The sequence below is a fragment of the Methanosarcina sp. 2.H.A.1B.4 genome (genome assembly GCF_000979385.1).
Classification (GTDB): domain Archaea; phylum Halobacteriota; class Methanosarcinia; order Methanosarcinales; family Methanosarcinaceae; genus Methanosarcina.
Genome location: NZ_JJOV01000056.1, coordinates 1 through 57671, shown reverse-complemented (window position 1 = coordinate 57671; position 57671 = coordinate 1). Strand labels below are relative to the sequence as shown.

At 43.8% G+C, this 57671-nt stretch carries 49 protein-coding genes, 3 tRNA genes and 1 pseudogene (1 of these 53 running past the window's edge); 33 read left to right on the top strand and 20 right to left on the bottom strand.

What is annotated here, in order from left to right; all coding sequences use genetic code 11:
- Positions 1 to 69, bottom strand: partial view of a DUF4139 domain-containing protein gene (locus tag EO92_RS09130; RefSeq protein ID WP_048171054.1) — the 5' portion only. The gene continues 1428 nt to the left of window position 1, outside the view; only the first 69 of its 1497 coding nucleotides appear in the window; its start codon is at positions 67 to 69; its stop codon lies off the left edge, out of view.
- A gap of 252 nt (positions 70 to 321) precedes the next feature.
- On the opposite strand from EO92_RS09130, the gene EO92_RS09125 reads away from it, so the two are divergent.
- A complete protein-coding gene (locus tag EO92_RS09125; protein WP_048171117.1) occupies positions 322 to 1821 on the top strand; it encodes a PGF-pre-PGF domain-containing protein in 1500 nt (499 codons plus the stop codon).
- 250 nt (positions 1822 to 2071) lie between these two features.
- On the opposite strand, the gene EO92_RS09120 is transcribed toward EO92_RS09125, so the two are convergent.
- Positions 2072 to 3013, bottom strand: a complete 942-nt coding sequence (locus tag EO92_RS09120; protein ID WP_048171052.1) for a nucleotidyltransferase domain-containing protein — start codon at positions 3011 to 3013, stop codon at positions 2072 to 2074.
- Between the two features lie 419 nt (positions 3014 to 3432).
- Between EO92_RS09120 and EO92_RS09115 the strand changes: the two genes are divergently transcribed.
- Both EO92_RS09115 and EO92_RS09110 read left to right on the top strand, forming a co-directional pair.
- Positions 3433 to 4692 carry a M20 family metallopeptidase gene (locus tag EO92_RS09115; protein WP_048171050.1) on the top strand — a complete coding sequence of 420 codons (1260 nt, stop codon included), beginning with the start codon at positions 3433 to 3435 and terminating at the stop codon, positions 4690 to 4692.
- A 160-nt stretch (positions 4693 to 4852) separates the two neighbouring features.
- Entirely contained in the window at positions 4853 to 5290 is a 438-nt protein-coding gene (locus EO92_RS09110; protein WP_048171048.1) for a GNAT family N-acetyltransferase, read from the top strand.
- A 148-nt stretch (positions 5291 to 5438) separates the two neighbouring features.
- Here the strand turns inward: EO92_RS09110 and EO92_RS09105 are convergent, their stop codons facing one another.
- Complete coding sequence (locus EO92_RS09105) at positions 5439 to 7058, bottom strand: glycoside hydrolase family 15 protein (RefSeq protein ID WP_235283267.1); 1620 nt, start codon at positions 7056 to 7058, stop codon at positions 5439 to 5441.
- 940 nt (positions 7059 to 7998) lie between these two features.
- Here EO92_RS09105 and EO92_RS17710 point away from each other — a divergent pair.
- Positions 7999 to 8163, top strand: coding sequence for a hypothetical protein (locus EO92_RS17710; RefSeq protein WP_156165771.1), 165 nt, complete (start codon positions 7999 to 8001; stop codon positions 8161 to 8163).
- Positions 8164 to 8259: 96 nt separating this feature from the next.
- Here the strand turns inward: EO92_RS17710 and wrbA are convergent, their stop codons facing one another.
- A complete protein-coding gene (wrbA, locus tag EO92_RS09100) occupies positions 8260 to 8889 on the bottom strand; it encodes an NAD(P)H:quinone oxidoreductase type IV (protein WP_048171045.1) in 630 nt (209 codons plus the stop codon).
- A gap of 335 nt (positions 8890 to 9224) precedes the next feature.
- Between wrbA and EO92_RS09095 the strand changes: the two genes are divergently transcribed.
- The 11 genes from EO92_RS09095 (at position 9225) to EO92_RS09045 (ending at position 17116) form a co-directional block, all read left to right on the top strand.
- Entirely contained in the window at positions 9225 to 10352 is a 1128-nt protein-coding gene (locus EO92_RS09095) for a glycosyltransferase family 2 protein (RefSeq protein WP_048171042.1), read from the top strand.
- A gap of 636 nt (positions 10353 to 10988) precedes the next feature.
- Complete coding sequence (locus EO92_RS09090; RefSeq protein ID WP_048161197.1) at positions 10989 to 11609, top strand: DUF106 domain-containing protein; 621 nt, start codon at positions 10989 to 10991, stop codon at positions 11607 to 11609.
- Complete coding sequence (cmk, locus tag EO92_RS09085; protein WP_048136437.1) at positions 11609 to 12151, top strand: (d)CMP kinase; 543 nt, start codon at positions 11609 to 11611, stop codon at positions 12149 to 12151. The genes EO92_RS09090 and cmk overlap by 1 nt, the downstream gene beginning before the upstream one ends.
- A gap of 428 nt (positions 12152 to 12579) precedes the next feature.
- On the top strand, positions 12580 to 13596 hold the full coding sequence (locus EO92_RS09080; RefSeq protein ID WP_048171041.1) for an RNA-guided pseudouridylation complex pseudouridine synthase subunit Cbf5: 1017 nt from the start codon (positions 12580 to 12582) through the stop codon (positions 13594 to 13596).
- Between the two features lie 90 nt (positions 13597 to 13686).
- Positions 13687 to 13769, top strand: a tRNA-Ser gene (locus tag EO92_RS09075).
- Between the two features lie 395 nt (positions 13770 to 14164).
- Positions 14165 to 14653, top strand: a complete 489-nt coding sequence (locus EO92_RS09070; RefSeq protein ID WP_082107998.1) for a 30S ribosomal protein S13 — start codon at positions 14165 to 14167, stop codon at positions 14651 to 14653.
- A 22-nt stretch (positions 14654 to 14675) separates the two neighbouring features.
- Positions 14676 to 15341 (top strand): 30S ribosomal protein S4, encoded by a 666-nt coding sequence (locus EO92_RS09065; protein ID WP_048161198.1) that lies wholly within the window; start codon positions 14676 to 14678, stop codon positions 15339 to 15341.
- 2 nt (positions 15342 to 15343) lie between these two features.
- The gene (locus tag EO92_RS09060; RefSeq protein WP_048136434.1) at positions 15344 to 15724 is read left to right on the top strand and encodes a 30S ribosomal protein S11; all 381 of its coding nucleotides are present in this window, start codon (positions 15344 to 15346) and stop codon (positions 15722 to 15724) included.
- Between the two features lie 72 nt (positions 15725 to 15796).
- Positions 15797 to 16597, top strand: coding sequence for a DNA-directed RNA polymerase subunit D (locus tag EO92_RS09055; RefSeq protein WP_048171039.1), 801 nt, complete (start codon positions 15797 to 15799; stop codon positions 16595 to 16597).
- A 234-nt stretch (positions 16598 to 16831) separates the two neighbouring features.
- Positions 16832 to 16919: transfer RNA gene (locus tag EO92_RS09050), tRNA-Leu, on the top strand.
- A gap of 112 nt (positions 16920 to 17031) precedes the next feature.
- Positions 17032 to 17116 (top strand) — tRNA-Leu (locus EO92_RS09045).
- A 149-nt stretch (positions 17117 to 17265) separates the two neighbouring features.
- Here EO92_RS09045 and EO92_RS09040 read toward each other — a convergent pair.
- From EO92_RS09040 to EO92_RS09010, 7 genes are all read right to left on the bottom strand, one after another.
- Positions 17266 to 17772 carry a gamma carbonic anhydrase family protein gene (locus tag EO92_RS09040; RefSeq protein ID WP_048171037.1) on the bottom strand — a complete coding sequence of 169 codons (507 nt, stop codon included), beginning with the start codon at positions 17770 to 17772 and terminating at the stop codon, positions 17266 to 17268.
- Positions 17773 to 17924: 152 nt separating this feature from the next.
- Positions 17925 to 18275 carry a hypothetical protein gene (locus tag EO92_RS09035; RefSeq protein WP_048171035.1) on the bottom strand — a complete coding sequence of 117 codons (351 nt, stop codon included), beginning with the start codon at positions 18273 to 18275 and terminating at the stop codon, positions 17925 to 17927.
- Positions 18276 to 18681: 406 nt separating this feature from the next.
- Complete coding sequence (hypE, locus tag EO92_RS09030; protein WP_048171033.1) at positions 18682 to 19728, bottom strand: hydrogenase expression/formation protein HypE; 1047 nt, start codon at positions 19726 to 19728, stop codon at positions 18682 to 18684.
- A gap of 49 nt (positions 19729 to 19777) precedes the next feature.
- A complete protein-coding gene (hypB, locus tag EO92_RS09025) occupies positions 19778 to 20449 on the bottom strand; it encodes a hydrogenase nickel incorporation protein HypB (protein ID WP_048136504.1) in 672 nt (223 codons plus the stop codon).
- 219 nt (positions 20450 to 20668) lie between these two features.
- Positions 20669 to 21070, bottom strand: a complete 402-nt coding sequence (hypA, locus tag EO92_RS09020; RefSeq protein ID WP_048171032.1) for a hydrogenase maturation nickel metallochaperone HypA — start codon at positions 21068 to 21070, stop codon at positions 20669 to 20671.
- Positions 21063 to 22148 (bottom strand): hydrogenase formation protein HypD, encoded by a 1086-nt coding sequence (hypD, locus tag EO92_RS09015; RefSeq protein ID WP_235283266.1) that lies wholly within the window; start codon positions 22146 to 22148, stop codon positions 21063 to 21065. Before hypD ends, hypA begins: the two co-directional genes overlap by 8 nt.
- 34 nt (positions 22149 to 22182) lie before the next feature.
- Positions 22183 to 22461, bottom strand: a complete 279-nt coding sequence (locus tag EO92_RS09010; RefSeq protein ID WP_048171029.1) for a HypC/HybG/HupF family hydrogenase formation chaperone — start codon at positions 22459 to 22461, stop codon at positions 22183 to 22185.
- 804 nt (positions 22462 to 23265) lie between these two features.
- Between EO92_RS09010 and EO92_RS09005 the strand changes: the two genes are divergently transcribed.
- The 7 genes from EO92_RS09005 to EO92_RS08975 all read left to right on the top strand — a co-directional run bounded on the left by EO92_RS09005 (position 23266) and on the right by EO92_RS08975 (position 31725).
- Positions 23266 to 24417, top strand: coding sequence for a hydrogenase small subunit (locus tag EO92_RS09005; RefSeq protein ID WP_200896758.1), 1152 nt, complete (start codon positions 23266 to 23268; stop codon positions 24415 to 24417).
- Between the two features lie 7 nt (positions 24418 to 24424).
- Positions 24425 to 26212: a nickel-dependent hydrogenase large subunit gene (locus tag EO92_RS09000; protein WP_048171025.1), complete on the top strand. Its 1788-nt coding sequence runs from the start codon at positions 24425 to 24427 to the stop codon at positions 26210 to 26212.
- A gap of 15 nt (positions 26213 to 26227) precedes the next feature.
- The gene (locus tag EO92_RS08995) at positions 26228 to 27040 is read left to right on the top strand and encodes a formate dehydrogenase subunit gamma (protein WP_048171024.1); all 813 of its coding nucleotides are present in this window, start codon (positions 26228 to 26230) and stop codon (positions 27038 to 27040) included.
- A gap of 99 nt (positions 27041 to 27139) precedes the next feature.
- Entirely contained in the window at positions 27140 to 27625 is a 486-nt protein-coding gene (locus tag EO92_RS08990; RefSeq protein ID WP_048162499.1) for a hydrogenase maturation protease, read from the top strand.
- A gap of 260 nt (positions 27626 to 27885) precedes the next feature.
- Positions 27886 to 29127, top strand: a complete 1242-nt coding sequence (locus tag EO92_RS08985; RefSeq protein ID WP_048171022.1) for a hydrogenase small subunit — start codon at positions 27886 to 27888, stop codon at positions 29125 to 29127.
- On the top strand, positions 29128 to 30915 hold the full coding sequence (locus EO92_RS08980) for a nickel-dependent hydrogenase large subunit (protein WP_048171020.1): 1788 nt from the start codon (positions 29128 to 29130) through the stop codon (positions 30913 to 30915).
- 15 nt (positions 30916 to 30930) lie between these two features.
- On the top strand, positions 30931 to 31725 hold the full coding sequence (locus EO92_RS08975) for a cytochrome b (RefSeq protein WP_048171018.1): 795 nt from the start codon (positions 30931 to 30933) through the stop codon (positions 31723 to 31725).
- 485 nt (positions 31726 to 32210) lie between these two features.
- Here the strand turns inward: EO92_RS08975 and EO92_RS08970 are convergent, their stop codons facing one another.
- The gene (locus EO92_RS08970) at positions 32211 to 34709 is read right to left on the bottom strand and encodes a PAS domain S-box protein (protein ID WP_048171113.1); all 2499 of its coding nucleotides are present in this window, start codon (positions 34707 to 34709) and stop codon (positions 32211 to 32213) included.
- Positions 34710 to 34933: 224 nt separating this feature from the next.
- Here EO92_RS08970 and cgi121 point away from each other — a divergent pair, with 224 nt between their 5' ends.
- Complete coding sequence (gene cgi121, locus EO92_RS08965; protein WP_235283265.1) at positions 34934 to 35464, top strand: KEOPS complex subunit Cgi121; 531 nt, start codon at positions 34934 to 34936, stop codon at positions 35462 to 35464.
- Positions 35465 to 35593: 129 nt separating this feature from the next.
- On the opposite strand, the gene EO92_RS08960 is transcribed toward cgi121, so the two are convergent.
- A complete protein-coding gene (locus tag EO92_RS08960; RefSeq protein WP_048171017.1) occupies positions 35594 to 36322 on the bottom strand; it encodes a type 1 glutamine amidotransferase in 729 nt (242 codons plus the stop codon).
- Positions 36323 to 36697: 375 nt separating this feature from the next.
- On the opposite strand from EO92_RS08960, the gene glpX reads away from it, so the two are divergent.
- From glpX to EO92_RS08945, 3 genes are all read left to right on the top strand, one after another.
- A complete protein-coding gene (gene glpX, locus EO92_RS08955) occupies positions 36698 to 37786 on the top strand; it encodes a class II fructose-bisphosphatase (RefSeq protein WP_048171015.1) in 1089 nt (362 codons plus the stop codon).
- Positions 37787 to 38065: 279 nt separating this feature from the next.
- Complete coding sequence (locus EO92_RS08950; RefSeq protein WP_048171013.1) at positions 38066 to 39373, top strand: tRNA (N(6)-L-threonylcarbamoyladenosine(37)-C(2))-methylthiotransferase; 1308 nt, start codon at positions 38066 to 38068, stop codon at positions 39371 to 39373.
- Between the two features lie 767 nt (positions 39374 to 40140).
- Positions 40141 to 43110, top strand: coding sequence for an Ig-like domain-containing protein (locus tag EO92_RS08945; protein ID WP_048171011.1), 2970 nt, complete (start codon positions 40141 to 40143; stop codon positions 43108 to 43110).
- Here EO92_RS08945 and EO92_RS17700 read toward each other — a convergent pair.
- A complete protein-coding gene (locus EO92_RS17700; protein WP_156165770.1) occupies positions 43075 to 43263 on the bottom strand; it encodes a hypothetical protein in 189 nt (62 codons plus the stop codon). The genes EO92_RS08945 and EO92_RS17700 overlap by 36 nt on opposite strands.
- A 99-nt stretch (positions 43264 to 43362) precedes the next feature.
- Here EO92_RS17700 and EO92_RS08940 point away from each other — a divergent pair, with 99 nt between their 5' ends.
- The 5 genes from EO92_RS08940 (at position 43363) to EO92_RS08920 (ending at position 49816) form a co-directional block, all read left to right on the top strand.
- Positions 43363 to 47469 (top strand): hypothetical protein, encoded by a 4107-nt coding sequence (locus tag EO92_RS08940; RefSeq protein WP_048171009.1) that lies wholly within the window; start codon positions 43363 to 43365, stop codon positions 47467 to 47469.
- Between the two features lies 1 nt (position 47470).
- Positions 47471 to 48073, top strand: coding sequence for a sarcinarray family MAST domain-containing protein (locus tag EO92_RS08935; RefSeq protein WP_048171008.1), 603 nt, complete (start codon positions 47471 to 47473; stop codon positions 48071 to 48073).
- Between the two features lie 123 nt (positions 48074 to 48196).
- The gene (locus tag EO92_RS08930) at positions 48197 to 48802 is read left to right on the top strand and encodes a sarcinarray family MAST domain-containing protein (RefSeq protein WP_048171006.1); all 606 of its coding nucleotides are present in this window, start codon (positions 48197 to 48199) and stop codon (positions 48800 to 48802) included.
- A gap of 480 nt (positions 48803 to 49282) precedes the next feature.
- Positions 49283 to 49483: a sarcinarray family MAST domain-containing protein gene (locus EO92_RS08925; RefSeq protein ID WP_048171004.1), complete on the top strand. Its 201-nt coding sequence runs from the start codon at positions 49283 to 49285 to the stop codon at positions 49481 to 49483.
- Between the two features lie 114 nt (positions 49484 to 49597).
- Positions 49598 to 49816 (top strand): hypothetical protein, encoded by a 219-nt coding sequence (locus tag EO92_RS08920; protein ID WP_048171003.1) that lies wholly within the window; start codon positions 49598 to 49600, stop codon positions 49814 to 49816.
- A 126-nt stretch (positions 49817 to 49942) separates the two neighbouring features.
- Here EO92_RS08920 and EO92_RS08915 read toward each other — a convergent pair whose 3' ends face one another.
- The 4 genes from EO92_RS08915 to EO92_RS08900 all read right to left on the bottom strand — a co-directional run bounded on the left by EO92_RS08915 (position 49943) and on the right by EO92_RS08900 (position 53802).
- Entirely contained in the window at positions 49943 to 51184 is a 1242-nt protein-coding gene (locus tag EO92_RS08915) for a nitrous oxide reductase family maturation protein NosD (protein ID WP_048171001.1), read from the bottom strand.
- A 369-nt stretch (positions 51185 to 51553) separates the two neighbouring features.
- Positions 51554 to 51784 carry a ferritin family protein gene (locus EO92_RS08910; protein ID WP_235283264.1) on the bottom strand — a complete coding sequence of 77 codons (231 nt, stop codon included), beginning with the start codon at positions 51782 to 51784 and terminating at the stop codon, positions 51554 to 51556.
- 147 nt (positions 51785 to 51931) lie between these two features.
- The gene (locus EO92_RS08905) at positions 51932 to 52459 is read right to left on the bottom strand and encodes a type II toxin-antitoxin system VapC family toxin (RefSeq protein ID WP_048171000.1); all 528 of its coding nucleotides are present in this window, start codon (positions 52457 to 52459) and stop codon (positions 51932 to 51934) included.
- Positions 52459 to 53802 carry an AAA family ATPase gene (locus EO92_RS08900; protein WP_048170998.1) on the bottom strand — a complete coding sequence of 448 codons (1344 nt, stop codon included), beginning with the start codon at positions 53800 to 53802 and terminating at the stop codon, positions 52459 to 52461. Before EO92_RS08900 ends, EO92_RS08905 begins: the two co-directional genes overlap by 1 nt.
- Before the next feature lie 203 nt (positions 53803 to 54005).
- Between EO92_RS08900 and EO92_RS17120 the strand changes: the two genes are divergently transcribed.
- Positions 54006 to 54569 carry a metallophosphoesterase gene (locus EO92_RS17120; RefSeq protein ID WP_082107997.1) on the top strand — a complete coding sequence of 188 codons (564 nt, stop codon included), beginning with the start codon at positions 54006 to 54008 and terminating at the stop codon, positions 54567 to 54569.
- Positions 54570 to 54770: 201 nt separating this feature from the next.
- Here EO92_RS17120 and EO92_RS08890 read toward each other — a convergent pair whose 3' ends face one another.
- Positions 54771 to 55637 (bottom strand): hypothetical protein, encoded by an 867-nt coding sequence (locus tag EO92_RS08890; protein WP_048170995.1) that lies wholly within the window; start codon positions 55635 to 55637, stop codon positions 54771 to 54773.
- A 599-nt stretch (positions 55638 to 56236) separates the two neighbouring features.
- Between EO92_RS08890 and EO92_RS17695 the strand changes: the two are divergent.
- Positions 56237 to 56385: pseudogene (locus EO92_RS17695) on the top strand (DNA double-strand break repair protein Mre11); the annotation flags it as partial.
- 58 nt (positions 56386 to 56443) lie between these two features.
- On the opposite strand, the gene mmrce1 reads toward EO92_RS17695, so the two are convergent.
- On the bottom strand, positions 56444 to 57274 hold the full coding sequence (mmrce1, locus tag EO92_RS08885; RefSeq protein WP_048171111.1) for an MmRce1 family CPBP family CAAX prenyl protease: 831 nt from the start codon (positions 57272 to 57274) through the stop codon (positions 56444 to 56446).
- Between the last annotated feature and the right edge of the window lie 397 nt (positions 57275 to 57671).

The following is a 57671-nucleotide window of genomic DNA, read 5'->3' as shown; positions in this document are numbered from 1 at the left end:
CGCTGCAGCTGTGGCTACAACCCCGATAAAAGCCAGAAAAATCCATAGATAACTTTTTCTTGTTCTCATAACAGTAAAATAAGCAACTGTGTTATATATATGTGACTTTGACTACGGATTCATTCGAAGTCATCCCTCTAAACCCCTAACTTTTCGAAGCTATAAGGTGCAAGAAGTCCCTCAGAACACTGGAAATTAAATAATCCCTCCGGATTTAATAAAAATAAGTCTGAGAACAGTTATAATAATATATACCAGTACAGCGTATAGAATTTACGACAGATGCCCGATAAGCCCGAAAAAACTAAAGGACTTGTTTTCATGAAAACTATTGAGACCCTTAAAGTAAAAAACCGGATAAAACTCTCAAATTTTATCTCCGGTCTTATACTTATCCTATTTTTTGCAGTAACTATACTTCCAGTTTCAGCTTCTGGAATCGAAGCAAGCAGGGAGATTTCTGCAGGAACGGTTTATGCAGGCGGAACTTTCACAGTAACCGTGCACATACAGACAGACCAGTATATTGAAGCTCCTACCCTTGATGAAAACCTTCCTGAGGGATTGTCCATAAGCATAGTTGAAAATGCCGGGGCTACGTTCCAGAATACCGACACTTTCAAAGAGTCTACCCTAGAATGGATCTGGGTCGAGAGCCTTCAGGCAGGCGGAGAAAAAACTGTTGTGTACAGGGTTACAGTGCCTTCAACTGCTGAACCTGGAAATTTCACAATTTCGGGTAATGTTTCTGCGTATTCCATCTCCGCTGTTCCTGTTACAGGAGATTCGGAAATAATAATCACATACCCTCCTCCTGAAGCTAAATTTTCCGCAAGCCCCCTCTCCGGCACCGCGCCTCTTACAGTCCAGTTCACGGACTTGTGTACAGGCAACCCGGATTCCTGGAAATGGGACTTTGATGGAAACGGAAGCATTGACTCTTCAGAGAAAAATCCGGCATGGACCTATGAAACCCCGGGTACCTATACCGTCACCCTCAGGGCAGCTAACACTACCTACGGAAATGATACTGAGACAAAAGAAGGTTACATCCTGGTTATGGAGAAAACCGCGTCTTCCGTAGGAAGCAGTGGAAGAAGCACTGGAGGAGGGGGCGGAGGGGGAGGTGGAGGCTCTCCGGAATCAAGCAGAAACATAGAGCTCAAGGAGCTTTCAAATGAGCAGGTCTTCAAAGGAGTCCACGCCTGCTATACCTTCAGAGGAGAAACAAACGAAATAGTTGCTGTGGAGTTTGACCCGAAAAAGAACTTCGGCAAAACAACCACAATTGTGGAGATGCTAAAGAACACGTCCGCAATAGTGAAAGAGCCTGCCCCCGGAACCGTTTATAAGAACCTGAATATCTGGGTCGGAAACAGCGGTTTTTCAAGCTCCGAAAACCTTGAAAACGCCCGGATAAGCTTCAGAGTAAAACGGACCTGGCTTTCCGAAAACGACATAAGTGAAAACACAATGACCCTTTACCGGCACAATGAAAATACGTGGAACGCGCTGCCCACAACTTTGACCGGAGAAGATGAAGATTTCTTCTACTTTACAGCAGAAACCCCGGGATTTTCGCCTTTTGCGATTGCAAGCCCTGAAAAGAATACAAAACGGATTGAAATCACCCCTATTAGAAATAAAGAAAGTAATCTCATGAGCACAGGAGAAATATCCGAAGAAGAAAGTGAAGAAAATCTGGCTTCGGATAACGAAAAAGAAGATAAAGATACTCCGGGAACTGGAGTTTCATTTACGGCAGCCGGGCTTCTGGCATCATACGCAGCCATGAAGAAAAAGAAAGAAAGCCGCAAGTGAAACGACCAGGGACACCTGTAAGAAACTAACAGATAGAAATGACCAGCGAAGCAGTACGAAACCAACAAAAACAAACGAACAAACAAACGAACAAACAAACAAACAAACAAACAAACAAATAAAGTGGATGGCCAGACAAGCTGGCGTAGGCATCCTATAATAGACGAATTAAAAAGCTGCTCCCGGAGCCAGGAGAAATATTTTCCAGTCCGGGAGGAGATTCTACTAATATCAAATATATCCGCACATATCAAATATATCCGCACTTCTCAAGCCAGGTAAGGGACCTTATCCATTCCCCTTTCGGCTCCCTTGAAGTGCCAACGACAAGCCGCTTCATATCCCCGAATTCTTCAACCACGCCGCGGGCTTCTATGATCTCCCCTGGGAGAGCCTGGCCTGCATAGGTGTGGGTATAGGAGAGCACATGGTCGATTTCGTCGTGTTCTACTTTATAGAAAGAAGGACTATCAAAGGCAAAGTCAGCGTTTTTGACCTCGGCTTCGATTTTCATTTTGACCGTATCTTTTCCCCGCTGGAGAGGCTCTTTAATCTGGTCCCATTCCCGCACGAAAAGGAGGTCGAAATACGTGCCCTCAACCATGCCGCGGTTGCCTTTCCTGGACTCGTGAAGCATGAATTCGTCAAAAGAAATCTCAGGGATTCTTTTCCTGTAGATCCTCTGCCACATGTCTTCATCGATTTCTTCGATAGGTCCCTCCTGCTTTTTTGCGGCAGTTATGGCGTCCCTTGCCCTGAACCACATAGGACCGTAGACAACAAAATCGACATCCGAGCTCTCATTCTGCAGGCCTGCAAGCATTGAACCCGTAACTCCCATACTTGTCCGGGGAATTCCTGCCATATCAAGCACCTTTACGATTGCCCTTACACGGCTGTCAGAATTCACAAGTTCCGGGATGCAGTCAGAGGGACGAAGCACCTGCTTTACCTCGGACTCCGGGACAACGTGCACGTCCTGCACCCATTCAGGCCTGTTTTGCGTCATGAATTCGAAAGCCGGACCAAAATCGTATTTTTTGTACCGTTTCCCGTTTAATTCTCTCTCCCCGTTTTCATCAGGAACATAACGGAGTGTAGATCTTATCCCATCGTTACGGAAATAGTCAGAAACCGCAAAAAGCCAGTCATCGTTTGTAAGAAGAAAATCTCTGAGGCGTGTTTTAAGCATTTTATATCATCCCTGGAGCCTGTGAAGAGTACTCGAATTTAACTGAACTTAACTGCCGCCGATCGACCTTCAGTTAAGAATGACTTAATAATGACTTTATAATAACTTAATAATGACCTTAATAATGACCTTAATAATGACTTTATAATAACTTAATAATGACCTTAATAGCGGCCTTAAAAATGACAGATTAATAACACTTTAACTGCCATTATTTAAAAATAAACAGCAGGATAAAATGTATTGTACCATTCATGTATTTAACTGTCAGTATTTAAATTCTTAATTAATGGGTAAGAAAATGGAGTAATATATACCTGGAGTAATATATACTGAAGGAGTAAAAATAAAGGAACTGAAAATTATCGAAAAAATAAACGGAATAAACTGCATGTGCAGAAAAATCCGAGGTAATATTTTTGAGAAATGATCCGAGTGCAGAAGCGCTTGAAGCCTGGATTATCCGGCTAAGGCGAGAATTTCACCGATACCCCGAACTCAGTTTCAAAGAATATGAAACCCAGAAGCGAATCCTGAAAATCCTTGGAGAACTGGGAATAGAAGCCAGGAAGATTGCGGATACTGGCGTGCTTGCAAGCATCCGGGGCACAATGCCCGGCCCCTGCATTGCCCTGAGGACGGATACTGACGGCCTGCAGGTCCAGGAAGAACTCACAGAAAGAAACGAGGATTATATTTCCGGAAACGATGGAGTAATGCATGCCTGTGGACACGATGGTCACATGGCAATGCTTTTTGGGGCTGCACGGCTCTTTTTAGAAAACAGAGACTTTCCAGGGGAAGTCCGCCTGATCTTCCAGCCTGCAGAAGAGATCCCTCCAGGCGGCTCGGAGAGGGTTATTGCCGAAGGAGGGCTAAAAGGCGTGGATGCAGTTATGGGTATGCACATCTTTACCAACCATGAATCCGGAAGCGTGGGTTTTCGCCCTGGACCTTTTATGGCAAGCACAAACCGTTTTGAAATCACCCTTAAAGGGAAAGGGGGCCATATCTCAAAACCGGAAAGCTGCATTGACCCTGTCAGGATGGCAACGGACTTCATAAGCAGCATCTATCCAGCCCTCGAAAAACGGCTTGAACCGGACAAATATGTCCTGGGGGTAGGAAGAATCCAGGGAGGAGCCCAGTTCAACAGGACTCCTGACAGTGTAGAGATTCTGGGAAGCTATCGGACATTTGACAGCGAGACTACAGAAATTATCGATATGACGATAAGAGAGTGCCTTGATAGGGTAAAGGAAAGATACGCAAAACCCGGGGAAGAGTTTACAGGGCTTCCGGATTACACACTTGACATCCTGCACGGGTATCCGGTCCTGGTAAATGACCCTGATTTCACAGGTGCGGTTAACTTAAAACTTCAGGAAAGTTTCCCTGAGCTTACAGTCTATCCTGAAATGGAAAAGACCTTTGCTGCCGAAGACTTTGCAAGCTATCTGCAAATGGTGCCAGGCATCTTCATTTCACTCGGCACCCGAAACCAGGAAAAAGGAATCGTGGAGATCAACCATTCATGCACGTTCGATATTGATGAAAAAATCCTGTTTACAGGTACGGAAATTTTCTACACAATTTCCCTGGACTTCCTGAAGCATCCGGAAAAATATATTGACCTTCAAAAATATAATGGCCCTCGGGAGTATCTCGAAAAAGCCTGAAATTGGAAAAAACCTGAAATCCTGGAGGAGCAGGTAAGAAAGAGCAGGTAAGAAAGAGCAGGTAAGAAAGAGCAGGTAAGAAAGAGCAGGTAAGAAAGAGCAGGTAAGAAAGAGCAGATAAACACAGGACGCTGTTCATTTCAATCTAAGGAGATAAAACATGATAATCCAGAAGTATGATGATTCAAGACAGGAAGAAGTTCGCGACGTCGTCCTGGAAGTCCTGCTTGAACACGGCTTTGAGTACGACAGGCTTAAAGATTCTGACCTGAAGGACATTAACGGTTACTATTTTGCAAAAGGAGGCACCTTTTTTGTAGGCCTGGACAACGATAAGGTGGTGGGTACTGCAGGGGTCCGTAAACTCAATGGAAACCTCTGCGAAATCAGGCGCATCTACCTTAAAAAGGGCTTCAGGGGAAAAGGTAATGGAGAAAAACTTTTTCTGGCTGCTATGGATTTTGCCGAGAAAAACTGTTCGGGGGCCGTGCTTAAAACCGATTCAACCCTTAAAAAAGCGAGAGGCATGTATCTCAAGCACGGTTTTACTTTCGTAAAAGAGGAAGAAGGATACCTGTACTATGAGAAACGGTTTTAACAGAAACGGTTTTAACAAAAACGGTTTTAACAGAAACGGTTTTTTTATCAACCGTTTTACAGAAACCATTTTTTTATCAACCGTTTTACAGAAACCATTTTTTTTATCAACCGTTTTACAGAAACCATTTTACTTAAGAAATTGAGTTTTATTTTCCCGGGAAACTGCAGGTTCCGCCCTCTCTTTTCTCAAGAGCCTGAAGATATTCAAGCACAGCAAGTACAAAAGCTGAGTGAGACCAGGCAAGCGGCAGGACTGAAATGGATCTGCCTTTATCGTCCACCTGTTCTGACATAAGGCCTGTGGGGTGAGTATGAGCTGCGCACCACTCCAGAAGCTCAAGGGCTCTTTCCAGGTTTCCGGTTGCGGAGTGCCACTGAGACAGCCAGAGAGTACAGATAATCCAGCTGTTCATGTAGCCGTAGTAACTGTCATGGAGATATCGGGCGATTCCGCCTGAGGGGCGCAGAAGTTCACGTTCGATGGCTTCCATTGTCCGGACAACCTTCGGGTCATCTGGCGGGAGGAGCCCGAAATACCAGACCGCAAACACCGAGGAATCAAGAGTAGGGTCGTCGAGGGAACGCCGGAACCGCTTGAGTTTATTATCATAAAGCCTCTCGAGGATTGCCTGTTTAATGCGGTTTGCTGCTTCCCCCCAGACTTCTGCATTGTCATAATCTCCAAGGGAACGGGAGAGTTCACATGCCCCGTAGAGGCCGGCATAGACGGTGCATGCGCTGTAGGTATGCACACCTTTTCGCTCTTCCCAGAGGTCAAAGCTCGAAATGGGAAGCCCGGTTTCCCTGTCCAGGGCTTTTGTAAGGTAATTGGCTGCGGGAAGGACAAGCCCTCTGTAATACCTGCCTGTAGTCCAGACACTCCTTGCAAGCTCCCAGTTGTTGTAGAGGGCATAGAGGGGAAGCCCGGTTTCATCAATCTGGACCATGGGCACGGGATGCCAGGTGCTCCCGAAATCTCCTGCGGGGGTATACTTGTGAAGGAAGTTGCCTCTATGTGTGATTGTCCTGGAGAAAAACTCAAATATCTCCGTACTCAGGTGATGGTACCTCGCTCTGTCGAGCGCAAGGCAGACCCAGGCTGCGTCTCTGGGCCAGCAGTAGGAGTAGAGGTCTGCCCCAAACTGCTTGATATCCGAGTCACAGGACGCTATCACCGAACCTGTAATATCCATGTGGGCAACAACTGCAAGGAGGCTGCGGTAAAAGCACTTTGAGACTCTTTCCGGAAGTTGCGGCATCCAGGCAAACTCCGGAAGGACGGAAGCCCTCTCGACAAAAGAGTTCCAGAAATTGAAGCTGTGGTGGAAAAGAGCGCTTCTTCCTGCTGCCTTTACTCTTTTATGAATCTTGAGCACATTGCAGTACTTTTTTCCAAAAACGACCCAGAAATGAACCCTTGTTGACTCTCCGGCTTTCAGTTCAGGCAAGGTCCAGCCAAGAGTTGAATCTACAGAGCCGTGGGCTACGGGGTTTCCACTGAGACTTGCATCATCTTCCATGTCTTTCCAGGTGCCTTCAAGCCCTTTCCACTCCGCAGTCCCTACCGCATGCTGGTCAAAGGGAGGGTCACTCGCATGCAGGAAATAACGATCGCGCTTGTAATGGATAAGGGTCTGTTTATCAATTACAGCGGTTTCTCCGATCTTGTTTTCAAGGATCCGGTAGTTCTGGTTGGAAAAAAGACGCAGGTGCTTGGGAGAATTCGAGATATTTTTGATTTCATAGGTCCTGTAAAAAATGTTCACCGACGGATGGACAGCCTCCCAGACCGTAACCTGGAGCCCGAGCTCAGGGTTTTCGAATACTGTTTCCCCTATATTTGAAACAACTTCTCTGCAGATTTCAGGCGTATTTTCATTAGCCGCCTCTTCTTTTTCTGCCCCGGGCTCCTCCCGCGTTCCTGAGAGATCAAAAACCCTGCTACAGAAATTTTCTTTGAAATCTGATTTGTACCGCTGCCGGATCTTCCAGTTTTCAAGCCAGCTACAGTAAAGGGAGTCAAGGTCGCATACACCGACCCTTATAGAGTTCCCGTGATTCTCAAGCCCTACATATGGGAAATAGACATCCCTTATAGTCCCTTTCTCATCTTCACAAATCAGGATTTTTCCATTTCCGAAAATCAGCGGCCTAATTTAGGACACCTCCGACTCGATATTCTGCTATTTCGCATTCTATTCTGTACTCTTCTTAGATCAGGTTCTATCATGGGAAATCAAAACAAAAATGAAAAATCAAAGCAAACCGGTTGAACCATTTTTTAAATTCTGCTGGTGTTCTGGACATGCTCTGGGTTTAAGTTCGAAAAGTGCAGGATGTGTCTCAGATGACCAGAGAAATCGAATCTATTATTGAACTTAAGTCCTTATAAGAATTGAATATATCGCTGAAATATTTAAGGGGAAGAAAAGATCTGTGAGAATAACAACTTTATCCTTAAAATCTATCATCCTCAGGCGCGACAGAGTAAAATAGTTTGGATTCATAATATAAAGATAGAAAAAACATACATTTGCTGCATACGATTTTTATAAATATTGTGTGACCAGCCCGTTGAAATTAATTTAATTTCTTGTTAAAGATATATATAAAATTCATACGAAAGTTTATATTTAGTTGTGTTCTTGATAGTATGGCTTATAAAAACGAAGTCTTTAAAGAAAGTATCCACATACAAAAATGTGCGTGTCTACTATGGTTTACGTAAAAAAAATATGTCCCGTTTGCGGGAACGAATTCTTTGTCCTCAAGAGTGCCGAGGAAAAGGCAGTATACTGTACTCTGGCGTGCCTGACAACAGCTCAGGATAAGTTTGAACGCCGAGGCAAAGCCTTCCCGGGCTTTAGCTAAGCATTCTTATTTCAGACAAAAGAAGCAAAGAAACTGAAAGGGAAAACACCCGCAAGAAGGGAACGTTTTTCCGTCCTTATTTATTTTTAAAAGCTTTTATTTTCCAGCGACTTTTCTTGCGATCTGAGTTACATGTCTGCCCTGATAACGGGCCATTGCAAGTTCATTTTCTGAAGGCTGGCGGCTTCCGCCATGTCCGGCAATTGTTGAAGCTCCATATGGGCTGCCACCTGTAATTTCATCCATTCGTGTCTGCCTTTTTTCAGCATATGGAAGCCCTACAATTATCATTCCAAGGTGAAGCAAGGTAACATGAAATGTGAGGATTGTGGATTCCTGCCCCCCATGCTGAGTTCCACTGGAAGTAAAAACACTTCCTACCTTTCCCACAAAAGCATCCCGGCTCCACAGCCCTCCAACACCGTCAAGGACTGCACGCATCTGAGCTGCCATATTTCCGTAACGCGTAGGAGTTCCGAATATCAATGCATCGGCTCCAGCCAGTACATCTTCATGCATTTCCCGGTTCAGGACAGGGATATTGGCAAAAAGCTTTTTCGTTTCTATTGCCCCCATCTTTTCCAGGACTTTATCCGGAAGGGTTTCAGGCACCTGGTAAATCCCTACCTCAGCCCCTTCAACCTCCCTTGCTCCAGCAGCAACAGCTTCTGCCATCCTGTAGACGTGCCCGTACATACTGTAGAATATTATATTTACCTTAACCATTCGATCCCTCTGTCAAAACCAATTAAAGATATCACCAGACTGTTTGAATTCCAGATATCAAGCGTTTTTGTATTCCAAAATGTGCTTATATGATCCGTAAGTTCTGGAAAACTCCAAACTCCCCACTTAAAAAGAGTTTTCTGATAGATTATATAGCTTGTTAACAGAAGCTATAGCTTGTTAATAGAAGTCCGGGTCCTTTTCTTTGCTTTATGTTCCAGCTCCTCCGATCCCCCTGTTCAAACGGCACTACAGGAAATATGCTTTGATAATCTCTTCTTGAAAACTGTGAAGTATCAAAATAGTTATTAGGAGATATGCTGTATTAGCTGGGCATGCCCTCTCTTTCTATCGTAATGCCTTCCATGAATGAGGAAGAAACTATCCGTATTTGCATACAGAAAGCTCAGTCTATATTCAAAAAATATGGTATAGAGGGAGAAATAATCGTTGCTGACAATTCTTCGGATAAAACCGCTGAGATTGCAGCATCCATGGGTGCAAAGGTCATAGGCCCGATAAAAGGGTACGGGAATGCTTACCTCAAAGGGCTGGCTGAAGCGAAGGGTGATTATATTGCCATTGCCGATGCAGACAACACATATGACCTCCTTGAGCTGGATAAATTTCTGGACCCCCTTATGGCAGGAGACGCAGATTTCATAATGGGTTCCCGGCTTAAGGGTGAAATCAAAAAAGGAGCTATGCCCTGGCTGCACCAGTATATTGGCAACCCTATCCTGACCGGCATGCTCAATTTTCTGTTCAAAACAAAAATTTCGGATGCACACTGCGGGATGAGGGCTTTTACTAAAGAAGCCCTCGAAAAAATGGACCTTAAAACTCATGGCATGGAACTTGCGTCCGAAATGATAATTGAAGCTGCAAAAAGCGGACTGAGGATCAAAGAAGTTCCCATAACCTATTACTCACGCAAAGCCCCCTCCAAACTGCGCTCTTTCCAGGACGGCTGGAGACATGTCCGTTTCATGATGTTATACCGGCCAGCCCCTTTCCTTTATCTGCCCGGGGCTTTTGTGTTTATACTGGGTTTTCTCATAACGACTTCCCTTCTTCTCACGGGAAATGCTGCATATAACCGGCTGCACTCCTTTATTTTGGGCAGCGTGCTCTTAATCATTGGAGGGCAAATCCTTGCCACTGGCGGGTATATGAAAACCTATGGCCTGATCCACGGCATGTACAGGGATAACAGGAAAGGTAAGAAGTTGCTGAGCTACCATTCCCTTGAAAAAGAACTGCTTGGAGGCTCACTTATCCTGGGTTCAAGCCTTATTATCGGGCTGAAAGTCGCCTATACATGGGCCAGTTCAGGATATGGTTCCCTTGAAGAAATAGAATCCGCAGTTATTTCAATGGTGCTTGCAGCAGTTGGGCTCCAGCTGATCTTTTCTGCAATCTTTGTAAGCGTAATGCTCCTGGAAGTTGATACAGACTGGTAAGGTGATGCAATGAAAATAGCCTTCGTATACGATGCTGTATATCCCTGGATCAAAGGGGGTGCAGAAATGCGCATTCATGAACTGGGGATGCGGCTTTCTTCAAAGGGGCACGATGTGCACCTTTGCTAAGGAGTGAATTGAATGTACACTAATTCGTCCTTAATTTAAATTTAAAGATTTAGTTCCCTAATTTGGAACCGATGCACTAGTGTCGCGTCAATCCTCAAGGATTAAATGATTCAGAATAGTTGTAATCGATTATATCCGACATTTTACTGCTGATGCGACCCTAGTTTCTTCTGATTGTGTTATTTTTTTCTGCTGCATATTCTATCTCCCGGCACTTATCGAAGCATAAATGCAGCCAGAGTCTATCCGAATAGTCTGAATAGTATAACTTATATATACATCGAAACTTATTAACCAGAAAACCTATGTAAACGTCTTAAACCAGCTCGTGCAATCTGAGCTGATTTACTTTGACTAATCTACTAACAACTCTTCAAGCTTACTATTTCAAGCTTATTAAGACTCAATTCATTGTCAGGACTTTATTTCGTCGAGCTCTATCTAACACGATTCTTCAGCTTGAATGAATCATAATTATATTTATTGAACCTTAATGGTGAGGACAACTTGGTTTCAGAGGTATTAAAAAAGCAAATAGACCGGTTCCTGCTGGCTTTCGGTTTTTCCCTTATGTTCGGGATAATGATTCTTGGACAGGATTTCAGGCAGGCTGTAGGAGAAGCAGTAGGGGCTTTAATGGACCCTGTGCTCATGCTGGTCGGACAGGAGAACTTCCACCTGGTTCTTTTAATTATGGCTGCTATCACTGCCATCTACGCATCCCTTATCCAGAAGTACACCATCGACTGGGAACTCATGAGGAACACTCAGGAGCGCATGAAGGTTTTTCAGAAAGAGTTTCGGGAGGCACAGCTTTCCCAGAATACCTATATGCTGAAAAAACTTGAAGACCAGCGCAAGGATATGATGGAAGATCAGATGAAGATGTCAAAGCAGCAGTTCAAGCCCATGGCTTATATCAGTATTATCTCCCTGCCTCTCTTCATGTGGGCTTACTATTACATTAGCGGGCACGGAGCTGCCACCATGGTCTTTCCCTTCTGGGGCGAACAACTGCTTACTTCAAAGGCTTTTGGTCCTTTCCAGCACTGGATCTACTGGTACTTTATCTCCTCTCTCGGGGTCAGCCAGCTTATCCGGAAGGCGCTGAATATCGGTGGGGTCTGATGCAGATCACAGTGAGTGGGCTTCCCGGGAGCGGGACAACAACCCTCTCCAGGCTCCTGTCTGAATACTATGAGCTTGAGCTGATTTCCTCTGGTGAAATCTTCAGGAAGATGGCAAGGGGGAGAGGAATGAGCCTGTCTGAGTTCGGTGCCATGGCTGAAAAAGATCCCTCCATTGATCTTGATATCGATAAAAACCAGAAATCCATTATCCATACCCAGGACAACATCATTCTCGAAAGCCGGCTTGCAGGCCATATGGCTGAAGGTGTACCCAATGTGCTTAAAATCTGGATAAAAGCCCCACTACTGACAAGGGTTAAGCGTATCCAGAGGCGTGAGAAATCAATCTCCTTTGATGAAGAACTGGGAAAAACGGTTGAAAGGGAAAAATCCGAAGCCCTTCGTTATAAGAACTATTACGGCATTGATATTGCAGATCTATCAATCTACGACATTGTTATCGATTCTGAAAAATGGAACCAGTACCAGACTCTTGATATCCTCAGGGTCGCTATTGACTCTCTTGTCGGACCGGAGTGATTTTTCACCAGCCCTCCGATTTACCGAGGTAGAGTTTTTATATCAAGCGTAGGGTTTTATCTGCCGAACCCTGATATTATGGATACCATATCTATACGGGACATTTATGTTGCTACTGATGCCTGATGTTGCTGCTGATGCCTGATGTTGCTACTGGATATCTTACCTCTATATATGCCTGTTAACTCTCTGCGCCCGTTATGAAGGTTGCCTTACATTGATTGTCTCCATAGGGCATAACTATCTTTGCTGTAAATTCTTTACTGGAAATTACCTGTACTTTCTCGATACCTCATATTTACTACAGGTGTTTTAGATTTACTTGAATAACTCAGATTTAAAGAGTATCTCAGATTTAAAGAGTATTTCATATCTTTACACATTACCTATTTGAATCCATAACCACAACCCAGGAGTTTTGAAAAACCATGTCATCCGCCGGCAAACTGCCCGCAGAAGTTGAAAGAACCCTTGTCCGAAAGTCCGGCGCCTGGACAAATCCATCCTATGGCTGTTATCCGGAAAAGCGCCCTATCCTTGAATATATCGAAAAAGGAGTGGTGAATATTGACAAGCCCAGTGGACCTACAAGCCACGAAGTTGCAGCCTGGGTAAAAGCCATACTTGGTGTGAATACGGCAGGACATGCAGGTTCTCTTGATCCGAAGGTTACAGGGCTTTTGCCTACCTTACTGGGAAAAGCTACAAAAGCCGTGCCTGCCCTGCGTCTCTCAGGAAAAGAGTATATCTGCCATCTGAAGCTTCACCGGGCTATGCCTCCAAAGCTGGTTCGCCAGGTCTGCGAGGAATTTACAGGCCCCATTTACCAGATGCCTCCTATAAAATCAGCTGTTAAACGTGTTATGAGAGTAAGGACAATCTATTACCTGGAAGTGCTTGAAATTGAGGGCACGTCCGTACTCCTCCGCGTTGGGTGTGAGGCAGGGACTTATATCAGGAAACTCTGCCATGACATCGGGCTTGCTCTGGGCTGCAGAGGGCATATGCAGGGACTCCGCAGGACTAAAGCAGGGCCGTTTACGGAAAAAACCATTGTCACTCTCCATGAACTGAAAGACGCTTATGTGTTATGGAAGGAAGAGGGCGATGAGTCCGAACTGAGAAGGGTTATCCGACCAATGGAATCTGCCGTATCCCACCTTCCCAAAATTATCCTGCGGGACAGTGCAGTGGATGCGGTTTGTTCAGGCGCTTCCCTGGCAGTCCCTGGCATCACAAGTCTGGACTCCAATCTGACTAAAGGGGAACTTGCAGGGCTCTTTACCTTAAAAGGGGAATTTGTGGCTCTTGCAAAGGCTGAAATGAACACTGAAGAGATCCTCAAAGCTTCTGCCGGTATTGCAGCTTCTCCTATCCGCATACTTATGAACGCAGGAACTTATCCAAAAGGCTGGGCTAAAAAAGAGGAGCGTGTTCAGCTCTAACCTTTTAAATTCTTTTTTCCGTATACATTCCTAGAATAAGATTTATATACCACTATTCCGTTATGGTATAAGTCGTATCATAAGCTCTGTGCCGAGGTAGTCTAGTGGTAGGGCGCAAGCCTGGAAAGCTTGTGGGGCTTAGCCCCTCGGGAGTTCGAATCTCCCCCTCGGCGTCAGATTTTTCTCATTCTGATGTTTTTACAAATTTTTCAGTATTTCTTTAAAGATTTCTTATACTACTTCGACTTTCTTGTTCTACTCTACTATTCCTATGCTTTTTCTATCGATTTCTGTGCTTTTTCTATTAAACACGATTTCTGTACTATTCTGTGATGTTGTTTTTCTATATTTTTCTTTCACGTCTTTTCTTTATTCAGTAAATTTCCCATTATCATCTTTCAGTTCTTCCGAAAATTCACTTTCAGTGGGGGGCGGGCGCAGATATCCTTATATACTGGCAGTTGCATGTAAAAGAACTCATCAGTATATGCTGTAAAGAAGCTCCTTTAGAGAGCTGCTCCTGAGTTTTTCGTGTATTCTTTTAGGGTATTCGATCAGGGGCTACAGGATGCTGTATGCACTCCAATGGAGGAAGTATATGGTTGAAGCAAAAAATAACGAAGAACTAAGGCATCTTGTTCGGATTATGAATACCGACCTGAAGGGCGCAAAGCCCGTACAGTATGCTCTTACAGGTCTTCCCGGAATCGGGAGGCGTACTGCAATACTCATTGCAAAGGGCGCAGGGGTAAATCCTTTTGCTATACTTGGATATCTTCCGGATGAAGACGTAGCCAAACTCGACACTGCAATCGGAAGTTTTGAGGATCTCGTCCCTACCTGGATGCTTAACAGGCAGAATGACCTGGCCACCGGAGAAAACAAGCACCTGCTCGGAACAGATATCGTACTGACTTTCAGGGAAGACATTAACAACCTGAAGAAGGTCCGTGCCTACAGAGGTCTCAGGCACGAGAGAGGCCTTAAGGTCAGAGGACAGAGGACAAAATCCACAGGCCGCCGCGGATCAACTGTCGGTGTGAGCAGGAAGAAGTAATTTTTCGTTAAGGTGATTTGAAATGGCATATCCAGGTAAAAAAAGTAAAAGTTACGAGACTCCCAGGCACCCATGGCAGGAAGCCAGGATGGCTGCTGAAGTCCAGCTTGTGAAGGCATACGGCCTCAGAAACAAGAAAGAAGTCTGGAAAGCAGCTAGTATGCTCAGGATGTACAGATCCGAAGCCCGAAACCTGCTTGCAAACGTCGCTGGCGGTCAGGAAGGCGGACTTGAAGGTCACCTGAAGACTCAGTCCGAAGAAATTCTTGCCAAGCTCATTCGTTACGGTATTATCAAATCGGACGCTAACATTGACGATATTCTTTCTTTAAAGACTGAAAATATTCTTGAAAGGAGACTCCAGACCCAGGTTCTCCGTCTCGGGCTTTCCAGGACAGTTGTCCAGGCACGCCAGTTCATCACTCACGGCCACATTGCAATTAACGGAAGAAAAGCTACAATTCCGGGAATGCTGGTCTCAAAGGAGGACGAGATGCATATCGAGTACTATGGGAACTCCCCTCTCATGAGTGAAGCCCACCCTGAAAGACCTGTCCAGGTAGCATCCTACCTTGCAGACAGCGCAACAACCCTTAAGGCTGCCGCTGAGGCAAAGCAGGCAAGAGAAAGACCTCCCGAAAGGAGAGGCGGTCCAGGTGGAAAGAAGAAGAGAGGAGGGAGGAGATAAACATGGCAGACATGAAATGGGCTGTGGCCCACATCAAATCCTCATTTAACAACACGATCATTACGATAACTGACATCACTGGGGCTGAAACTATTGCAAAGTCCTCTGGTGGTATGGTCGTAAAGGCTGCAAGGGACGAAAGCTCTCCTTATACTGCCATGCAGATGGCTGGCCAGCTTGCTGACCAACTCAGGGACAAGGGCATCCACGGCATCCACATCCAGGTAAGAGCTCCCGGAGGAAACAAGCAGAGAAGCCCCGGACCCGGTGCACAGGCTGCAATCAGGGCTTTTGCAAGAGCAGGAATCCGCATTGGCAGGATTGAAGATGTTACTCCTGTCCCGCACGACGGCACCCGTCCTAAAGGCGGAAGGCGTGTATAAAGAGAATTATTCAGAGAATTCTTCAAAATTCTCTTTTTTTAAGGTATTCAAAATTAAGGGGAATTAAGGTATATGACGATGGAAGTAGACATTCTGGAGTTATCGGACAGATCTGCAAAGTTTGTGCTGTCCAGGGTAAGCACGGCGTTTGCTAACGGCATCCGGCGTGCCATGGTCGCTGATGTACCCACTCTTGCAATCGAGTATGTAAACCTTTACGACAACACCTCCGTACTCTATGATGAACAGCTGGCTCTCCGTCTCTCCTTAATACCGCTTGTAACGGATATAGAGACGTACAGGCCTCAGGCTGAGTGCGACGTCTGCGAAGGAGAAGGTTGCCCCGCCTGCGAGGTCTCCCTGACCCTCAGTGCAGAAGGCCCTGGAATCGTTCATTCGCGGGACCTTATCTCCGCTGATCCCAAGATCCAGCCAGCAGATCCGAATGTACCGATTGTTGAGCTGAAAAAGGGACAGAAGCTTGTGCTCGAGGCCATTGCCCATATGGGCTACGGTAGAGACAGCGTTAGATGGCAGGCAGGCGTTGCATGCGGCTACAAAAACGTGCCTGTTATAACCATTGAAAACTGCGATGCCTGCGGGCACTGTGCAGCAGAATGTCCTAAGGACATTATCAAGGTTGAAGAGGCCGGAGCAAAGATTGCCGAGGATGACGTCATAAGGTGTTCCCTCTGCAGGCTCTGTGAGAAGGTCTGTGACATCAATGCGATAAAGGTGAACTATGATGAGAGCGCTTTTGTTTTCACCATGGAGTCCGATGGTTCATATACAGCTAAAGACCTTGTCCTTAACGCCGCACATGTGGTTAAAGGCAAAGCCGAAGGCCTGATGACAATTCTGGACCAGCTCTGAATCCCGGTTTAGCCCGGGTTCAAGCACCATTTTTCCGACCGTATTCTGGCCTGAAAACCCTCATTACAGGGGCTTTCCTGCGCCCGGATACTTCAGGAATTATTCCGTTTACTGCGGGATCTTTCAACAATTATTGCCAGTGCCCCTCACGGCTCGAAACGTTTATATATTATCCATGATATTGTGAGGAAGTGCAAGGCGTAAAGCGCGCCGGAATTTAACAGGAAACAAGATGCGAGGGTTGCCCAGCCAGGTCAAAGGCGCTAGGTTGAGGGCCTAGTCTTGTAGGAGTTCGTGGGTTCGAATCCCATCCCTCGCACCAAATTTCTTAATATTATTAACTTTAAATTCAATACGCTTTTACATAAAAAAAATTATAATAAAGTTCTTTAAGCCAAAAATTCTTTAAGCCTATTCATTTGCTACATCTAAATGCGAGGGTTGCCCAGCCAGGTCAAAGGCGCTAGGTTGAGGGCCTAGTCTTGTAGGAGTTCGTGGGTTCGAATCCCATCCCTCGCACTATAAAACTTTTTTTAATGGCAATTGGGATACACAGGTCTTAAATCGTTAATAGGATCTTCTTAAAATATATGGGAAAAACCCGTGTTTCTGCCATGATTGCCTACTATTCAGTTCATTGGGTTTGATATTGTAAAGGCATTATTTCTTCATCTTTTCCTATACTCTCGAACCATCTCTACGTACTCAGCCGCATTTTCTTTTATAGCCTCAACCTCTGCCTCGTTTGTCTCCCTTTTTACCGTCCCGGGGACTCCGATAATAAGGCTGTTAGCCGGGAACTTCTTTCCCTGGGGCACAAGCGCATTTGCTCCTACGATTGAGTTTTTTCCTATCTCAGCTCCGTTCAGCACAGTTGAGTTCATGCCGATGAGTACATTATCTTCTATCTTGCACCCGTGAAGCACAGCCCCGTGCCCTACTGACACATTATCTCCAACCTGGACTCCGTTTTCGGGGTCTGCATGAATCACCACGCCGTCCTGGATACTTGTCCTGTTTCCTATCTTTATTTTGTTCTGATCTCCCCGAAGCACTGCATTGAACCATATGCTTGAAAAATCCCCAACCTCAACATCCCCTATTAAGTCTGCAGAATCCGCAACAAAAGCCGTTTCGGAGATTTTCGGGCTTTTGCCTTTAAAATCCATTATCATCTTTATCCTCCGCTTTTCAAGGTGCTATTTTTCTTTATTTATCTTATGTATCGGCATTGTTTATGTCGGTTTTCGATTTTAGCTCCTGCTATGCGTGGAGTCTTCTTTCTACAATTCTCAAAAATATCTCCGGGTTCAAACCTCATAACGTTTCAGATTGCATAACGATACACAAGGTATGCGATGACAATTATTGTCAGGACGGGACGGAAGTTCGGGGTCAATTCCTTGTAGCCTGTATTCCTTCTTTCAGGCTTCTGTCGCTTAAGCATGTGGCCTATTATTGAACTGATTGAAGGGTTTGTCAAATGTTCCTTTTTCCGGTATCTGACCATGAGCTTAAAGTGTGTCACTGTCACAATAAAGGCCAGGACGAAAATTGCAAAGCCGGCGATTTGGAGGTATCCTGCATAATCCAGTAGTGTTCCAATGGCCAAAAAAGAAACAAAATATACCGGGATTGAGCGTAACAGTTCTTCTACCACAATGGGATCCCATTTCAAACCTTAGCTCCTTCTTCTCCTCTCAGTATATGTTTTTTTGTTACGTGCTTACTTTTGCTCACGACTTTAAAAATGTTGCGTTTCCCGAATTTCGTTTCGGCACCCGAATTGCGCCTCGGGAGTACGCGGTCCTTTTCGCTGCGCTCAAGAGGACTAATTGATGATTTTTAGTAGTGAACTTCACTTGCTCAAGCGGACTAAATTACAGATCTTTCGGACCCATTCATCCATATTCGCTATTCTGGGTCGTTCCTGTCACGCTCGACGCAGGAGAGCGGTCTTATAAAAAAAAGAGAAAAGCCAGAACGTAAAGAGATCAACTGGTCTGGTAAAGGACTAACGAGACACCAGCAGGAAACAAACAGGTAAAAGCAACCGAAAAATATCGGCTGTCTTCTGATCTGAATCAACAGACTCTGGGGATCGGGTCTCCAGCCGGCACGTCCACATAACGCATGCCTCCGAAGCGATTTCTCAGGATTACTTCTCCTTTGTTGTCTGCAGTAACCTCTCCGATAAGGGCTGCCTCTTTGCCGTAGGGGTGCTGCCTGAGGATGGAGAGCACTTCTTCTTCGAATCCGGCTTTGACTCCGATGACGGCTTTTCCTTCGTTTGCAACTTCGAGGGGGTCAAGACCCAGCATTTCGCAGGCTGCTGTGACTGCGGGCTTGAAGGGGATCAGGTCTTCTTCGAGGAGGATCCCTGTTCCGGCTTTTGCTGCCATTTCGTTGAGGGCGTTTGCAAGCCCTCCGCGGGTCGGATCTTTCATAGCTGTAATTACCGGTTCCCCTTCCTGCGTCCGGAGTTTCAGGATTGGTTCTATGAGTTTCCAGAGGGGCGCGGAGTCCGAGACAAGGTCGGTATCGAAGTCAAAACCTTCCCTGTGAGCCATAAGAGAGATCCCGTGGTCGCCGATCGTGCCTGTGACAAGGAGCCGGTCTCCTGGCTTCAGTCCCGAATCCCTTACAGGGCTGTCCGTTATGCCGAGGCCTGCTGTGTTCAGGATGATTGAGTCAAGGGCAGTTTTTTCCACGGTTTTTGTGTCGCCTGTAATTATAGGGACTCCAACTTCCGCAGCAGTTTTGTCCATTGTTTTGATTATCTCTTCAAACTCATGAATTGGAAAACCTTCAGGGACTATGACTGCGCAGGTAAGGGCAAGGGGCTTTGCTCCCATCACCGTGAGATCGTTGATGGTGCCTGAAACTGCCAGACGTCCTATATTGGTGTCCGGGAAGAAAGCAGGGGTTATCACGTGGCTGTCCGTTGTCAGCACAAGTTCGGAAGCGGGGTTAAAGTTCTCAAGTCTGACCGTAGACCCGTCATCAAGGCTTTCAAGGCCTATTGAGCCTGCGCTTTTGTTGCGGAAGTTTTTAAGGATAATCTCCCCTATAAGCTCCTGCATTACCTCTCCGCCTGCACCGTGTTCCAGGGAAATGGCATTTGCTTTCATATCCGGTCTCCTTTTACTTTTATCCGCGTTTAAACCGCTTTGAATTGCTTTACTTTCTCTGAGCTTCCTGTGCTCTTCCGATTCCAAGTTCAATAAAGCTTATCCAGGTCTCAAGGCTCTCCCAGTCGTGCTTTGAAGTAAGGATGACCGGCACATCAGGGTTTAAGGAAAGGATGTCATCCCTCATTTTCTCGGCGTCAACGTCAACTGCATGTGCAATGTCAACCTTGTTTATGACTGCAAGTTCTGCAGTTTTGAAAATCATAGGATGCTTGAGGATGATATCGTCTCCTTCAGTGACGCTCACCACAACCACCCTGAGATGTTCTCCAAGCTTGAAGTCCACAGGGCAGATCAGATTGCCCACATTTTCAATAATAAGGAGATCCGTATTGTCAAGGTCGATCTCATCGAGGGCTTTCTCCACCAGTTTTGCGTCCAGGTGGCATTCCTTTCCAGTGTTTACAGGGATTGTCTGCACCCCGAGTTTCCTGAAACGTGAGGCATCCATCTCTGCGATGACGTCACCTGCGATTACCACTGTTCTGTACTTTTCTTTGAGGTACCTGACTGCCTCTTCGATCAGAGTGGTCTTTCCTGACCCGATGGCTCCCATAACGTTGACTGAGAAGACTCCGTGTTTGTCAAGGGCCGTCTTGTTTTTTTCGGCAATCTTATCATTTGCCTTGAACACATCGTGTCCCATGTGGATTACATGCATTAACATAAACATCACTCGGGGTTGCTTGATTATCTCGATGAAAAAATCCGTTTGTTGTTTGTGAATTAAATTTTACGGATCAGGATTTCTGTTTAGGTAGGTATGTTTGAATGTTTAGGTAGTATGTTTGAATGAGAGTTGAAATGAGTATTTTTAAGTGACTATATTTGATAGACCTGCTACCTTTTACTACATTTATATATTTGTCTGCCTGGAGGTTCACTTTTCTACTTCTGTCTCAATATCAATGCTTTTTATAATCAGTTCTCTGCCCCCTGTGATGCGAGCATTTTTTCCGCATACAGGGCATTCAAGCGCTGCGATGTATTCCAGAAGTTCGCTTCGGAGTTCGCCATCCTTTCCTATCTGTGTTTCATCCACAGTGCCGGCGTATCCGCACTCGCATTCCAGGGAGGGTGGGATCATCTCTACAATGAACTCCGCATTTTCAGCAATGCTCCCCTCGGCAATGGCCTTAAAACAGAAGCTCAGTTGCTCCGGATTTGTATGGGCAAGCCTCCCCATTTCCAGGATTACATGCCTGACTTCCTGGGCTTCGTGAGCTTCGGCAGTTGCTATTACCTGCTCAAAGATCTCACAGGCGATGGAATACTCATGCAAGCCTGCTTCCTCCTTCCCGCGAGTACCTGAACCAGTTGTAGCACATACCTTCCTGACTGACCATACAGGGTCCCGTCGGATTTTTCGGGGTGCAGTCTTTCCCGAAGTTGGGGCACTGGGATGGTTTTGCTTTCCCTGTGAGGATAGCTGCACAGATACAGCGCTTCTTATCCTTTTTCTCCGCTTTTGCCCTTATCTCTGCAAGGGAAGCAGAATAAAGGTCTTCATGCTTCTTTGAGGCGTCTTTTTCCTCATACTCTTTCCTGAGCACTAACCCCGAACCCTCTATATTTCCAATCCCCCTCCACTCGGACTCCGAGGTTTCGAATACTTCATTCATCATTTTCAGGGCTATTGTGTTCCCTTCTGGCTTTACGACCCTTGGATATCCATTGTCTACCCTTGAGACTCCTTTCTCTGCCTGTGCCAGGAGCAGGTTTATTCCGAGGAGGATATCTCTTGCCTCAAACCCGCTTACAACAACAGGAAAGCCTTCTTCTGCAAGAGGTTCGAAGGGCTTTGTCCCTATAATGGTTGCTACATGCCCGGGGGCAATAAAAGCATCAACTTCGGCATCGCTGGCAAGAAGTTCGACTGCTGGAGGGGTCTGTTTCTGGGAGGCAAGGAGGCTGAAGTTTTCGGGCGGATTTCTGAGAAGGGCAGCTGCATTAGCAGGGACCGTGGTCTCAAAGCCGACTCCGAAAAAGACCACTTCGAGCTCAGGTTTTTTGTTTGCAAGGGATACGGCATCATCAATGCTGTACACCATCCTTACGTCTGCTCCCTCAGACTTTGCATCCAGCAGGCTTTCTGCCGAACCAGGGACCCTCATCATATCCCCGAAAGTGACTACAGTTGCTCCACTCTTTGCAAGAGCAATCGCAATGTCAATGTCTTTTTCTGGAGTGACGCATACAGGGCATCCGGGACCGCTTATTACGTCTATATTCTGTGGGAGCACGCTTCTGAGCCCGTATTTTGCTATAGTCCTTTCGTGCGTACCGCAGACATGCATTACACGGAGTGAGATTCCGGAGGCTTGAATTCTTTCCAGAAGCTTTTTTTCAAGTTCAGGCATACTGGGTTTTAAAGAAGAATCCTCGTTTTTCATTTCACTCAGCGTCCGTTTCTTCGGAGGACCTCGTTTCAGAGATATCCGAATCTTCAAGGCCTGATATCTGCCTGAGGAGACGCATGGTTTCTTCACTCTCTTCTTTTGAGATTTCAGATATTGCGTACCCTACATGGACAAGGACATATTTCCCGAGCAGAGCCTCACTGGCACCTCCAAGCAGGTCCATGTTTACATCTCTGCATATCCCACCCATATCAACCGTGGCAGTGTTTTCATTGACGATGGCCTTGATTTTTCCAGGTATAGCTATACACATATTACCTCTACTGTTTTTCGTCCCTATTTTTCTTTTCAAAATCTGATAATTGCGAAATCTAATTATCAGTGAGAACAATATTTTTCGAACAATACTTTAAGAGGACTGGCCTTAATGCGATTACTCGCCATTTAAATTGATACTCAAATTCTCAAGGTTTAGTATGCTAGAATATGCTAGTGCTAGAATATGCCAGGAACTAAATCCCTGGGCTTTATAAAAGTAAGTATATTGGTGAATATTATTTTGCGCAATTGTATAGTTCTCTATTATATCTTTTTTGTTTTTAATTTTACCTTCAAATTGATACCTGTTTTTGCTCTTATTTTAGAGCCGACCTGGGAAATGCTTTTTACAATGTTCAATAACCTGTTTTGACTATTATTAAGGTTAATTTAATTCAAGATTTGTATTTAATCAAAGTTGTGCTGGCGAACTCCGCTGCAAGCAATGGGTATGTTCGCACCCCCGTTCCAAAGTCCATAAACGGAAACAATAACCCTAATACGACTTAGTTCGAGCAGAAGTTAACAAACAAAAAATGGAATCGATAAATCGTATTATCACTAACGGTTCTCGGGGAAGTTTTCCATCCCCGCAGCAAGCTGCTGGGTATTCGACTGAAAACAAACTTCTTTTACCTCATTAATATATTTATTCTATAGTGTAAAAATCCTTAAATACTATTCCCTCATTGAAAACATTATTGGTATATTTATATACACATTTATATAATTATAGCAAATTTATATTCGAACTTTCTTTCGTACATATATTTTGGGTAAAAAACAAGATGTGGTAGAGATGAGTACTGGAATGAAAAATCTTATTCGTACACTGGATAGTTTAGATTTTTTAAAACTAGACCGGCGTACTTTCATGAAGGCTGTAGGCGTGCTTGGCGCAACTACATTTCTTGGCACCTATAAAACAGAGATCGCAAGTGCGCTTGAGTTTGCAGAGACAAAGATTATCTGGCTTCACGGTGCTGAGTGCACTGGCTGTTCCGAATCCATTTTAAACGGAGGCAATCCTGATATTGTCCAGGCAATCAGCAAACTCAATGTCAACATTGCTTACCATGAAACTCTTCTTGCCCAGCAGGGGCTATTTGTCGATGGCGAGCCTGTAAACACCTCTGAACTGAACTCCGAGCTTCTCGTTGACGAACTTATCGAAGAAGGCAACTATATCCTTGTCGTGGAAGGCGCAATTGCAAACGGTCCGGATGGCTCGGGGCGCTACTGCGTTATCGGGAACAGGACTTTCAAAGAGCTCTTTGCAAAAGCTGCAACACGTGCCAACGCTATCCTTGCAGTTGGAACCTGTGCTACTTATGGGGGAATTGCCTGCGCTGACAGCGCTGTTTCCCAGGTTACGGATTACAGGGGAGTGGCTTTCACAAAGGAAGATAGCTCAAAAGGCATGCTCACAGAGCTTGGGATCCACAAGCCCGTAATTAACATCCCTGGATGTCCTGCACACCCGGACTGGATTCTCCTTACCGTAGGTGCGATAATCCTTAACAAGATTAAGGTTCCCGAAGACCTGGAGACTATCCTTGACCAGTACGGAAGGCCCAAGGTCTTTTTCCCTCCCGACCACACAGTACATGAAAACTGCCCTCGCCGCGGCTACTATGACCGTGGAGAGTTCGATGAGCAGATTGGCGGAGAAAAGTGCCTCTGGAAATTAGGCTGCAAAGCTCCTTATTCTCACGCAGACTGCGCCATTCGCCGTTGGAATGGTTCCGTAAGTATGTGTACTCAGGCAGGTTCCCCCTGTATTGCCTGCGTTGAACCCGGCTTCCCTGACTCAGCAAGGCCTTTTTATGTTGAAGCTGAAGACAAGGGCGTGCTTCTTGGGGCAAATATTGACACATTATCCAAGGTTGCAGTCGGTGCTGCTACCGTAGCTGCAGGGGTACATGCTGTTCGGAGAATGAAAGGAGAGTGAGTAAAAAATGGTAAACGTTACAGTCGACCCCTTAACAAGAATTGAAGGTCACCTTCGCCTGTCCACTGAAGTAAATGCTGAGGGCGTTATAACTGATGCCCAGAGCTCCTGCCTCATGTTCAGAGGCTTTGAACGCATCCTGCAGAATCAAGACCCGAGGGATGCAGCCCTTCTTGTCCAGAGGATCTGCGGGGTATGTCCTACTTCTCATTCCCTCACAGCCGCCAACGCCCTTGACCAGCTCTTCGGTGTGGCTGATACAATTCCAAAAGATGCACTTGTAGCAAGGAACATTAACCAGGCTTTAAACTTCATTGCAAGCCATGCAACCCACATATACATACTCTGGGGCCCTGACCTTGCAAACCCTGCATACCGTGATGTCCTTACCCCTCTCGGGGAAACCGGAAACGCAGTCTGGAAAGAAATGGTCGGCAGATTTGCCCCGATCAGCTACAAGATCGATGGGGAATCCATGCCTGTAGGATCTTCCTACCTTGCAGCAATTCCTGAAAAGAAGCGCCTTCAGGAAGCAATTGCAGTAATCGGCGGAAAAATGCCCCACCAGGTTACATCCTATCCGGGCGGATATACCTACAAGCCAAACGTGGCAGATATTGGCAAGCTTTCCTCTTATTATCTTCAGGTCATGGACTTCGTTTCGAATTACACTTTGAAGGTTCCATTCGAGACCTGGATTGAAAACACTTACAATGCAAGCTCCCCTCAGAAGGCAGTAAGCTTCGTGGTTGAACACCTCAAAGGCCTTGTTGATAAATCCGTAGCCTCAAATGACTTCTCCAGGGAAGCAGGCTGGGGAGATGCAGAGTTTTATGCTGCCTTTGGTTCCGAACTTGTTGGAGAAGCTCTGCTTGGTCTTCCTGCAAGCCTTAAGCACGACAAAATCGGCGGATACAGCGACCCCTCAAAGATCGCCTTCCTTTCATACGGCGGGTTCTACAAACCTGAGAATGGGGACGGATACGATCCGAACAGCCCTGCAGGAGACCGCTTCCTGACTTCAGGTGTTGTGACCGGAAGCCTCGAATATCAGAATTTTGATGCAAGCAAGATTACTGAAAGCGTTGCTCACGCCTTCTATGATGACACAGCTGACCTCCACCCCTCAAAAGGTGAAACCAATCCGTTTACCGATCCTGAGGCAATCCGCTTTGACCAGGGCTCCGAGAGCAGGTACACCTGGAATAAGGCTCCGAGATATGACGGAACTCCCTGTGAGGTTGGGCCTCTTGCACGTATGCTTGCAGCTAAAGAGCCGCTCGTGACCGGGCTTGCTCTGGCCTTTAACGAGAAAGGTTACTCTGCAGCTAACGTTTACACAAGAATGATGGCTCGTATCCAGGAAACCGCAATTCTCGCAAACGAGCTCTTTAAGTGGGTAACTGTCGATTACGACCCTAACGGCAAGATTGCTGTTGACACCGACCTTTCAATGGCAAAGAATTCGGAAGGCATGGGTCTCTGGGAAGCTCCACGTGGTGCTCTCGGGCACTGGGTTTCCACTGACAGCAACTCTAAGGTTATCACCTACCAGCCTGTAGTTCCGAGCACCTGGAACCTCTCCCCGAGAGATGGTGCAGGCGTACCCGGTCCTCTTGAGCAGGCTCTGATTGGGGCAAAAATCAATGCCGTAGACAATGCTCTTGGTGTCAATTACACCAATCCTGTTAACATCCTCCATATCGGTAGGTCCTATGACCCGTGTGTTTCATGCGCAGTCCATACCATTGACCTAACCGGGAAAAACACTCCACGTACTTTGAGAATAGTATAAGGAGATGACCTATAAATGAAATCCAAAGACAACCCGATGGTTGTTGAGCGGTATACCGTCCTTGACAGGACGGCCCATACCATCCACGCTATTTCAATGCTGGTGCTCATCATTACCGGGTTAAAAATCTACGCAGGCTGGGACTTTATGAGTTTCCACAATGCCCGCGCCCTTCACATGATCACAGTTCCTGCTCTGCTTGCAGTGAACTGGATCCTTATTCCGTACAACATCTTCTCTTCAAGCGAAGGTGGGGTTCAGGAAAAAATTGCACATTTCATGGACCATTACGTCTTCGGTCCTGAAGATGCAAAGCGCCTGAAGGCAATAATCCTCAATTTCTTCGGAAAGGGTGAGTACCCCGCATTCACCATTTATGATGAGGTGTCGGGACACTATAAGACCAAACTTCACCCCTTAATGAAGATCCTTATTGTGCTCGAAGGCACCGCTATCTTCGTGATTGCCGTTTCAGGTATTGTCATTTACAGGCTTGACTGGGCACTCTTAGGCCTCCCTATAGGGTCATGGATCCTTACGGCAGGAGACATGGTTGCACCTGCTTTCAATATGTCTTCCCTGCAGTTTTACAGGGCTCTCCACCTGGTCATGACGTATTTTTTTGTATTTGAACTCGTTGTCCACGTGGGTATCCTTGAGTTTAACCCGCATGTCTGGAAGAATCACAAAGCAATCTTCTGGTCCGGAAAAGAGGACCTTTCAGATTCCCGTTACGCGGAAATCGTAAAACCCAAACCAAAACAACTTTCTGACAGTGAGATCTGGCACGAATCGTCCGATACGCCTTCTGAAGTCGTAAAAGATTAATGCCAGGGGAATTCCAAAGTCCGGGAAAAATGTAATATAGGCATAGAAAGCTGCTAGAAAAGAATGAAAAACAGATGTTCAACTTCGTAACGTGAAAATATGTCTATATTACATGCTCCTGTAAGGATCCTGGGCTGCGGAAGCCCACTAATGGGCGATGATGGCGTCGGCCTGAAAGTTATAGAAGTCCTTAAAAAAACGGAACTTGAAGGGCTTGAAGGCCTCGATATAGCAGATGCGGGGGTCTGCGGGCTTGACCTCCTGAACCTGCTTGACGATGCGAGAAAAGTCATAATAGTTGATGCAGTCCTTACAGGCAGCCGGACAGGTTCAGTACACCGCATCGAAGGCAGGGACCTGATAAAGGGCACTGAGCCGCACACACTGGTCTCGGTGCACGATCTCACAATTACCGATGTGTTGAGAATTGGAGAACAGGTGCAGTCCCTTCCGGAAATTGTGGTAATAGGAATAGAGATTGGAGAATTAGCTACTGAAATCTCCCGGGATATCAGTCCTGAAGTCCTTAAGGCTGTAGATGAAGCAATAAAGCTGATAAGGGAAGAAATCTCTGAGCTTATCTGAATTTTTTATTCTTCTTTCCGTTTTTTATAATTCTTCTTTCCGTTTTTGTTATTTTACTTCCTGGTTTCTTTTTCCTCAGTACCTTTCCTTTTATGAGAGCAAAATTCGATTATCAGAGTGTTTTCAGGAAAATATCAACTTATCAATAATGGAGTACTTATTTTTTGAGTTACTTTTTTATCAATTGGGTCTGCTATTAATGATATATTATCTACTATCTTTTGCACTAAATTATTCTATTTCTACATGAGGGGTGTGGAATGAGTGGGGAAGGGGATCTTGACAGGTTCAAGAATCTGGATTTCATGAAGATGGATAGGCGTACCTTTCTTAAAGCCGTTGGGGCTCTTGGTGCATCTTTTTTTTTGCAAACCTATAGAGGCGACATTGTACGAGCTCTGGAATTTGCGGAGACAAGGATTGTCTGGGTCCACGGCGGGGAATGTACCGGCTGTTCCATCTCTCTGTTGAATGGGGGTGAGCCTGATGTGCTTCAGGCCTTCTCTCGCCTTAACCTTAGGCTTGCGTACCACGAAGTCCTGCTCGGCCAGCAGGGTATTTACGTGGACGGAAAAATGGAAGGCACTTCTGAACTCAATTCCGAGATCCTTTTTGAAGAAGTGATTGCGGAAAAAGGGTACATTCTTGTTGCCGAAGGAGCAATTGCTAATGGGCCGAAAGGCACCGGCAAGTACTGTTTCCTGGGTGGGAATACCTACAAGGATATTTTCCGAAGGGCTGCGGAAAATGCTGCTTTCATCGTGGCTGTGGGGCAGTGTGCAACCAATGGCGGAGTTAATTCAGCAGACAGCGAGATCCGGGACCTTATGGACTTCAGGGGAGTTGCTTTCACCATGGAGGACCGGGATAGGGGAATCCTCACGGAATACGGGCTTGAAAAACCGGTAATCAATATCAACGGCTGTCCTCCCCATCCGGACTGGATGCTCCTTACTCTTGCCGCAGTTGTGCTCGGGAAAATTAAGGTCCCTGACGACCTCCCCTACGTGCTTGACGAATGGCTGCGTCCGAAGGTCTTTTTCCCTCCGGATCATGTCATCCATGACAACTGCCCGAGGAGGGGCTACTATGACAAAGGGGAGTTTGATACTGTGGTCAGCGGCCCGAAGTGCCTCTGGAAACTGGGGTGCAAGGCTCCATACACCCATGCGGACTGTGCTATACGCCGCTGGAACGGTTACCACAGTCTCTGCCCTCAGTCCGGGTCTCCCTGCATTTCATGTGTCTCTCCGGGTTTTCCTGAGAGTTCACGCCCCTTCTTCCAGGAAATTGAAGATGTTGGGATTGTAGGCACCAATATTGGTACCGTCGCAAAAGTTGCCATCGGGGCTTCCCTGCTTGCGGCAGGCGCCCATGCAGTCCGGAGAATTGCCATAAAAGAAAAGCCTGAAGAAAAGGGAAAACAGCCTGAAGAAAGGGAAGAAAAAAGCGAGGGGGACGAAAAAAGTGAGGCTGCAAAAAAAGATCAGGGGGATGAGTAAATGGTCGAGGTTACGGTTGATCAGCTTACCAGGATTGAAGGGCACTACCGGATTACTACCCAGGTCAATGAGGAAGGGATAGTTACCGAAGCCCAGAGTATGGGGCTCATGCTCAGGGGCTTTGAACGCTTCCTCCAGAACCAGGATCCCAGGGATGCTGCCCTCCTTACCCAGAGGATCTGCGGGGTCTGCCCGACTACCCACTCCATTGCAGCGGCAAATGCCCTTGACCAGCTCTTCGGGGTTGAGGATGCAGTTCCCAAAGATGCTCTTGTAATGCGCAACATCCACCAGTCTTTGAACCTAATAGCCAGTCACGCAACTCACGTCTACGTTCTCTGGGGCCCGGATCTTGCAAACCCCGCATACAGAACCCTTTTAGGAAACTATGGAGATACCGGAAAAGCTGTCTGGGACGAACTGCTCGGAAGGTTTGCCCCTATCAGTTACAGGCTCGATGGAGTTGATATTCCGGTTGGAAGCGGGTACGTAGCTGCACTCGGGGAAAAGCGGCGGCTGCATGAAGCTATTTCCCTCTTCGGAGCAAAGATGCCCCATTCTGTCGCTGCGCATGTCGGAGGTGTGACCTACGGGCCCACCACTGCAGATATAGGGCAGCTTGCTGCTTATTACTGGAAATTTATGGATTTTGTAGAGAACGTCGCTCTTGGAGTTTCCCCTGAAACCTGGGTCGAAAACACCCGGTTTGCCTCTTCCCCACAAAAAGCTGTAGGTTTCGTGGTTGACCGCCTGCAGGAACTTGTGGCTGCTTCTCTCGTTTCAAATGACTTTTCCTATGCGACAGGCTGGGGTGATGTCCCGCTGTACGCGGCTTTCGGCTCTGAGCTCATAGGCGAGGAAGTCCTGGGGCTTCCTGTGAGTATGAAACTTGACCGGATAGGAGGGTACAGTGACCCCTCAAAGATTGGTTATCTTGTTTACGGGCTTTTCTTCAAGCCTGAACTCGGAGATGGGTATGACCCTACAAGCCCTCCAGACTCCCGGGTCATTCCTTCGGGTTTTTTGAACGGAAATCTTGAGCTTCAGAAGTTCGATCACAGAAAAATTACTGAGAGTATTGCCCATTCCTTCTACGTGGACTCCGAGTCTGACCGATCCCCTCTGGAAGGGACCACTCAGCCGGAACCGGAACCCGATGAAATAGATTATTCTCGGGGAGTTGAAAGCCGGTATTCCTGGGTAAAAGCCCCTCACTATGACGGAATCCCCTGCGAGGTTGGGCCTCTTTCCCGTATGCTTGTCATGAAAGATCCTCTTATCACGGGCCTCGCAGAGATGTTCAGGGAAAAGGGTTACCCGATTACCAATACCTACCTGCGCATGCTTGCCCGGATGCAGGAGATCCTGGTGGTGTCCTCCGAACTCATTAAATGGTTGGCCGAGGATTTGGACTCCAATGGAAAATTTGCGGTTCCCACCGATCTTTCAATGGCAAAGGATTCGGAAGGCATGGGGCTCTGGGAAGCTCCGAGGGGCGCTCTGGGGCACTGGATAAAAACAGGGCCGGACTCAAAAGTCACGCTCTATCAGGCTGTTGTGCCGAGCACCTGGAACATGGCACCGCGAAACTCCGCTGGAATTCCGGGCCCCGTGGAGCAGGCTCTTTCAGGCTCAAAGATTTCGGTTGCAGAAAATGCGCTCGGAGTTGATTATACAAACCCTCTCAGCATCCTTCACACTTCCCGATCTTACGATCCCTGTCTGGCCTGTGCGATTCATGCTATTGACCTCAAAGGGCAGCAAAAAGGGCAGTTCAGGGTGGTCTGATCAGGGGGCGAGGATATGGTTGGACAAAAAGAAAATCCGGGTATGGAGTACAGTCTGGTCGTTGAGCGCTATACGTTGCTTGAACGGGTGACACACCTTGTCCACCTGCTCTCTATGCTGACTCTCGTTGTTACCGGGCTTAAAATTTATCTCGGCTGGGATTTCATGGAATTTCATACAGCCCGCACCCTTCATATGATTTCAGTCCCGTTTTTCCTGGTCGCAAACTGGATTCTTGTCCCGTATAATGTCTTTTCGTGTCCGGGAACGTGCAGTCTAAAGATCCGCTTCAACCATTTTTTTGAAAGCTACATTTTCGGGGTCGAGGATGCAAAACGTCTGAAGGCAATTATCCTTAATTTCTTTGGTAGGGGGGAGTATCCGGCATTTACCATCTATGATGTAAAAGAAGGGCATTACATAACAAAACTGCACCCCATGCTCAAGCTACTTATCATCATCGAAAGCACGGCAATCTTCTTTATCGCTGTCACAGGTATAGTGCTTTACAACCTTAACTGGTCTCTTTTAGGGCTTCCTGTGGCTCAGTGGATCATCTCCATTGCCGGATACTTCGCACCTTATCTGGGTGTATCTGCATTGGGCCTTATCCGTCTGGTTCACCTGACTGCAACTTACTGGTTCCTGCTTGAACTAACGCTCCATGTTGGGATTCTCGAGTTTGACCCCAAAGTATGGAAATACCACAAAGCGATCTTCTGGTCCGGAAAAGAAAATCTCTCAGACAGGAATTTTGTCAGGGTAATTGAAGAAAATGATACAAAATTATTCCTGAAAGATCAAAAATGATTACTGGAAGAGCATTAATGGTGGTAATAAGTAATAAATGGCTGATTAGTGTCAGAAATCAATTACAGTGCAGAGTAAATCGCTAAAAGAGTAAGGACCTGAAACTTCTTTTCTAACCGGATTTTCAGGCGCACCTATTTGGAAGTAGGGTGATTTCCATATGGTTATATACTGTCCCTTTCATATTTATATATGGGAATCCATATGCATGAACTGGCGGCAATCAGGACAAAAGTCGGCCAGATCATCCTCAACCTTTTTATTCTTTTTTTGGTGGTGATGCTAGGGTTAGTTGTGGTTGAGGTTGTTCTCAAATGTTTGGTAATTCGGAGCCCATAATGAAAACTTCGGCTTTTTTTATTTTTTTATTTTTTTCTATTTTTTCCTATTTTTCTTCTACCCTCTAATTCTATTCATTTTTCTCCGATTACCTTTAATTTTCTTTCTTCTCTAACTGTTTCTTTTTCCTTTTCAATTTCAGGGTTCTACAAGATCTGTAAAGGATTTGTGACTTCCTTTTCCGGGATTTTGTTTTCAGGTCTTTTTGGAATTCTGAAGGTGAAGGTACTGCCTTTCCCGGGGCTGGCTTTAACCCATACCTTTCCTCCGTGGAGTTCGACAAACTTTTTGACGAGTGCAAGCCCAAGCCCTACTCCTTCATATTTCTTGGATATGGACTCATCAATCTGTACGAAAGGCTGGAAAACTCTTTCATAATCATCTTCGTTTATGCCGATACCGTCATCCTTTACACTGATCTCAATCATGTCTTCCTTAAGCTCTGCAGTGATGTTTACTTTCCCGCCTTCGGATGAGAACTTAATTGCATTGTTCAAAATGTTGTAAAGGATCTGTTTGAGCTTTACCCTGTCAGCAATTGTGGTTTTCAGTCCCTGCTCAATATTATATTCTATGCTGATATTTTTCTCAGCTGAGATGGGATAAAGCACTCTCTGAACTTCTTCAATTACTCCGGATATGTTCACTGTTTCGTAATAAAGCTCAATATTTCCCAGCTCAAGCCTTGAGATATCCAGAACATTATTGATCACGTCAAGAAGATGTGCTCCACTGTTTGAAATATTTTCAGTATACCTCTTTTGTTTCTCGTTAAGGGGCCCGAAAGTCTCACTTAAGAGGAGGTCTGAGAACCCTATAACCGCGTTCAGGGGAGTCCTCAGTTCGTGGCTCATGTTGACAATGAAAGTAGTTTTCGCTCTGTTTGCAGTTTCAGCAGCCATTTTTGCCTGAAGCAATTTTTCTTCGGCCTGCTTGCGTTCGGTTATGTCAATCATAATGCCGATGAGCACGGAGTCTTCCTCTATAAGGCCATTGAATACAAATTTGTTGATTATGACCTGATGCATTGAGCCGTCGGCAAATTTAAGAGAGGACTCGTAGACCTGATTTTTTCCTTGTTTTACCAGTGATTTATCCATAGGATGGTATTTTTCGGCAATCTCTATGGGGGCAAAATCATATAGTGACTTTCCAAGGATATCTATTTTTTCTAACCCAATAAAAGTTTTAAAAGCCCGATTACAGGCAACATAAATTCCGTTCTTATCCTTACAGAATACAGGCGTTGGGATTGAATCTATCATTTTTTTAAGGGCTTCACTCTGCTGAAGCCGTACAATTTCCAGCCTCTTTACCTCAGTCAGGTCTTCCACAAGAATAATGCCACCGTTAAATCTGGAATTTTCCGAAATAAGAGGTTTGTAGGTTATCTCACCAGGTATACTTTCGTTCTTAAGGCTGGAAATATATTTTATGTCGCAATGGATAGGAACTTCGGGGAGGCATGTAAAGCTTTTTTCTTCCGGCTTCTTCTCTTCTGGAGGGTTCAACAAATTGAAAATTAGTTTTTCGTTCTCACTACTTCCTGTAAAGTTTACAAAGTTTTCGTTGCATACGATGATAGTTCCATACTTGTCGAACTGTGCGATTCCTCCGGGAAACTCTTCAAAAAGCATGCGATATTTTCTTTCGGAATCTTTCAGGGCTTTTTCGGTCCGTTTGCGTTGGCTAATATCCCTCCCTATGGATATTACGGCTGCTTCTCCTTCGTATTCAATTAGCCTGTTATTGATTTCCTGGGGTGTGACCGTGCCGTCCCTCCGCAGGGAATCCATTTCAAAAGTAAAATATCCTGTTTGCTTTAGCTTCTCTATCTGTTGTCCGAATTCAGTCAGGTGGATATTAGTCCTTAAATCTTTTATGTGCTTTCCGAGCATTTTACTGCGTGTATATCCGAAAAGTTCGCAGGCTATATGGTTTGCTTCCATGACCCTGCCTTTCATATCATGTATCAGAATAGAGTCACTTGAACTCTCAAGTAATGTCTTAAATTTTTTGTCCGTACTTTCTTGCTTTATTCGAAGAAATTTCCATTTCCCATCTTTTTTGATCACCAATTTCTCCCCGGCTTCTATAAGGTCGAAGACATCCCCTGAGGAAATATCTCCCTCTTTAATCATAAAGAGTGGCCTGATTTTCTTTTCAGGCATATTCTCAGTAAGGAGACGTCTTAGTTCCTTAAGGGAGCTGGTAATTGACTTTCCGACGGTTTTAACTTCAAGATTGATGCGCAGGTATCGCCAGTTTCCTGTGTGAATAAACTTAATAATCTCTTTCTGCGGAACCCCTGCTTTCCAATCAAAATAAATCCCTGAAGTTTCTGGCTGTTTGGCGGAAAGGGCTTCTGTTTCCTGCAGGGGAATTATCTTAAGCCTGGCTTTCGTTATGCAGCTTTCGACATCTAACTCTGAGTTTGAAAGCAAATCTTTTGCTAATTCTGCACTCTCGGGATCCGGGACAATCCAGATGCAGCGTTCTTTTTGTTGTAATCCTGCTTTAATATAAGCTGCTGTAAGTTCTGTCCTGTCTTCTGTTTCCTTATAGACTGCAGTAAGGCCATTGGGTGGAATAGCCGAACAGAAACAGAACTCAGACTTAGTCTTTTTATTTATTATGTTTAACACCTTCCCGAAAACCCACAAACTCAGTTCTCTTGACTTCTTATGTGCAAAATATTTTATGATATTTTATAATATATTTATAATCACTTCATTCATTTTATTACTCACTAAGTCTATACATTGGAAGAATAAAAGCTTTTATATCAGGATCCGGAGTGCCTGCTCATTTTATCATACATTTTTCCCAACCGAAATCCTTATTGTAAAGCCCGGGATATGGCAGGAGTATGGAAATACAAAGGGAAATCCAGGTTATTTGTGGAGCGGTGAGAATCCCCAACCTTCCCGGTTTTCTTAAAATAATAACCACAATCGCTTCCGAAAACAAAGTAACCATTCAGGGCTTGAATGCTGACCTGATCGCGGGCGAAAGGCATCTTCATTTTGCAGTAGGGAAGGCTCTCAGGGCTGTCGCAGCAGGCAGCAACGTAGCAAAAGATCCAGGCATCGAGATCATGCGTTATGCAGCCGGAGAGAGGCAGATTGAAAGGAGTTTTTCTATAGGGCTGCATGAAGGAGAAAATAATGCGATTTTCGTGCTGCTTGGGAAAATGGATGATGTAATTCTTGCTTTCTCCGAAATTCGGAAGCTCATTGAAGAAAAACCATGTTCCGAACTGCTTGCTTATTCCAGTTATAAACGAAAAGGAATTCTTTCTCTCTTCAGAATCACAGATGCAGAAATAGAAGCTTCAGGAGAAGAACGTATCCCGGAACTCGTGATCGAGAGGGTGGCGCTGGCAGATTTCTTAAAATGAGAGAGATTTCTTAAAATGAGAGAGATTTCTTAAAATGAGCAGGATTTTTATTAATCTTCATACCTGCCCAAATAATTTTAGCTCCTCATTAATAGCCAGCTGTTAGTTTATACTTCGACTTTTTCGCCTTTACTTCCAAATTTCGCACTTTTTCTCAAACCAGTCCATCAGGGAAAAAGCAAGATCATTTGAATCTTCAAAAAGGCTTTCCTGCCCATAGATTTCCTTTTCGGACTGGATGAACTTTCCTTCAACAAGCTCATGCCCCGAATCATCGATAATATTTCTTATCCACCACCTGTCAGCTTCAGGGTGAAACTGCAGCCCGATAATGTTTCCTTTGTAAATAAAACCCTGGTTCGGACAGGCTTCGCTTTCGAAAAGTCTTACTGCGCCTGGCGGAATTTCAAAAGTGTCTCCATGCCACATGAATGCGGTAAATTCGGGAAATAAGCCTGCTGGAAGCTCTGAGCTTATCCCTCTCCCATTGTTCAGGTTTTCTTCTGCCAGAGCTTTTACCCTGTGCCAGCCTATTTCCTTGAACCTGTTTCTGGTAACCTTTCCACCCAGAACCTCTGCGATCATCTGTGCTCCAAAACAGCTCCCAAGCACAGGTTTGCCTGTATCTATCACTTTTTTTACAAACTCTTTTTCAGGCCTTAGCCATGGGAACTCCTTCTCCTGATAAACACTCATCGTGCCCCCCATTATCAGGAGCATATCGAACTCTTCAGGCTCAGGAAAGACAGGTTTTTCATAAAGCATAGTTTTTGTAAGGCTGTGCCCTTTTAGAGCTGCCCAGGTCCCTATGTTTCCAAGGGTCTCGTTTTTAAGGTGCTGGAGGCAATGTATTTTCATGTTTTTTCACTTTAGTTATGAAGTGGAATCAGTGGTTGTCCTGTTTTAAATATAGAGGTTTTTTCAGTAATCATAAGGTATTTTATATAAATCTAATTATATGGATTTTTTATTTGTCAGGAATAAGTACAGGTGTGATTTTGAAACGAGTTCAGTGTGATTTTGAAACGAGTTCAATGGGATACGAGTTCAAGGAATTTTACCGACAGGGCTTGCTTCGATAAACATTTAATGAGATATTTGTATCTGGATTCTTCCAATAGATATTAATATACTATTGTGTTAACAGATCACATTAACAGATTAAGGGAATATTCAGAACAGGATTTTATTATCAGGATATTATCAGGAATCAGGAAATAAGAGTCGATTATCATGCCTCATCCAAAGACAGTAGAAGAAATGATTGAGTGCGCTGGGCCCATTGAATGTGAGTTACTTCCAAGGCTTATTCAGGTAACAGAAACTGCTGCCATTGCCGCAGCCTATCAGATGGGACGCGGGGACAAGCACTTTGCTGATCAGGTGGCAGTTGCCTCCATGCGAAGGATGCTGAATAAACTTGACATGAAGGGCATAATAAAAATAGGGGAAGGAGAAAGAGACGAAGCTCCTATGCTTTATATCGGGGAAGAGGTCGGGACAGGAATAGGAGACCTTGAGGTTGATATTGCAGTCGACCCCCTGGAAGGTACAAACCTCACCGCAGACGGCTTCCCGGGTTCGGTTGCAGTAATGGCAATGGCTGAAAGGGGAGGGATCTTCCACGGTCCGGATATTTATATGGACAAGATAGTTGTCGGTCCCGATGTCGTTCGTTATGAAAAGAACCATCCCGATGAAAGGATCGACCTTGATGCTCCTGTCAGGCACAACCTCGAAATTGTTGCAAAAGCGCTTGGAAGAAGCGTTGAAGAACTCGTTGTCGTAATCCTCGACCGCCCCAGGCATGTCCAGAAGATTACAGAAATTCGGGAAGCCGGGGCCCGTGTAAGGCTGGTTACTGACGGAGACCTCATGCCAGGCGTTGCAACTGCTATCCGCGGTTCAGGTATCCATATGGTCATGGGCGCAGGCGGCTCGGGGGAGGCTGTCCTGACAGCTGCTGCAATCAAGATCCTGGGTGGAAAAATCCTTGCAAGGCTTGTCCTGCCAACTGTTGCAAATGGGAAACCCAAGGACAAGATCGATGAAGAAATAGAGGAAAAAATGCCCCGGCTCGAAAAGATGGGGATCACCTTTGAGAGACTTAATGATGTCCTTGATACCAACAAACTTGTTCCAGGTAATGATGTCATTTTTTCCGCAACAGCCGTAACTCCGGGTCACTTCCTGCGTGAAGTCAACCTCTTCGGCAGTGGAGATGCCAGAGTACACACGGTTTCCATGGGTGCATCCGGAGCTGTCAGGTTCACAGACAGTATTTATATCAAGGATAAGCGGGAGACTCCTCTCTACCTGTAAATCCTTTTTTCATATTTTCATTTTTAATCCTTTTTTGAAACACGGACCAGTATGAATCAGGTATCTTCTGGTATAATCAGAAAATGCGGATTATGAATGTCAGTTCTAAATCTCAGTTCTAAATTTCAGTTCTAAATTTCAGTTCTAAGTTTCAGTTCTAAATTTCAGGACAAACTGTAAAATTTCGAGTCGAAGTATTAATTCAAAGTTTTAAGTCAAATAATTCAAAATTTTAAGTCAAAGAATTCAAAGTATTAAATCAAAGCGTGAAGGCAGAGTATGAAGGTCTATCTTGAGAGTTTTGGTTGTTCTGCAAGCCAGGCATCAGCCGAGATTATGAAAGCAAGCGTGGAGAGGCTAGGGCACGAATTATTGAGCCCTGATGCTGCCGGCCAGGCAGAGGTCTATATATGCAACTCCTGTACGGTCAAGTACACAACAGAACAGAAGATTCTCTATAAGATCCGCATTATGGGCGAAAAGGGTGTACAGGTAATTGTTTCTGGCTGCATGCCCGAAGTCCAGCTTGAAGACATTCTGCATGCAAACCCCGAAGCCCATATCCTTGGAGTAAATGCGGTTTCTCGTCTGGGCGAGCTTCTTTCCTCAATCGAAAAGAGGAGAATGGGAGGGTTACCTGGGGGAGAGCATCTGGAACTGCGGACTTCCGAGCCTCTCGGCTTCCTTAATGTTCCGCGCGAGCGCTCAAATCCAAATATCCATATCTGCCAGATCTCCCAGGGCTGCAATTTCGCCTGCTCTTACTGTATCGTAAAGCATGCAAGGGGCAAGCTCCGTTCTTTCCCACCTGAGGAAATTGTAAAAGACATTCGCTCCGCAGTTGCAGAGGGCTGCAGGGAAATCTGGCTCACCTCACAGGACGACAGTCAGTACGGTATGGATACAGGCGTCAAACTTCCTGAACTCCTGCGTATGATCTCGGAAATCCCCGGCGACTTCAAGGTGAGGGTCGGAATGATGAATCCCTTTTCCGTCCTCCCTATCCTGGACGATCTTGTGGATGCCTTTGACTCTGATAAGGTTTTCAAACTCCTCCATCTCCCGATCCAGTCCGCCTCTCACTCTGTCCTGAAAAATATGAACCGCCTGCATAAAATGGATTCCGTGGACACAATCATTACGAAATTCCGTGCTCGCTTTGAGGACCTCTCCCTTTTTACCGACATAATTGTTGGCTTCTGTTATGAAACCGATGAAGATTCCGAAGAAACCATAGAATGGGTAAAAAAGTACCGCCCGGAAAAGATCAATATTTCCAGATACTCCCCCCGCCCGCACACTAAAGCCTTTTCTTTCCGGAACCTCGATTCCCGGATTTCCGCGCAGCGTTCCCACGACCTGCACAAAGTATGCGAGCAGATAAAGCTTAAGTCCAAGCAGGAGATGATTGGCTGGAAAGGCAGAGCTTTTGTTTCAAAATACACGGAAATGGGGGATGTCCTCACACGTACAGACTCTTATCGTCCTGTTGTGATTAGCGGATCTACTCTCAAGCCCGGTGAATACACGAAAGTGGAAATTACAAGCGCGAAGCCCGGCTATTTCCTTGGAAGGATTATCAGTTAAGGGTGAGGTATATCGGCAAATGAAAATATCAGCAAATGAAATATACCTGTTACTTGCAGCATGACGTGACAATGTAACTTTGATTTTTTCCATTTTTTATTTGTTCTTTACTTAGTTTTTTACTTGCTTATCTTTTTATTACTACGGGAGTGCGGAGGATTACGAATACCCCGTCCTTCAGATGCAGTCCAAAAATTGTCTCATGTAACCATATAAGTCCTTCTTTTTAGATTTAAAGGTTTTAGATGCATTATTCTTCATATGTTTTTGCCCTTAAATTGAATTATCGGACAGCCTGTTTAGAATGGGGTGACCTCACGCAATTTGATTTATTCAGAGTTCTTCAAAATTTTTACATTAATTACGTTCTCAATTGACCTTATTATGTGGGACAATTAGTAGCTGGTAGTTGATCTAACATTTCATGATGAATATCTTTTTATATATGATCTGTCTAAATTTTTTATAAAACTTGTGAAAGTTACTCAAGTTCTCAGATAAAACTCAGTTAAATATTGTGGTCAGTATTGTTATTTCTCAGTACTGTTTCCATCTTATCTGGAGAGCTTAATCTAAAAACAACCTTTACTCTGATTATTTGAATCATAAGTAAATGTCGGCAAGTATCCCGATTTTTGCAGAGGGGTGAAATGGTGGACAGAAATATCGATGATCACTTAAAAAAGATGAAACCGAGATTAATAATCATTATTTGTGCAGTACTTCTGTTAATCTCTCTATTCTCATGCATGGTATCAGCTAAAAGCATGAGTGTATCTGATGATGAAATTGATGATGAAGTCCGTGACTTAACTTCCATGGCAAAGTCTCAAGATCCCGGAAATGTACTACTGGTGCCGGAAAATAATCCTGATTTGTTTGCAGAAACATCTGGGCTTGAGTCCCGGACTCTGGAAATTGGTACTGTCGGTAGTTCCGGTTCACAGCTGGATGTATTACTGGTAGGGGCAGATTACAGTGCTAATTCGCTTACATCTATTCTGACAGGTTTCCCTGACATAGGAACGGTGAACTTCTTCAACGCTGCCGAAGGAACTCCGACTCTTGCCGAACTCCAGCAGTATGATGTTGCAATAATATGGTGTAATTACGTTTATTACGAAAAAGTAGCACTCGGTGATGTACTGGCAGACTATGTAGATAGCGGCGGAAATGTGATTCTCCAAGTAGCTTCCTGGTATGGACCTAACTGGGATCTTCAGGGGAGGATAATATCAGAGGGATACAGCCCATTTGTGCAGGACGGGTATAATGGCAATCACTATTCAACTGCGTCTCTCGGCCTGTATGATGCATCTCATCCCATCATGAAAGGTGTGAATTCCATGTCTGATTCTTTGCGGGACAGCGTGGTGCTGACTTCCGGAGCGGAACTGGTAGCTAAATGGGACGACGGTGAGGAGTTTATTGCCACCAAGGGGTCGGTTGTCGGGATCAACTCATGGCCAGGTGATGGACATCCATGGACGGGAGATTACCCTACAATAATACACAATACTATTCTGTGGTTTAATCCAATAACGATACATTCACCACAGGCTATTACAAATGACAGCACTCCTCTGTTAAATGCGACTTTTGACATGGAAACTTTTAACCCGGCGGCTCTGGCATGGTATGTGCTTGACGGGAATAATGGAACTGAACAGGCTAACACAAATAACCTGACCGTTACATTACCGCAGCTTGATGACGGAATGCACAATATCACAGTTTATGCAAGGGACTCAGAAGGAAACACAAGTGAAGCGACGCTTGACTTCCTTGTGGATACAGTTGTACCGGCAATAACCATTGATCCTGTGGCCTCCCCAACCGGCTTTAGCGTTCAGACCATCAACGGGACTTTTGTTGAAGAAGGGGCAGGCATCGAGTCAATAGTTGTTAACGGTATTAATGCGTCAGTAAACACCGAGGCTCATTCTTATTCGGCGCTTAACGTGCCTCTTAATGAAGGGAGCAACAATATAACTGTGGCAGCAACGGATGTGGCTGGAAACGTTGGAACTAATATAACCCTGATAGTTTCAGATACAATTTTGCCCACAGCCACCATAAGTGTGCCTTTGAATAATGCCTGTGTCAGAGGGGCTGTTGAGCTCCTCGGAAATGCAACTGATGAAGCCAATTTCAATAATTATTCCATGGAATGGTCGGATGCTGCCGGGGGCAACTGGACGGAAATATACAGTTCAACAACTGCAGCTGAAGGGGCCCTTGCTACCTGGGACACAATCGCTTTGACCGATGGAGAATACACCATCCGGTTGACAGTTACCGATAAAGCGTCCAATACAAACACAAGTACGGTTGATGTCAAAATTGATAACGAGCCTCCGATAGCAGCAATATCAGGGCCTGTAGAAGGTGCATATGTGTGCGGGAACATCAGCATTAATGGGTCCGCAGATGATGAGGATTTCAAAAACTACACGGTGGGATGGTGGAATGCTACCAGCCATTCGATAATATCTGGCTCATCCACCGGATTATCCGGGGAACTGGCAGAGTGGGACACAGGTGCTCTGGCAGATGGGGATTACACAGTCCTGTTGACGGTTATGGATATTGAAGACAATATGAGCACAGCAACAGTAAATGTTACAATTGACAATACCCTTCCTGTTTTGAATATCACAAAGCCGGCCAGGGACAGGACCTGGTTTGTTGACAATATTGTAAAAGGTACGGTATCGGATGCCAACTTCGAATCAGCGGTCCTGGTCGTGAAGAATGACAAAGGTGTCGCGGTAAGCCGGTACAACCTCAGTCTCCAGGATAACAGCTTTAGAGAGCTTGTGGAATACTGTCCTCTCCAGAATAATACGCTGGAGTTAATTGCACATGATCTGGCAGGTAACTCCAATATCGCCAGGAAGACAGTTTACATTGAAACCGATACTGTGCAGGAAAATGTACCCATCGTCAATGAAAGCGAAGCAGTAGAAATTGACGCTGTCAATGAAACTGACACCGGAATAGAATTTGTTTCCAGCGTCAATGCAACTGATGTTACTTTCAAAATAACAGCAATAACAAACAAAACAGAGATGGAAGACTTAAACAGTTCGGCATTCAGTGAACTTGCTGTAGGAAGAATGGTTGAGATAGAAGCTACTGGCGGCCTTGACGGTTCGAACGAATCCCAGGTCCAGTATGTACTTATCTCCCTTTACTACAGTAAGGATGATCTCGACCTGGATGGGGATGGAGAGATCGGTCCGGGAGACCTCAATGAAGATGACCTTTCAGTTTACTGGTATAATGAGACCGGCGGCAGCTGGACGAAACTCTTAAAAGGCAATCCGGAATGGGTGCTTGATTCCGGCAGATCTCTGATAACAGAGGACAGGCCCGGTTGTGTTTGGGTAAAGGTCAAACACTTAAGTTGCTATGCATTGATGGCATCCCTTATCCCGGAAACAGTGCCGTATGAGCCAGATAGCCACAATGGAGGGTCCGGTACAGGCCATGCCGTGATTATCCGCAACAGCGAAGATCCAGCTGCAAACGGCCAGGATACTGGAGTCACAGTCGAAAAAGTATCCATCATGGAAATAACTCCTGAAAATCCGGAAAGTTCGGAAGAGGAAACTATGGGAGTGGAAGTTCCGGATGAGGGAAAGTCCGAAAGCTCTCCCAGCTTTGGATTAATATCTGCAACAGCAGGATTTGCTGTTTCAGCTGTTTACTTGAGGAGACAGATGCTTAAATAAAAAGCATTTATCCCTTTTTTCTTCTCTTCTGTTCTTCTTTTTTCTTCTCTTCTGTTCTTCTTTTTTCTTCTCTTCTGTTCTTCTTTTCCTTTTTTCTCTTCTTTTTTCCTGTCTATCTATTTTTATCTTCCAAGTAAGTAAATTTATACACAAATATATCTTTTTCTACCCAAAAATAATTAAGGAAGAAAGCTGAATATTTTAACGCACTTTGTTAATTAATTCTCATTGTTTTTTGAGGGGAACGGGCATATGGGAAGTATACCGTTAAGGAGAAATTCATCTTTCATTCGGAATACCGACGCTTATATTCCATATGCCGTAATCGGCATTTTCATTGTCCTTGCTGCAACCTTCACCTCGGTCTACCTGATGAAAATGGACAGTGAGGTTGCTGAAACAATCTATACTACAGAGAAAAGAGATCCCAGGCAGACAGCTATATCCCTTGCCACGTCTGACCTTGCCCGCTGCCTGAACTATGCCGGGACGGAAGCCCTGGAGTGGCAGGGAGAACATCCTGTGATCCTGCCCGATGGTGCTCCGGTTGAAAGGTTCTCTGAAGATCATTTTATGGTAATTCCGCAAAACCAGAACCTTGAGAAGGGAGACACACTTCAAATCTTCATAAACCTGCCCTCAGACGTCTGGGGTAAAGTCGAATCACTATGGAAAAACAAAGACGTTGTCCTGGTTGTAAATGACTCTTCAGGGCAGGAAATCAAACGAGTGAACTATGGGCAGGCTACCGGTTTTCTTCAAAAAGTTTCCTTTGACGAATACATGGAAATTCCGGAAACTGCAGAATCCGGGTATGCATCCATTGAACTCTATTACGGAGACGAACTTAAAGCCTCGGATTGGTTCAGGATTGAAGCAAGCCCCATAAAGGATATTGCGGCAGAGGCTTTTAACCGGCTGCTTTCGGCAAACTACCAGGGCAACAGCCACACCTTCATGGAATACGCCATTAATGTAGAACCTGAAATAGAACCCGAGCAGATCCGGGTAAGGAAAGTTAACGGGACCCTGCAGCGGGAAATTTCCCCCTCTGGCAAAAACTACGCAATTTACTATATCTTCGAAATTCCTCTTTTGAACTACACCCTTGTAGACCTCGAATCCGGAGAAACGCTCAACATGAGTATGAATCTCTCCACCCTTATCACCTCAAGGGAACCTCTGCTCGAAGAACTTGTCAGGGAATATGAAACCGCACTTGGGACATCCTCAAGCCTGGACTCCACTTCCAATCTCGTACTCGGGGCAACAAACCTGAGGACTTTCATCTACGGCCCCTGGCAGCACTATGCACATGGCCCTCTCAATATTCTGACCAACCCTGCCCTTGCAAGCTCGGTTAACGGAGCCACCCTCTATACCCAGAAAAAGGTTTTTGACTCGGTTGACCCCCTGGCTCTTACATACACCACTTACTACAACGGAAAAGTCCTGTATGAAGACATCCGCGCCTCCAGCAATTCAAAAACCAGCCCGAGCCTTCTGAACTCAACCGGTTCGAATGCTTCTGGAATCTTCTATGAAGCAGATGAAGGCGTAAACCTTACGACTACCTACGCTTCCCTTGCAGCAAACAGGTCTTTTTCCCTGGACGTGGAAGACGGCATAGAAGAATCCCTTGCGGAAGCAAACACTTCTTATGACGAGCTTTCCGAATATTCTGAAATAACAGTCTCAGCCTCGGACTACACAGAAGGAGTCCTCGACGGCTGGGTCTTCAATGACCATGTGTGGGCAGAGGAAACCCCTGACCTTATCCATGATGTTGCAGACAGTGTCTACACAGCTCCGGTTCAGGGGCAGATCCTGAGGGACGGCTTCAATTCTCCTGCTCCTCTGGCTTCAGCAATTTCAGCGGATTTTGACCGGGATTCGGTTTCATACAGCTGGCACACTGTCAGCTGGGACTCCGATTATCTTGTATCTGGTACGCATTCAGGATCTCGTGCACCTTCCTATGCCTGGAGTGACTCTGTTACAAACTCCTATTCTGAGGCCATGAGCCCGTCAATTGATCCTCCAAGAGGGAAGCTAAAAAGCTGGTATATCACGGATGCTTCTGTTAGATTGAGTTCCGTGGAGATAACCGACGTAAGAATCGAGCCTCATTACGAATACAGGGCTAATGATCTGCTTGTTGCCGAGTACAGGACCGATGACGGCTATCTCAGTAGAGAGGACCATACCTTTGATTGGGGCATTCGCTATGATATATATTATAACATCAGGACAACGTGGAAAATTGATTATGACTATACATACAAGTATGTCTGGCACACTATCGTCAAGCATAAGGATGGCACCAGCACCACAGAAGCACGTTATGCCATATCAAGCGGCTCGGATTTGGAATTTGTAAGCAAAACAGATCCTGAATCCCTTTTCCACACCGAAACAGAATCCGAAAATTTTACGATAATTTACCACCAGCGCCCTCCCACAGGCGGCTATACGGGCATATCAACCTATACCGACCCAACAGAAAGGGAATACAGGAAAACAACCCTGTATACTGCCGGTGCAGAGAGGTTTGACCCCTGCTGTTCTGATGCCGCAGACAAATACAGGGATGCTTATGTGAATATCAGGACGCTCGAAAGCGCTTTCTGGACTTACCCTGACGGGATGTATCTCGCACAGCGCGCCGTCAAATGCGATATCCCACCCTGGCTGCACAGGGTGATGGCTGAAGAAGTGCTGGCAATGCTTGATGTTGTTGAAAATGACAACCCTACCTTCAGCTACTCTCTCCTTGACTCCCCAGGCCAGGACCCGACAGACCTTCAGGTGGAGACTGCCGAAAAACTAATTTTTGACCTCGAAGCAAGCCGGGAAGCCTACGTAAATAAAGAGCAGCACCTCACCTCTTCCGGAGATATGTACGCATCCAGCGACTCCGCCCGTTACATTGCAAGAAACGAAGCCTACAACAGGCTGCTGGAAGACATCGAGCAGAAGAACAAAAAACTGGATTCCGACCTTAACTCCTACATCCTCGATGCCCTTGAGGAAAAAGGCCTCAGTACCGGTGCTTTTGATAGCGTGACCTCAGGTCCAATGACCCTTTTCGATAACCCTGCAATGGATATGGCTGCCTCCGCGCTTGGGCAGGAAATGGGCATCATCTCCACAATGAAAGTCACAGGCCAGCCCGAAAGCAAATACAACTGGACCGAAAACCTGACCCTCATCGTTGACCAGAAGCCGAACTACCTCTACCACGACCCGGACTTCGATCTCAGGGGGGAATACGAACTGACAGACTCAAGGGGCAGAGCCATTTATCCTCTAGGAGTCCGGAACACCTGCATTTTCACAACCAACATCTCCGAAGAAATTGCAGATGCCATATCCTCAAGCGGCGAATACGTAAAAACCGAAACCGCACAGCAGATCAGCCAGAGCATTTCCACCCTGAACGCAGAAGTCTTCCTGATGGAGCAGAACCTCAGTGAACAGGGAGTTTCCCTGGACACGTCCCACCTTAACACGGAAGTCTACAACCTGAAACTGGTCTATGCCCGGGAAATGAGGACTCAGATAACTGAAGAGGTAGCTGCTGAAGTAAGTTCAAATCCTGTTGTTTCCGGCTGGATCGAGGAAGACCGCGTCCGTGCAGTTACAGTCAGCTACCTTAACAGTCTCTCCGATGAAGATATAATCGAAAAATCTACCGCAGACCAGCTCGCAACCGAACTTGCCACCGCCGTGATAACTGAAATTAGAATCTCAAATCCTTCGGTTGAACCCGATGAACTTGAAGCTACTTTGAACAGGGTCGATACGGATGTTAGAATCGGCGTTGCAAACGGAATTTGTGAAGTTACGGAAAGCAAAGGTGAGGCTATTGATATTCTTTTTGGGAAAATTGACGGTGAGCTGAAAAATATGGCAAACGAGACCGTGGATAGGTATTCTGGGGAAGTAGCTGATAGGGTTACAAAAAGGCTGGACAGGACGAGGGCAGCTGTTCCTTGCGGGTTGCCGGTATTACCGCCTCACTGGGTTTTTACGGTTAATGTGTGGACTTATGAGGTTATTGGAAAATATGAAATCTTCACAGTTATTGATAATGATAATGAAGTGATTCCTCAGCCTTATTTTGGACATAAAGGGCAGAGGTATGTGAGAGAATACTCAGAAATTTATGATCCGATAAAAACCGATGAATTTGGTTACAATGTAAAGTTAGGAGATAACAAAATAATTAGTTTCAAGTTAAATGGGTATGCAACTTCCATAGTCGGTCCCGGACCACGGGGAGTTGGAGACAAGAGTTGTGGACATACCGAAGAATCAGTTGCCTATGGAGAGCTCTTCGCAGAGTATGGTGCGTAATATGAAAATAAAACATCTGATCTTAGTGTCAATATTAATATTGACTGTTAATTTAGCAGCTGCCTCCAATCCTTATGGGGAAATTTACACTTACGATGTGTATTATAACGATAAGCTCCTTCCAGGTACGGAAATAGCAAAACCTCTTCTAAAGATTGGGGAGCCTTTTAACATAAAAGTAAACGTCACAGTCTATCAAGAATATAAAGTATCTGGACAAATATCAGAGATTGGAAGTGGCAATTTTGAAGTGATTGATGGTCCTTCCGAAATGAATAGGTATTCTAGCGCCAATCTAAAACCAAATGAATCTCATGTTTTTGAATGGACTATTAAACCAACTGAAGGTTGGGCAGGTGGCTCGCTTCCAATCGATTTTCATTATGCTTTTCTTGAAAAAGGAAACCCAGAGCCGATTCTGAATAGTGGTTTCACCGTTGCTTACTGCACCATCTCCAACGAATACTACGAAGGCAAAATCCCAACTTCTGAAGACCATCCAGTTTCAGAAACCGAGTCCACATCTGTATCCACACCAGCTTTCAGTTTAGTAACTGCAATTTCGGCACTTGTACTTGTATTCCTCAGATTCTTCCGCCAGTAAATGCTGTGACGGGAGATTAAATTTATTTTTAACTCGATTAACTCAATATATTTTTAACAGGGTCGACACAGATGTTAGAATTGGAGTTAAATGAAACTCTTGCTGACAGTTTGGTGAATTAACATGAAACTCAAAATTCTTGTGATTGGAACCATATTTCTTTTGTTAACTAATATTGCTTCAGCAAGTTCTCCATACGGTTCCATCGATGTATATTTCAATGACAAACTCTTGCCTGGAAAAGAACTAGCTAAACCAACTTTAGATATTGGAGAACCATTTAAAGTCAAAGTTAACCTAACTGTATATCAAAAAAGTGATGTTTATGTTTCATTATCTTGTATGGAAAAAAGTTCTTTTGAAATTGTAGATGGACCTACTTTAAAGATAGAAGATTATTCAAAAGGAGACATTTTAGAAGCAAATTCCTCTAAAGAATATGAATGGATCGTAAAACCAACTGAAAGGTGGAAAGGAGGGTCAATGCCTCTAGATATCTATTATACAATTCTTGCTCACGGAGATTCTGAGCCTCTTGTTGAAGGTGGCTTCACCGTCGCCTACTGCACTATCTCCAACGAATACTACGAAGGCGAAATTCCCACTTCTGAAGAGCAACCAGTTTCAGAAACCGAACATTCGTCCACATCCGCATCCACGCCAGCTTTCAGTTTAGTAACCGCCATTTCGGCACTTGTACTTGTATTCCTCAGATTCTCCCGCCAGTAAATGCTGTGATGGGAGATGAAATTTATTTTTAACTCGATTAACTCCAGTTATTCTGAATACCGGGTAGATTACATTTCATCTACAGATAATCTGCTACAATCGTTTGGCCTGGACCAAAGGGATTTTGAGATCAATAGGAGCTGAAATTGAAAATCGATATGTATGATGCTCTTTTAACAAAGCTTCGAGGGTAAGCATGAGACGAAAAGTAGCGATAATTGGGATAGTTTTAATTTTATTTACGGACATAACGTCTGCATATAATCCTTATGGAGAAGTCTATGAATATGATCTTTATTTCAACCTCAATTTGACATATTCTGCTAATTAATACAGTATTTTCTTACATAAAACACGTTGCACCGGCACACTACAGTTTGATAAAATGAATAACGTCAAAAAATCATAAGATTCAAGACAAAACTTTGAATTGTATAAAGAAAACAGAAGCATGAAGCCCGTTTAAACATTATAATATGTATGCTTCTGTCAAATTTGGGTTTCGATAGCAAACTTTTAGATACTACAGAAGTCCCAAAACCGATATTGAAGATAAATGAACCATTTACAGTGAGCATTGATTTTAAGATGTATAAAAAATGTGAATTGTCTGTGATGCTAAGCGAGATCGAAAAGAATTATTTTTATGTGATAAATGGGGTCGTGTACGTGAGTTATTGATCAATTTCGAAAAACCGAGTACATCTCCCGTATTTGACAAAAATGTTGAGAGATTCTTATGCTTACGGTTTTCAATAACTCAAGCCCATTACCATAAATGGTTCAACGCAAAAAATGAATATCTATACCGAGGATGTTGTAGAGGTGAATTCCGTAAAATCATATATAAGTACCGAATACTATGAAGGCCAGACTCCTGTCTCAACATCACCAGAAACTACAACTTTCCCTGAATCAACTCCTGACTTCACAGCTATAGGCACTCTCCTTTCACTGGCAATGATCCTTGCAGTATTCCGCGCTAAAAATTTCCCCAACGCTCGGAATCCTTAATAAGTTTCATTGTTGGCGTAAACTGAATACCGTATATGGTAGTTCTCATTTTCTTCTTCTTTTGGCATGAAAGTACTGTGATTTGAAAAGTACTTTCATTTCTTTGTGCCTGTTATTTGAAGAATTTCATCTTCGTTTTTTAACAATTACAGCTGCTAATAAAAGAGCATTGATGATTAAATCAAAATTTATAGGTGCTTGCTTAATTTCTGTATGATTTCTTTGGGGTATTTTTCCATTGTCTTTTAATGGAAGGTAATCCCATCCATCATACTCTACGTCATACCCTTCATCGCAAATCCCATCACCATTTAAATCTGGCAGTTCGTGACTTATCCCATTTCCACCGTCATCTAACCAGCAATTTCCGGCAATATAAGATTCGCCAATTATGTTTTCTCCGGGTGTTTTGCTAACGTTCCAAGTGTTACGGCCATCGCCCCATGCAATATTTTTTGGGTTTCGGAAATAATTGTTGTAGATTAGATTGGAATAAGCACTTGCAAACTCTATACCATATGTATTATCCATAACCACATTGCTGCTGATGTTGTTATGTTTTGAATCATATATGTTAATTCCCTGTCCATTTTCAATAATCCAGTTATTGACAATTACATTATTATCTGCCCAGCTTATAGAAATACCATCATTTTCATTTCCTTGTATCAAATTGTCGTATACCAAACTATTATCTGAATCATGAATCAAGGTAATCCCGTTCCAGTTCTCAGATAAGTTGTTTTCGTGGTATACGTTACCAATTTCGCAGTAATCTTCCCATATTGCACCACCCGATTTTGTAATTGTATTTCTTCGAATTAAATTATTTCCTGCTAAATATAGGTCGATTCCTTTTCCACCTTTTTTGCCTTCCATATAGTTATCTTCAATTGTACAGTTGTAAGACCTTATGATTGTAATCCCTTTCTTACACCCAGTAAATATATTATTTTTAACAGTAACATTTTTATTATCCATAATAACTATGCCATAATCTTGGCCAAGTTTGTAGTACGAAGTGATAGTAATTCCTTTAAATACAGTATTGTTAGCATCGATCTCTACTGCAACAACATCTGGAAGAGGAGCTTTTATTGTCACATCTGTTGGATCTCCGGTTTTAGAAACTATAGTCAAAGGTTTGTCGATGACCAAATTTTCAATATATACTCCGGATAAGACAATTATGTTGTCTCCATTCGATGATTCGTTAATTGCAGCCTGTATAGATGTATATTTCTCAGAACCATTAACATCAACAGTTATATCTCCGGCACAAGCAATAGGTATGCTTGCGGGTATCGCTATCACCAAGAAGGCTAAAAAGAAAAATTTCTTTACAGACTCTAGTAATTTTTCTACCATGTTCCTTGAAACGTCGAGTAAACTAATAAATGTAATGAAGAAAAATATCTTCAAAAATATTCGTTGACATATATTTTATATTTTGAACTTAAAGTACAGGCAATGATAAAATTTCATTTAATCTACTTTCCGCAGTAGTTTTTTGAAAATAAATATTTTCACAATAGTTTTTCAAAACATATTTACTGCATCCACGCCAGCCTTTACTCTCCTCGGTGCGATTTCAATTCTTGCATTGGCTTTTGCCCTGTCCCGCAGGTGAAAATCCTGCCTGGATACTTCTTTTTGGGCTTATCCGATATACATTCTAAAAATCCTAAATTCAAAAAAGTAAGTTTTGAGTTATAGGATAAGCTCGCCTTTTCGAAATTATCTAAAAGCTGCCATGCTGTTTGCGACAAAGCCCCCTTTGAGGTGTTTTAACGCCCTGTAATGGTCGCCTGCATGTACGTATTCGGCATGGGAGATTGCACGGAATAAGCGGGCTACGTTGGTGAATTTTTCTTTTTCAGCTTGGTTCCCAAAATGCAAATATCTCATATGTGCCTGGCTTTCCCCACCAAATGCATTGATAAGATGTTGTTCTGTCATTTTTTTCATTTATATACCCCTTTCAACAAAAAATGGATAATTATACTTCTCCGGATTTTATTTTTTAATCATACTGGTTTATTGCCTTGTATTTCAAAGCAATAAATTCCAGGTTTTGAGCTTGTTGAGTATTTGATTCATTTATGCGGAAAGTCCTTAATATTGCTCCAACATATTTCTTAAACTCGTCTGCTCATCCTTAGATAACTTTTCAAGGGGCTTGCAAAAATCTGCAATGTTGTGATCATCTATTAAATCTGCATTGCGTATACTCCTATATATTTTGGGTTTACTAATGCCTCTCGGATACACTGAAGGGTTTTTTAGGAAAGGATAAGATTCTTTATCATTAGTACAAATTATGTTACATTTCGAAGCAATTACAATAGATGAAAGATGACGATCATTAAATTTGGGGTCTGGAAAGTCCTGCTTTAATTTGGCTTGTATTTTATCAACATCTTCTGTAGGGACTTTCTTAACTTTTCTCATTTTTCCCAATCTGATAAATAGCTTAACATACTTCCCATTTTTTACGAGTTCATCATGATATTGAGTTCCTCCCCAAACAATCTTCCCCCTACCATTAAAAATCCAATTATATACAGGTTCAAATTCGGAATGATCTTGTGACTTTGATGAAAAAACAGAACTCAACACATTTGTGTCAATGATTATACACATTAGAAAACCTCCAGTAAATCTAGTTCTTCTTTAACAAAAAAGTTCATGAAGGCTTCTGGCTGATCTTCGGAGTATCTACCTTTATTATCTATCTCAATGATGTGAACCTTGTTTCCATTCTCAGTTCGTTCAAAAAATAGCACTTGAGAAGTAACATTATTTTCCTTATTTTTACTAATGTTAATCCGAAACCTATCAATTAAGTACTCACTATGGGTTTCAATAACGAAATTTTTGTTTTCACCTACATGAATTTTATATATGAACTCACCTAAAGCTGCCTGTGCACGCGGATGTAAGTGAACTTCAGGTTGTTGAATTGCAAACCATGTATTTTTAGTTCTTGAAATAATTTCAACTATGATTGGAAGAACCTGAGATACTCCATAGCCAACATTAGATATTTTAAAATTCTTACTATTTAATATAATATCTAATTCAAATGGGGAAGTTTCATCTTTTCCAAATGGAACTGTAGTAATGGACTCAAATAGTCCACTTTGTAACCCAAAAGATTCCATTGAAGAAAGCACATCCTTCTTATAGCCCGACTTGCCAAAATTAAGAAGCCTATTCAATAAATATGGTGCATGATCCCCTTCAGAAGATGGATAAACTCCATAATTATCATATGTTCTTTTGGGTTTTGCTCTGATTGGTGCAACCCAACATAAATTCCCAGTAAAAGAAGGAATAATAAATTCACCACTAAATTGTGGAGCTCCTTTCACTTTACTCGAAGATTCAGTTTCTTTTTTCTTTTTTGTTTCCAATTCTGTTTCTATAATACTTCTTATAATGGGTAGTGACTTTGGAGCATTTGAGGGAAATTTTATTACATTGTACCCTTTACTTTTGATGCTAACATCTACGTCCTGAATCCAATTTTTGAAGAAAATAAGAGCTTCAGAAGGATCTTTGGGTACAATTGAGAGTTCTTTAACTCTGTACTTAATTGATTTATCTCCAATATTTACAGCAACACTGTGATCTTTAGTTATATAGCTAAACTCTGAAATATAAGGCAACCCTTTCTCATTTTCGAACTTCATTAAAATTGATTTATAAGAAAGATCACTTCTTGTAGAATTATTATTTAGATCAAAAACCCCTATTTTAAAGAAATTTTTATCGCTATTAGCTATCTCACTAAAAGATCCAAGGCGAACGTCTTCAGAATTAAAATCTTGACTAAGCCAAAAACCTGCGTTGTCTAGTAAATTTAGAAGTGATAATATTGACGATTTACCTGTACTATTTTCACCCATGAGAAAATTAACATCAGTAAAAGGAATGTAAGTTTCATTAAAACCCCTAAAATTATCTACATATAAAATTGGCATGATTTCACCTGTTTATGTTTAAAAAAATGATAAAAGAATCAATTAAAGAATGTGAAGAAAAGTACTATAAAAAAGTTTCCAATTTAGCGATTACAATAAATAAAAAATCTAGGAAATAATACAAAATACCAGAATCAATGATTTTTGAGATCAGCTCTTTGAGTTTTATCCCAAATTTATGCGAATGATCCAGGTTTCTAGCGTTGGATGTTAAATTCACTTATTCGGCTGAAACGTGTTTCTGTAGAAATGAGTTAAATACTAATATACAAACCCTTATACCGTTAAAACCAGAGACTGATATTCATGGTTCAGGAAACAAGGATACTCCACACAGCAGACACGCACCTGGGATACCGGCAGTACCACAGCGAGGTACGGAGGCAGGACTTTTTAAAGCTTTTGAGGCAGTCATTCAGGATGCGGTTGACATGCAGGTTGATGCTGTCGTGCATGCGGGGGACCTTTTTGATTCGAGGAACCCTACCCTTGAAGACCTTCTTGAGACTATGAACATCCTGTTCCGGTTGAAGGCTGCAAATATACCTTTTTTTGGAATTGTCGGGAACCACGAGAGCAAGCAAAATACCCAGTGGCTGGACCTCTTTGAGGAAATGGGGCTTGCGTTAAGGCTCGAGAAAACTCCCCGGATGGTAGGAAATACTGCTATCTACGGGATCGACAGCGTCCCTAAGTCAAAGATTCCTCTTTACGATTATTCGGGGTTTGGAGTTCCGGTGTTCCTGTCCGAAGTGTTCCGGTTTTGATATGTATATGAGACAGGAGAAGCAGCAAAAAAATGAAAGTGATAAAATTCTTAAAACACATTGAGAGGATGAAATAAAAATTGGTGGATCCTGATCGGGTCCAAATAAATAATACATTTAACTGCAATGTCTAATGTGCTTGATTTTGTTATTTAAGTGCGTAAGTCCTACTTTTATTTCAAGGTAATTAATTCCAGGGTTTCATATCGAATCCAAACTATCCCCGAATTCAAATTCTCCAGATAATGTTTTTTTCATGCTACCAGCTTCAATTTCAAGTTCCTTCTCAATCTTTGCCTTAATATCTCGGTAATGAGCAAGTGTGCGTTCAACTTGGTCTACGCGGTGTTTTAGTACATCTATTCTCAAATCGTTTTTTCGTTGCTCAGGCAGGGTCGAATAGAATAACGAGTTTTTGAACCTACACGAATTTAATTCGGAAATTCCCATTTCAAGTATCTTGTTATAGGCATCATATTTACTTTCACATTTTATAAGTTCAAGCTTGAACTGCTCGAAATATGATCTGAGTAACGAGATATCCTGTCGGTATTTCGATTTCTTTCGATTTGCTTCGGCTTCCATATCTTTTATCATTTGGATATCGTTCTTAATCTCAATTCTCGGATACGTCTCAACGTATTTCCGGACGTCTTCCCGAGTGACATTTATATTCTTGAGTGATGTTGAACAGTTTCCTGAAACCGACGATGTGGACTTATACATTTCCTGATGAATTTTCCACATTCTTTCAGAATATGCCTGATCCTGCTGAATATACTTAAACACGTTTTCGTACAGTTTCGCTCTCCTTACGTTAGCATCATGAACCTCGCCTCTAAATCTAGCAAGGTCATTGAACCGGAGGATAGTCTGAACAGAGTCTTCACACGTCTCTAAGTAATGAGCCATGTTCATGAGTGCGGCCCAAGAATTATCTATTTCAGTCTGCCACTTGTTTCGAAGAAATATCAAATCATTTTTTCCTGTTAATCTTCCAATAAATCCCCCGTATTCGACTTGATTTGTAGTATTGAAATGGATGTGTTTAAAATGTTTAGTCGTCATCTTTCAGTTACTCCCCGTTAATGTAGTGGTCTAGAATATCGCTTTCTGGAGTGGAATTCCGCATGTTCATTATTACACAAAATCCCACATTATAAAAAATATGCGTTTTCAGTTATATATATTACTCTGTTATGTTTTTTATTATTATGAGCGAACAAAAAATAATATCAGAGGCTTCCAACAGATAAGACACACATTTGTAAGGTCCAGTCACAAACATACATTGAATCAAAGATCCGGTATCAAATCACACTAAAACTATCAGAATAGCCATAAACGGAAAACGATCTTAAAAATGGTATCTGGATTTTTTAATATCTCCTATAATCATCAAAGTTCAGATTTGTTTTCGGCATCCAGTAGTTATAACAACTAAAAAATGTTGAAAAGAATAATAATTTTTGAGATTAACTCTTTGAGTTTTATCCCAAATCTATGCGAATAAGCCAGGTTTCTAACGTTGGGGTGTTAAACTCCCTTATTCGGCTGAAACGTGTTTTTCTGGAAATAAGTTAAATACTAATCACAAACCCCTATACCATTAAAACCAGAGACTGATATTCACAGTTCAGGAAACAAGGATACTCCACACAGCAGACATGCACCTGGGATGCCGCAGTACCACAGCGAGGTACGGAGGCAGGACTTTTTTAAGGCTTTTGAGGTAGTCATTCAGGACGCTGTTGACATGCAGGTTGATGCTGTCGTGCATGCGGGGGACCTTTTTGATTCAAGGAACCCGAAACTTCCTGTTCATAACTGCAAAAATTGAGGGGGAAATTCAGTTAACCTCAGAGATTTGTCATTTAATTAACCTCAGAGGCAAGGTGTTCTTTCGAAAAAGCCATCTCTCTGTCCAATATGATAATAATGGCAGCAACGACAGTAATAAGCACAGTTTCAATGCACTTTGCAAATTGGGTCATTTGCAGAGCTTCCTGCAAGAAATTGATGGAAATGTGAATGAGAATCGCTGCCAGAACACTTTTTCCGTTTTTTATGTAGATCCAGCTGATAATCACTCCCATAGGGATGATGCTGACAAAAAAATTCACCGCATACCAGATGTTTTCCTGGAAAATCTCGTACTGATACATGTTATTGACAAAGATCAGCGGGAAGTGCCAGAGCGACCAGAGTATACTGAAAACAATCGATGCTGTAAAGAAAGTGTGCCGGCTTTGCAGACTTTCAAAGCCATACCCTCTCCATCCAAGCTCTTCAAAAATTGAAGCCAGGATAAGAGTAAGATACGCAGGGACAAATCCTGATGAAAAAGAGTAACCTTCAGCAAATTGAAATTGAGAAGTCGATCCACCAAATGGAAGAGAAAGAAAGATAGATACCAGAACAGTGAGTGGCATTAGTAAAATAAACGCCAGTAGCACTTTTGGATTTATTAACCTGAGATTAATAAACCGGTTGATAAAATCCTTTTTTAAATCAGAATTTTTGGATGTATATATCATAAATAGTGCAACAAAAAAAGGCGTTATTAGTCCAATTAACGTTAATAACATATACAGTCCGCTATCATCATGAAAACTTAAATATGCCGCTGAAAACCAGAGAGCATAGGTTATAATGTAAACCATAAGATAATAGGTTCTGGGTTTGTACCTGTAGTTAGGAATCATCTTTCCCCACCTTTTAACTACCATGACTGTTTCTGATTTTTTTCTATTCGCCCCGATTTTTGCAGTCAAAAGTAATAAATTTATTCTTAATTTTTTGTATTCTGTAAAAAATGTGACAAATTATAATCGTCATCTATATTATTTATAACATATATGCTTTTTTATTTGAATTCGTGATTTTTTATAAAAAGAGCAGATTTAAATCACAGAGTAACCACTCCAACGCGTTAGTCGAAATGATTATGAATAATGTTCAGGCTTCGCTGGATTAATATGAGCTTTTAACAACGGATTTCTGGAAATGAGTTAAATACTAATATACAAACCCTTATACCGTTAAAACCAGAGACTGATATTCATGGTTCAGGAAACAAGGATACTTCACACAGCAGACACG

Coding starts and splice junctions, on each gene's coding strand:
- EO92_RS09125 (WP_048171117.1), top strand. CDS start 322: ATGAAAACTATTGAGACCCTTAAAGTAAAAAACCGGATAAAACTCTCA.
- EO92_RS09120 (WP_048171052.1), bottom strand. CDS start 3,013: ATGCTTAAAACACGCCTCAGAGATTTTCTTCTTACAAACGATGACTGG.
- EO92_RS09110 (WP_048171048.1), top strand. CDS start 4,853: ATGATAATCCAGAAGTATGATGATTCAAGACAGGAAGAAGTTCGCGAC.
- wrbA (WP_048171045.1), bottom strand. CDS start 8,889: ATGGTTAAGGTAAATATAATATTCTACAGTATGTACGGGCACGTCTAC.
- EO92_RS09095 (WP_048171042.1), top strand. CDS start 9,225: ATGCCCTCTCTTTCTATCGTAATGCCTTCCATGAATGAGGAAGAAACT.
- cmk (WP_048136437.1), top strand. CDS start 11,609: ATGCAGATCACAGTGAGTGGGCTTCCCGGGAGCGGGACAACAACCCTC.
- EO92_RS09080 (WP_048171041.1), top strand. CDS start 12,580: ATGTCATCCGCCGGCAAACTGCCCGCAGAAGTTGAAAGAACCCTTGTC.
- EO92_RS09070 (WP_082107998.1), top strand. CDS start 14,165: ATGCTGTATGCACTCCAATGGAGGAAGTATATGGTTGAAGCAAAAAAT.
- EO92_RS09065 (WP_048161198.1), top strand. CDS start 14,676: ATGGCATATCCAGGTAAAAAAAGTAAAAGTTACGAGACTCCCAGGCAC.
- EO92_RS09060 (WP_048136434.1), top strand. CDS start 15,344: ATGGCAGACATGAAATGGGCTGTGGCCCACATCAAATCCTCATTTAAC.
- EO92_RS09055 (WP_048171039.1), top strand. CDS start 15,797: ATGACGATGGAAGTAGACATTCTGGAGTTATCGGACAGATCTGCAAAG.
- EO92_RS09040 (WP_048171037.1), bottom strand. CDS start 17,772: ATGATAATGGATTTTAAAGGCAAAAGCCCGAAAATCTCCGAAACGGCT.
- hypE (WP_048171033.1), bottom strand. CDS start 19,728: ATGAAAGCAAATGCCATTTCCCTGGAACACGGTGCAGGCGGAGAGGTA.
- hypB (WP_048136504.1), bottom strand. CDS start 20,449: ATGCATGTAATCCACATGGGACACGATGTGTTCAAGGCAAATGATAAG.
- hypD (WP_235283266.1), bottom strand. CDS start 22,148: ATGCCTGAACTTGAAAAAAAGCTTCTGGAAAGAATTCAAGCCTCCGGA.
- EO92_RS09010 (WP_048171029.1), bottom strand. CDS start 22,461: ATGTGTATAGCTATACCTGGAAAAATCAAGGCCATCGTCAATGAAAAC.
- EO92_RS09005 (WP_200896758.1), top strand. CDS start 23,266: ATGAGTACTGGAATGAAAAATCTTATTCGTACACTGGATAGTTTAGAT.
- EO92_RS09000 (WP_048171025.1), top strand. CDS start 24,425: ATGGTAAACGTTACAGTCGACCCCTTAACAAGAATTGAAGGTCACCTT.
- EO92_RS08995 (WP_048171024.1), top strand. CDS start 26,228: ATGAAATCCAAAGACAACCCGATGGTTGTTGAGCGGTATACCGTCCTT.
- EO92_RS08990 (WP_048162499.1), top strand. CDS start 27,140: ATGTCTATATTACATGCTCCTGTAAGGATCCTGGGCTGCGGAAGCCCA.
- EO92_RS08985 (WP_048171022.1), top strand. CDS start 27,886: ATGAGTGGGGAAGGGGATCTTGACAGGTTCAAGAATCTGGATTTCATG.
- EO92_RS08980 (WP_048171020.1), top strand. CDS start 29,128: ATGGTCGAGGTTACGGTTGATCAGCTTACCAGGATTGAAGGGCACTAC.
- EO92_RS08975 (WP_048171018.1), top strand. CDS start 30,931: ATGGTTGGACAAAAAGAAAATCCGGGTATGGAGTACAGTCTGGTCGTT.
- cgi121 (WP_235283265.1), top strand. CDS start 34,934: ATGGAAATACAAAGGGAAATCCAGGTTATTTGTGGAGCGGTGAGAATC.
- EO92_RS08960 (WP_048171017.1), bottom strand. CDS start 36,322: ATGAAAATACATTGCCTCCAGCACCTTAAAAACGAGACCCTTGGAAAC.
- glpX (WP_048171015.1), top strand. CDS start 36,698: ATGCCTCATCCAAAGACAGTAGAAGAAATGATTGAGTGCGCTGGGCCC.
- EO92_RS08950 (WP_048171013.1), top strand. CDS start 38,066: ATGAAGGTCTATCTTGAGAGTTTTGGTTGTTCTGCAAGCCAGGCATCA.
- EO92_RS08945 (WP_048171011.1), top strand. CDS start 40,141: ATGAGTGTATCTGATGATGAAATTGATGATGAAGTCCGTGACTTAACT.
- EO92_RS08940 (WP_048171009.1), top strand. CDS start 43,363: ATGGGAAGTATACCGTTAAGGAGAAATTCATCTTTCATTCGGAATACC.
- EO92_RS08935 (WP_048171008.1), top strand. CDS start 47,471: ATGAAAATAAAACATCTGATCTTAGTGTCAATATTAATATTGACTGTT.
- EO92_RS08930 (WP_048171006.1), top strand. CDS start 48,197: ATGAAACTCAAAATTCTTGTGATTGGAACCATATTTCTTTTGTTAACT.
- EO92_RS08925 (WP_048171004.1), top strand. CDS start 49,283: ATGCTTCTGTCAAATTTGGGTTTCGATAGCAAACTTTTAGATACTACA.
- EO92_RS08920 (WP_048171003.1), top strand. CDS start 49,598: ATGAATATCTATACCGAGGATGTTGTAGAGGTGAATTCCGTAAAATCA.
- EO92_RS08915 (WP_048171001.1), bottom strand. CDS start 51,184: ATGGTAGAAAAATTACTAGAGTCTGTAAAGAAATTTTTCTTTTTAGCC.
- EO92_RS08910 (WP_235283264.1), bottom strand. CDS start 51,784: ATGAAAAAAATGACAGAACAACATCTTATCAATGCATTTGGTGGGGAA.
- EO92_RS08905 (WP_048171000.1), bottom strand. CDS start 52,459: ATGTGTATAATCATTGACACAAATGTGTTGAGTTCTGTTTTTTCATCA.
- EO92_RS08900 (WP_048170998.1), bottom strand. CDS start 53,802: ATGCCAATTTTATATGTAGATAATTTTAGGGGTTTTAATGAAACTTAC.
- EO92_RS08890 (WP_048170995.1), bottom strand. CDS start 55,637: ATGACGACTAAACATTTTAAACACATCCATTTCAATACTACAAATCAA.
- mmrce1 (WP_048171111.1), bottom strand. CDS start 57,274: ATGATTCCTAACTACAGGTACAAACCCAGAACCTATTATCTTATGGTT.